General features: G+C 62.1%; 55 protein-coding genes and 2 pseudogenes (2 of these 57 only partly in view). 32 read left to right on the top strand and 25 right to left on the bottom strand.

What is annotated here, in order from left to right; all coding sequences use genetic code 11:
- Positions 1 to 521, top strand: partial view of an OmpW/AlkL family protein gene (locus AC07WT_RS19890; protein ID WP_494948179.1) — the 3' portion only. The gene continues 304 nt to the left of window position 1, outside the view; the window shows 521 of its 825 coding nt (coding positions 305-825); its start codon lies beyond the left edge, outside the window; its stop codon occupies positions 519 to 521.
- A 268-nt stretch (positions 522 to 789) separates the two neighbouring features.
- On the opposite strand, the gene AC07WT_RS19895 is transcribed toward AC07WT_RS19890, so the two are convergent.
- Positions 790 to 1,425, bottom strand: a complete 636-nt coding sequence (locus AC07WT_RS19895) for a LysE family translocator (protein WP_494948180.1) — start codon at positions 1,423 to 1,425, stop codon at positions 790 to 792.
- A 173-nt stretch (positions 1,426 to 1,598) separates the two neighbouring features.
- Complete coding sequence (locus AC07WT_RS19900; RefSeq protein WP_494948181.1) at positions 1,599 to 2,468, bottom strand: NAD(P)-dependent oxidoreductase; 870 nt, start codon at positions 2,466 to 2,468, stop codon at positions 1,599 to 1,601.
- 96 nt (positions 2,469 to 2,564) lie between these two features.
- On the opposite strand from AC07WT_RS19900, the gene AC07WT_RS19905 reads away from it, so the two are divergent.
- A complete protein-coding gene (locus AC07WT_RS19905) occupies positions 2,565 to 3,371 on the top strand; it encodes a Mut7-C RNAse domain-containing protein (protein WP_494948182.1) in 807 nt (268 codons plus the stop codon).
- Positions 3,372 to 3,443: 72 nt separating this feature from the next.
- Positions 3,444 to 3,722 (top strand): hypothetical protein, encoded by a 279-nt coding sequence (locus tag AC07WT_RS19910; RefSeq protein WP_492592711.1) that lies wholly within the window; start codon positions 3,444 to 3,446, stop codon positions 3,720 to 3,722.
- 133 nt (positions 3,723 to 3,855) lie between these two features.
- On the opposite strand, the gene AC07WT_RS19915 is transcribed toward AC07WT_RS19910, so the two are convergent.
- Both AC07WT_RS19915 and AC07WT_RS19920 read right to left on the bottom strand, forming a co-directional pair.
- The gene (locus tag AC07WT_RS19915) at positions 3,856 to 4,068 is read right to left on the bottom strand and encodes a hypothetical protein (RefSeq protein ID WP_492592710.1); all 213 of its coding nucleotides are present in this window, start codon (positions 4,066 to 4,068) and stop codon (positions 3,856 to 3,858) included.
- A 215-nt stretch (positions 4,069 to 4,283) separates the two neighbouring features.
- Complete coding sequence (locus tag AC07WT_RS19920; RefSeq protein ID WP_494948183.1) at positions 4,284 to 5,036, bottom strand: IclR family transcriptional regulator domain-containing protein; 753 nt, start codon at positions 5,034 to 5,036, stop codon at positions 4,284 to 4,286.
- A gap of 88 nt (positions 5,037 to 5,124) precedes the next feature.
- Between AC07WT_RS19920 and AC07WT_RS19925 the strand changes: the two are divergent.
- The 3 genes and pseudogenes from AC07WT_RS19925 to AC07WT_RS19935 all read left to right on the top strand — a co-directional run.
- A pseudogene (locus tag AC07WT_RS19925) lies at positions 5,125 to 5,295 on the top strand (slipin family protein); the annotation flags it as partial.
- Between the two features lie 58 nt (positions 5,296 to 5,353).
- On the top strand, positions 5,354 to 6,565 hold the full coding sequence (locus tag AC07WT_RS19930) for an RtcB family protein (RefSeq protein ID WP_494948184.1): 1,212 nt from the start codon (positions 5,354 to 5,356) through the stop codon (positions 6,563 to 6,565).
- 3 nt (positions 6,566 to 6,568) lie between these two features.
- The gene (locus AC07WT_RS19935; protein WP_494948185.1) at positions 6,569 to 6,796 is read left to right on the top strand and encodes a DNA polymerase beta superfamily protein; all 228 of its coding nucleotides are present in this window, start codon (positions 6,569 to 6,571) and stop codon (positions 6,794 to 6,796) included.
- Between the two features lie 41 nt (positions 6,797 to 6,837).
- On the opposite strand, the gene AC07WT_RS19940 is transcribed toward AC07WT_RS19935, so the two are convergent.
- The 5 genes from AC07WT_RS19940 to AC07WT_RS19960 form a co-directional block, all read right to left on the bottom strand.
- Entirely contained in the window at positions 6,838 to 7,089 is a 252-nt protein-coding gene (locus tag AC07WT_RS19940) for a hypothetical protein (protein ID WP_492592706.1), read from the bottom strand.
- Between the two features lie 782 nt (positions 7,090 to 7,871).
- On the bottom strand, positions 7,872 to 8,567 hold the full coding sequence (locus tag AC07WT_RS19945) for a DUF2242 domain-containing protein (protein WP_494948186.1): 696 nt from the start codon (positions 8,565 to 8,567) through the stop codon (positions 7,872 to 7,874).
- Between the two features lie 171 nt (positions 8,568 to 8,738).
- Complete coding sequence (locus AC07WT_RS19950) at positions 8,739 to 9,389, bottom strand: lytic transglycosylase domain-containing protein (protein WP_494948187.1); 651 nt, start codon at positions 9,387 to 9,389, stop codon at positions 8,739 to 8,741.
- 282 nt (positions 9,390 to 9,671) lie between these two features.
- A complete protein-coding gene (locus tag AC07WT_RS19955) occupies positions 9,672 to 10,346 on the bottom strand; it encodes a helix-turn-helix transcriptional regulator (RefSeq protein ID WP_494948188.1) in 675 nt (224 codons plus the stop codon).
- A gap of 8 nt (positions 10,347 to 10,354) precedes the next feature.
- Positions 10,355 to 10,609 carry a helix-turn-helix transcriptional regulator gene (locus AC07WT_RS19960; protein WP_494948189.1) on the bottom strand — a complete coding sequence of 85 codons (255 nt, stop codon included), beginning with the start codon at positions 10,607 to 10,609 and terminating at the stop codon, positions 10,355 to 10,357.
- A gap of 148 nt (positions 10,610 to 10,757) precedes the next feature.
- On the opposite strand from AC07WT_RS19960, the gene AC07WT_RS19965 reads away from it, so the two are divergent.
- From AC07WT_RS19965 to AC07WT_RS19975, 3 genes and pseudogenes are all read left to right on the top strand, one after another.
- Positions 10,758 to 11,405 (top strand): glutathione S-transferase family protein, encoded by a 648-nt coding sequence (locus AC07WT_RS19965; protein WP_494948190.1) that lies wholly within the window; start codon positions 10,758 to 10,760, stop codon positions 11,403 to 11,405.
- A gap of 157 nt (positions 11,406 to 11,562) precedes the next feature.
- Positions 11,563 to 11,823 carry a DUF6723 family protein gene (locus AC07WT_RS19970; RefSeq protein ID WP_494948191.1) on the top strand — a complete coding sequence of 87 codons (261 nt, stop codon included), beginning with the start codon at positions 11,563 to 11,565 and terminating at the stop codon, positions 11,821 to 11,823.
- A 148-nt stretch (positions 11,824 to 11,971) separates the two neighbouring features.
- A pseudogene (locus tag AC07WT_RS19975) lies at positions 11,972 to 12,115 on the top strand (chromate transporter); the annotation flags it as partial.
- A gap of 44 nt (positions 12,116 to 12,159) precedes the next feature.
- On the opposite strand, the gene AC07WT_RS19980 reads toward AC07WT_RS19975, so the two are convergent.
- Positions 12,160 to 13,725, bottom strand: a complete 1,566-nt coding sequence (locus AC07WT_RS19980; protein WP_494948192.1) for a diguanylate cyclase domain-containing protein — start codon at positions 13,723 to 13,725, stop codon at positions 12,160 to 12,162.
- Between the two features lie 489 nt (positions 13,726 to 14,214).
- On the opposite strand from AC07WT_RS19980, the gene AC07WT_RS19985 reads away from it, so the two are divergent.
- The gene (locus tag AC07WT_RS19985) at positions 14,215 to 15,126 is read left to right on the top strand and encodes a CHAD domain-containing protein (RefSeq protein WP_494948193.1); all 912 of its coding nucleotides are present in this window, start codon (positions 14,215 to 14,217) and stop codon (positions 15,124 to 15,126) included.
- Between the two features lie 206 nt (positions 15,127 to 15,332).
- Here AC07WT_RS19985 and AC07WT_RS19990 read toward each other — a convergent pair whose 3' ends face one another.
- Positions 15,333 to 15,530, bottom strand: coding sequence for a DUF3562 domain-containing protein (locus AC07WT_RS19990; protein WP_492592699.1), 198 nt, complete (start codon positions 15,528 to 15,530; stop codon positions 15,333 to 15,335).
- Between the two features lie 403 nt (positions 15,531 to 15,933).
- Between AC07WT_RS19990 and AC07WT_RS19995 the strand changes: the two genes are divergently transcribed.
- From AC07WT_RS19995 to AC07WT_RS20045, 11 genes are all read left to right on the top strand, one after another.
- Positions 15,934 to 16,380, top strand: coding sequence for a hypothetical protein (locus AC07WT_RS19995; protein WP_492592698.1), 447 nt, complete (start codon positions 15,934 to 15,936; stop codon positions 16,378 to 16,380).
- A 352-nt stretch (positions 16,381 to 16,732) separates the two neighbouring features.
- A complete protein-coding gene (phoU, locus tag AC07WT_RS20000) occupies positions 16,733 to 17,428 on the top strand; it encodes a phosphate signaling complex protein PhoU (protein WP_492592697.1) in 696 nt (231 codons plus the stop codon).
- A 176-nt stretch (positions 17,429 to 17,604) separates the two neighbouring features.
- Positions 17,605 to 17,967: a hypothetical protein gene (locus tag AC07WT_RS20005; RefSeq protein ID WP_492592696.1), complete on the top strand. Its 363-nt coding sequence runs from the start codon at positions 17,605 to 17,607 to the stop codon at positions 17,965 to 17,967.
- A 92-nt stretch (positions 17,968 to 18,059) separates the two neighbouring features.
- The gene (locus AC07WT_RS20010; protein WP_494948194.1) at positions 18,060 to 19,367 is read left to right on the top strand and encodes a TolC family protein; all 1,308 of its coding nucleotides are present in this window, start codon (positions 18,060 to 18,062) and stop codon (positions 19,365 to 19,367) included.
- Positions 19,368 to 19,378: 11 nt separating this feature from the next.
- Positions 19,379 to 20,917: an efflux RND transporter periplasmic adaptor subunit gene (locus AC07WT_RS20015; RefSeq protein WP_494948195.1), complete on the top strand. Its 1,539-nt coding sequence runs from the start codon at positions 19,379 to 19,381 to the stop codon at positions 20,915 to 20,917.
- Positions 20,914 to 24,120: an efflux RND transporter permease subunit gene (locus AC07WT_RS20020; protein WP_494948196.1), complete on the top strand. Its 3,207-nt coding sequence runs from the start codon at positions 20,914 to 20,916 to the stop codon at positions 24,118 to 24,120. The genes AC07WT_RS20015 and AC07WT_RS20020 overlap by 4 nt, the downstream gene beginning before the upstream one ends.
- The gene (locus AC07WT_RS20025) at positions 24,117 to 24,467 is read left to right on the top strand and encodes a copper-binding protein (protein ID WP_494948197.1); all 351 of its coding nucleotides are present in this window, start codon (positions 24,117 to 24,119) and stop codon (positions 24,465 to 24,467) included. Before AC07WT_RS20020 ends, AC07WT_RS20025 begins: the two co-directional genes overlap by 4 nt.
- 78 nt (positions 24,468 to 24,545) lie before the next feature.
- Positions 24,546 to 26,414, top strand: a complete 1,869-nt coding sequence (dsbD, locus tag AC07WT_RS20030) for a protein-disulfide reductase DsbD (RefSeq protein WP_494948198.1) — start codon at positions 24,546 to 24,548, stop codon at positions 26,412 to 26,414.
- Between the two features lie 67 nt (positions 26,415 to 26,481).
- Complete coding sequence (locus tag AC07WT_RS20035; protein WP_494948199.1) at positions 26,482 to 26,838, top strand: hypothetical protein; 357 nt, start codon at positions 26,482 to 26,484, stop codon at positions 26,836 to 26,838.
- A 133-nt stretch (positions 26,839 to 26,971) separates the two neighbouring features.
- Entirely contained in the window at positions 26,972 to 27,277 is a 306-nt protein-coding gene (locus AC07WT_RS20040; RefSeq protein WP_494948200.1) for a hypothetical protein, read from the top strand.
- 53 nt (positions 27,278 to 27,330) lie between these two features.
- Positions 27,331 to 27,558: a DUF2933 domain-containing protein gene (locus AC07WT_RS20045; RefSeq protein WP_492592689.1), complete on the top strand. Its 228-nt coding sequence runs from the start codon at positions 27,331 to 27,333 to the stop codon at positions 27,556 to 27,558.
- Between the two features lie 149 nt (positions 27,559 to 27,707).
- Here AC07WT_RS20045 and AC07WT_RS20050 read toward each other — a convergent pair whose 3' ends face one another.
- Positions 27,708 to 28,976, bottom strand: coding sequence for an IS256 family transposase (locus AC07WT_RS20050; protein WP_492596521.1), 1,269 nt, complete (start codon positions 28,974 to 28,976; stop codon positions 27,708 to 27,710).
- 1,064 nt (positions 28,977 to 30,040) lie between these two features.
- Between AC07WT_RS20050 and AC07WT_RS20055 the strand changes: the two genes are divergently transcribed.
- On the top strand, positions 30,041 to 30,874 hold the full coding sequence (locus AC07WT_RS20055; RefSeq protein ID WP_494948201.1) for a hypothetical protein: 834 nt from the start codon (positions 30,041 to 30,043) through the stop codon (positions 30,872 to 30,874).
- A gap of 459 nt (positions 30,875 to 31,333) precedes the next feature.
- Entirely contained in the window at positions 31,334 to 32,449 is a 1,116-nt protein-coding gene (locus AC07WT_RS20060; RefSeq protein WP_494948202.1) for an NHL repeat-containing protein, read from the top strand.
- Between the two features lie 152 nt (positions 32,450 to 32,601).
- Here the strand turns inward: AC07WT_RS20060 and glmS are convergent, their stop codons facing one another.
- The 5 genes from glmS to AC07WT_RS20085 all read right to left on the bottom strand — a co-directional run bounded on the left by glmS (position 32,602) and on the right by AC07WT_RS20085 (position 38,313).
- Positions 32,602 to 34,419 carry a glutamine--fructose-6-phosphate transaminase (isomerizing) gene (gene glmS, locus AC07WT_RS20065; protein WP_494948203.1) on the bottom strand — a complete coding sequence of 606 codons (1,818 nt, stop codon included), beginning with the start codon at positions 34,417 to 34,419 and terminating at the stop codon, positions 32,602 to 32,604.
- A gap of 58 nt (positions 34,420 to 34,477) precedes the next feature.
- Entirely contained in the window at positions 34,478 to 35,839 is a 1,362-nt protein-coding gene (gene glmU / locus AC07WT_RS20070) for a bifunctional UDP-N-acetylglucosamine diphosphorylase/glucosamine-1-phosphate N-acetyltransferase GlmU (protein ID WP_494948204.1), read from the bottom strand.
- A 169-nt stretch (positions 35,840 to 36,008) separates the two neighbouring features.
- Entirely contained in the window at positions 36,009 to 37,007 is a 999-nt protein-coding gene (gene ttcA / locus AC07WT_RS20075; protein WP_494948205.1) for a tRNA 2-thiocytidine(32) synthetase TtcA, read from the bottom strand.
- A gap of 3 nt (positions 37,008 to 37,010) precedes the next feature.
- Positions 37,011 to 37,406, bottom strand: a complete 396-nt coding sequence (locus AC07WT_RS20080) for a dihydroneopterin aldolase (protein WP_115101604.1) — start codon at positions 37,404 to 37,406, stop codon at positions 37,011 to 37,013.
- A gap of 88 nt (positions 37,407 to 37,494) precedes the next feature.
- Positions 37,495 to 38,313 carry an SDR family oxidoreductase gene (locus AC07WT_RS20085; RefSeq protein WP_494948206.1) on the bottom strand — a complete coding sequence of 273 codons (819 nt, stop codon included), beginning with the start codon at positions 38,311 to 38,313 and terminating at the stop codon, positions 37,495 to 37,497.
- Between the two features lie 13 nt (positions 38,314 to 38,326).
- Here AC07WT_RS20085 and AC07WT_RS20090 point away from each other — a divergent pair, with 13 nt between their 5' ends.
- Positions 38,327 to 39,517, top strand: coding sequence for a class I SAM-dependent methyltransferase (locus AC07WT_RS20090; protein WP_494948207.1), 1,191 nt, complete (start codon positions 38,327 to 38,329; stop codon positions 39,515 to 39,517).
- Positions 39,518 to 39,539: 22 nt separating this feature from the next.
- A complete protein-coding gene (locus AC07WT_RS20095) occupies positions 39,540 to 39,734 on the top strand; it encodes a DUF2905 domain-containing protein (protein WP_492592681.1) in 195 nt (64 codons plus the stop codon).
- A 72-nt stretch (positions 39,735 to 39,806) separates the two neighbouring features.
- Here AC07WT_RS20095 and AC07WT_RS20100 read toward each other — a convergent pair whose 3' ends face one another.
- The 4 genes from AC07WT_RS20100 to AC07WT_RS20115 form a co-directional block, all read right to left on the bottom strand.
- Positions 39,807 to 41,039, bottom strand: coding sequence for a multifunctional CCA addition/repair protein (locus AC07WT_RS20100; RefSeq protein ID WP_494948208.1), 1,233 nt, complete (start codon positions 41,037 to 41,039; stop codon positions 39,807 to 39,809).
- A complete protein-coding gene (locus tag AC07WT_RS20105) occupies positions 41,036 to 41,689 on the bottom strand; it encodes a glutathione S-transferase family protein (RefSeq protein ID WP_494948209.1) in 654 nt (217 codons plus the stop codon). The genes AC07WT_RS20100 and AC07WT_RS20105 overlap by 4 nt, the downstream gene beginning before the upstream one ends.
- A 31-nt stretch (positions 41,690 to 41,720) precedes the next feature.
- Positions 41,721 to 42,674: a complex I NDUFA9 subunit family protein gene (locus AC07WT_RS20110; protein WP_492592678.1), complete on the bottom strand. Its 954-nt coding sequence runs from the start codon at positions 42,672 to 42,674 to the stop codon at positions 41,721 to 41,723.
- Between the two features lie 81 nt (positions 42,675 to 42,755).
- Positions 42,756 to 44,723 (bottom strand): lytic transglycosylase domain-containing protein, encoded by a 1,968-nt coding sequence (locus AC07WT_RS20115; protein WP_494948210.1) that lies wholly within the window; start codon positions 44,721 to 44,723, stop codon positions 42,756 to 42,758.
- Between the two features lie 77 nt (positions 44,724 to 44,800).
- Between AC07WT_RS20115 and AC07WT_RS20120 the strand changes: the two genes are divergently transcribed.
- Entirely contained in the window at positions 44,801 to 45,343 is a 543-nt protein-coding gene (locus tag AC07WT_RS20120) for a 5-formyltetrahydrofolate cyclo-ligase (RefSeq protein WP_494948211.1), read from the top strand.
- Between the two features lie 66 nt (positions 45,344 to 45,409).
- Here AC07WT_RS20120 and AC07WT_RS20125 read toward each other — a convergent pair whose 3' ends face one another.
- On the bottom strand, positions 45,410 to 45,922 hold the full coding sequence (locus AC07WT_RS20125) for a winged helix DNA-binding protein (protein ID WP_492592675.1): 513 nt from the start codon (positions 45,920 to 45,922) through the stop codon (positions 45,410 to 45,412).
- A 204-nt stretch (positions 45,923 to 46,126) separates the two neighbouring features.
- On the opposite strand from AC07WT_RS20125, the gene pxpB reads away from it, so the two are divergent.
- From pxpB to AC07WT_RS20155, 6 genes are all read left to right on the top strand, one after another.
- Complete coding sequence (gene pxpB / locus AC07WT_RS20130; RefSeq protein WP_494948212.1) at positions 46,127 to 46,780, top strand: 5-oxoprolinase subunit PxpB; 654 nt, start codon at positions 46,127 to 46,129, stop codon at positions 46,778 to 46,780.
- The gene (locus AC07WT_RS20135; RefSeq protein ID WP_492592673.1) at positions 46,777 to 47,829 is read left to right on the top strand and encodes a 5-oxoprolinase subunit C family protein; all 1,053 of its coding nucleotides are present in this window, start codon (positions 46,777 to 46,779) and stop codon (positions 47,827 to 47,829) included. The genes pxpB and AC07WT_RS20135 overlap by 4 nt, the downstream gene beginning before the upstream one ends.
- Positions 47,830 to 47,848: 19 nt before the next feature.
- Positions 47,849 to 48,601 carry a 5-oxoprolinase subunit PxpA gene (pxpA, locus tag AC07WT_RS20140; protein ID WP_494948213.1) on the top strand — a complete coding sequence of 251 codons (753 nt, stop codon included), beginning with the start codon at positions 47,849 to 47,851 and terminating at the stop codon, positions 48,599 to 48,601.
- A 291-nt stretch (positions 48,602 to 48,892) separates the two neighbouring features.
- Entirely contained in the window at positions 48,893 to 49,642 is a 750-nt protein-coding gene (locus AC07WT_RS20145; protein WP_492592671.1) for a DUF969 domain-containing protein, read from the top strand.
- A complete protein-coding gene (locus tag AC07WT_RS20150) occupies positions 49,639 to 50,595 on the top strand; it encodes a DUF979 domain-containing protein (protein WP_494948214.1) in 957 nt (318 codons plus the stop codon). Before AC07WT_RS20145 ends, AC07WT_RS20150 begins: the two co-directional genes overlap by 4 nt.
- A gap of 327 nt (positions 50,596 to 50,922) precedes the next feature.
- Entirely contained in the window at positions 50,923 to 52,737 is a 1,815-nt protein-coding gene (locus AC07WT_RS20155; protein WP_494948215.1) for a tetratricopeptide repeat protein, read from the top strand.
- Between the two features lie 2 nt (positions 52,738 to 52,739).
- Here the strand turns inward: AC07WT_RS20155 and AC07WT_RS20160 are convergent, their stop codons facing one another.
- The 3 genes in view from AC07WT_RS20160 to AC07WT_RS20170 are tightly spaced (each overlapping or abutting the next) and all read right to left on the bottom strand, a layout consistent with a single transcriptional unit that may run on beyond the window.
- Positions 52,740 to 53,891 (bottom strand): TraB/GumN family protein, encoded by a 1,152-nt coding sequence (locus tag AC07WT_RS20160; protein ID WP_494948216.1) that lies wholly within the window; start codon positions 53,889 to 53,891, stop codon positions 52,740 to 52,742.
- On the bottom strand, positions 53,884 to 54,903 hold the full coding sequence (locus AC07WT_RS20165; protein WP_494948217.1) for a peptide ABC transporter ATP-binding protein: 1,020 nt from the start codon (positions 54,901 to 54,903) through the stop codon (positions 53,884 to 53,886). Before AC07WT_RS20165 ends, AC07WT_RS20160 begins: the two co-directional genes overlap by 8 nt.
- Positions 54,900 to 55,529 carry the 3' portion of an ABC transporter ATP-binding protein gene (locus AC07WT_RS20170; protein WP_494948452.1) on the bottom strand. It continues 363 nt past the right edge of the window, so the window shows 630 of its 993 coding nt (coding positions 364-993); its start codon lies off the right edge, out of view — the gene reads right to left on this strand; the stop codon is at positions 54,900 to 54,902. Before AC07WT_RS20170 ends, AC07WT_RS20165 begins: the two co-directional genes overlap by 4 nt.

Raw genomic sequence — 55,529 nt, forward strand, 5'->3', positions numbered from 1 at the left:
AGATCTATGGACACGGCACCATCAAGCCGCCGGGACCAGCGGGCGCGCTCGGCCAGCAGAATCTCGGCGATCCGCAGACCAATCCGATCGTGAAGAGCGTGCGTCAATGGAGCCCGGCGCTGCTGTTCCAGTACTACTTCAATGCGCCGACCGCGAAGTTCAGGCCGTTCGTCGGCATCGGCGTGTCGTACAACTGGTTCTCCGATGTCCAGCTGAGCCCGAACTTCGTGCAGTCGACGCAGAACAACCTCGGCGCGGTGCTGGCCGCCGGCGCGGGCAAGCCCGGGCAGACGCAGGTATCGGCGAAGGCTTCGTCGTCATGGCAGCCGGTGTTCAATGCGGGTCTGTCGTACAACATCACCGATCACTGGGGCATGGTGGCGTCGGTCACGTACATCCCGCTGAAGACGACCTCGTCGGTCATCATCAAGGCGGCGGACGGCACGGAACTGGGTGTCTCCAAGGCGGAGCTGAAAGCGGATCCGATTATTTCGTTCCTGGCCGTCTCGTACAAGTTCTAGGTTCGACGCAGACGTGACAAAGCCGGCGGCCCTTCCAGGGGGCAGCCGGCTTTGTCGTTCGGGATTCCGGGCGAAACGCGAAATTCAGGGTAAAAAAAAGCCCGCCTAAGTTGGCGGGCTGAATCCATATCAGAGGAGACATGGAGGAGACAAGACGAACTATAGCAAGCGGTTTGGTGCGGCGCAACATTCAAATTAGGGTTGACCCTCGTCGTTGCTTACACGCAACACTTTACTGGTCGGATTGATGACGGCGCTAAGCGCCCGCCTAGTGGCGCACTAGCGCCATCATCGCGCCGAAGCCAACAAACACCCCGCCCGTCAGACGATTGAACATCTTCGCGACGCTGCGGCTCTTCAATTTGGCGCCGATCCGCGTGCCGAATCCGGCGTACACGAGATACCAGCTCACCTCGATGACCGCGAACGTGGCGACGAGGACGCCGAACTGCGGCAGCTTCGGCTGCGCGGCGTCGATGAATTGCGGCAGCAGCGCGGCGGCGAACAGAATCGCCTTCGGGTTGCTGCCGGCCACGAGGAAGCCATTGCGAAACAGCGCGGCGCGCGAACGCGCGGGTTTTGCGGCCAGTTCGTCTGCTTCGCCGGCGGCGGCTTCGTCGGCCGGCGCACGCCATGCCTTGATGCCCAGATAGACGAGGTACGCGGCGCCGATCATGCGCAACGCGTTGAACATCGCCGGCCATGCTTCGAGAAACACGCCAAGGCCTGCCGCCGACACCGCCAGCATCAGAACCAGCGCCGACAGACACCCGGCCATGGTCGCGCTGGAGCGGCGCAGGCCGTGCCGGGCGCCGTGAGTCATGACCAGCAGCATGTTCGGGCCAGGAATCGCGGAAACGACGAAGACGGTGGCGGCGAATAGCCACCAGGTATGCAGACTCATGAGAATCGACGCGAAAAAAAGATCGGGCGGCTATTATGCCCGCTCACGCGGATCCGCGGCGCAGCAGTGCTACTTGACTTCCAGCGGCAGCCCGCGGCGGCTCAGCGCCGGAATACAGAAATCGCCACGCCTTGCGGACTCGCCTTCGCCCGACACCGCCCACGCGCGGAGATTCAGCGCCCTGCCCGCCGCGCCGCCACCTCGCCCAGCACCGCGAAGTCTTTCTCGCCGTCCCCGTGAGCCACCGCTTCCAGCAGGCTGTCGCGCACGACGCTCGCAATCGGCAGCGGCGTCGTCACCGCGTCGGCGGCGGCCAGTGCAAGACGCACGTCCTTCAGCCCAAGGCGCGCCTTGAACAGCGCCGGCTCGTAGCGCTGCTCCGCGATCAACTTGCCGTAGCCCTGATACACCGGGCCTGGGAAAAGACCGCTTGTGATCACGTCGAGGAAATCCTGCATCGCAACGCCGTGCCCGGTCACCAGCGTCGCCGCCTCGCCGAGCGTCTCGACGGCGGCGGCCAGCATGAAGTTCGCCGCCAGCTTCATCACGTTCGCCTGCTGCGGCAGCGAACCGATCCGCCACGTTTTCTGGCCGATGACGTCGAAAATCGGCTGAAGGCGGTCGATCGCCTCGGCCGGGCCGCCGGCGACGATCGTCAGCTTGCCCGCCGCCGCGACGTCGGGCCGCCCCAGTACCGGCGCGGCGACGTAATTGACGCCGCGCGACGCATGCGCCGTCGCCAGTTCCTCGGCGAGCGCCACCGAGATCGTCGCCATGTTCACGTGGATCAGGCCGCGCGTGGCGTGCTCCAGCAGCGACGCGGTGATGACTTCGCGCAGCGCGGCATCGTCGGCGAGCATCGAGAACACAGCGTCGCCCGCAAACGCTTCGGCCGGAGTCGCGACGATCCGCGCACCCGCCTCGGCGAGCCGCTGCGCGCGTTCCGGCGAGCGGTTCCACACGCGCACCTGATGCCCAGCTTTCAAAATATTGGCAACCATCGCGGCGCCCATCTCGCCGAGACCGATAAAACCGATGTCCATCTGTCGCTCCGTCTTTTCTAAAGAACTGGAAGTAAAGCACACCCGTGCGACACGTGCAGGACAGCACGCATCGAAACACGGTGCGATACTGATGCGATGGTCACCGCGACATTCCGCTTCTATGAGGAGCTGAACGACTTTCTCGCCCGGCCGCTGCGCCGGCGCGCGTTCAGTTGCGCCTGCGCGAACGGCGCCACCGCGAAGCACATGATCGAGGCGCTCGGCGTGCCGCATACGGAAGTCGAGCTGATTCTGGTGAACGGCGAATCGGTCGGTTTCAATCACCCGGTCTCGGACGGCGACCGCATCGCCGTCTATCCGAAGTTTGAAGCGCTCGACATCCAGCCGCTGTTGCGCGTGCGCGAGCGGCCGCTGCGCGTCATGCGCTTCATCGCCGATGCGCATCTGGGCGGTCTCGCGCCGCTGCTGCGGCTAGCCGGCTTCGATACACTCTACGACAACCATTACCCCGACGCCGATATCGAAACGCTCGCCGCCGAGGAACAGCGCATCGTTCTAACGCGCGACCGCGAGTTATTGAAACGCCGCACTATCACGCACGGTTGCTACGTGCGCACGCTGAGGCCCCGCGAGCAGTTGCGCGAAGTGTTTGAACGGCTCGATCTGGCCGGCAGCGCGCAGCCGTTTCGCTTGTGCCTGATGTGCAATGCGCCGTTGCGGCGCATCGCCAAAGAAGAAGTCGCCGGCCGCGCGCCCGAAGGCGTGCTGGAACGGCATACGCAATTCGTCACCTGCGACGTCTGCCGGCGCGTGTTCTGGGAAGGCACGCACTGGCAAAGAATGCGCGCGCTGATGGACAGCGTGGCCGGTGCACCGGACCGGGCTGCCGGAGCGGCACCCGAGCAGAAATCGATCGGCGCCTGCACGCCGCGTGAGTCCTGAGCGCCGCCGCTCACGTAGTGCGTGGCGCGATGCGTACAATGCGGGATTACTTATCTGGCAGAGGCCTTCCGTATGGCGATGAAAAAGACCGACCTTGAAAAGAACAAGGCACTCAAGCTGAACAACGCAATGAAACTGGCGACCACCGACCGTTTCGGCAAAGCCGCGGCCGCCGAGCCGAAACTCGATCGCCGCGAGCAGCGCAAGCTCGATCAGGCGCAGGGCCTCGTCGCCTTTGCCTGCAAGCTGGACGGCGAACTGGTCGCGCAACTGAAAGAACGGGCTGTCGCGCATCCGCACGGCATGACCGGACTGCTGAACGAAGTCATCAAACGCGGCCTCGCGGGTTAAGGTTGCCGCGAGCGCCATTGCCGCGCGGCACCTGCGCGACGGGCAGGCAAACAACAAACCGCCGCCCGAATACAAAAAGGCCAGAGCAGAAGCTCTGGCCTTTTTGCAGGTGACGCTGAACTATAGCTTCAGCTTAGTTCGCCGTGCCCTTGTCGTTCGTGCCGGCTGCCGAAGCGGCTGCCGAAACCGGAGCGCGCTTGCCGTGCGTCTTCAGCTTCTTGATGTGGTGCTTCTTCGGCGTGCTAGCTGCAGCTGCCGGCGCTGCTGCGTCCGATGCCTGTGCGAAAGCTTGAACGGAAACCAGCGCGATCGATGCTGCTGCGAGCGAGACGATAACTTTTTTCATGTGTTGTTCCCCAAACCTGAACGGCAGAGTCGATGTGAATGAATAAGCTGCACGGTAAAGCAGACATGGCTTGAGCGCCTTCCCGCTCCCCGCGGGAGAGTATTACGCAGTGTAGGCGGTTTGTCATGCCTAAAACTCGATATGTATTTTCCGGGAGACACGTTGCTTTCACTCATTAAATACATCGCATTAGGGCAATTACCTAGGTGATCGTTTTAGACCAGGTTGCGCAGCAGGCTGGCGGTTTCCTGCAAGGTCGGCAGCACCCGGTGCAGCGCGGCGTTTGCCGACTCCTGGCCGATCGGCATGCTGACGCTGATCGCCGCCACCACCAAGCCGTGCCGGTCTCGCAGCGGCACCGCAACACCGCGCATACCCAGTTCCAGTTGCTGATCGGTGACCACATAGCCATTGCGGCGGATTTCGCCGAGCACTTCGCGCAACTGCCCGACTGTCGAATACGTGTACGGCGTGAACACCTTGATCGGGTACGAGGCGAGCCACTGCTCGATATCCTCCGGCGCGCGAAACGCCAGCAGGACCAGGCCCGCCGACGACAACGGCGCGGGCGCTCGCGAGCCGAGCACGAATCCGACCGCCATCGCCCGGTTCACGCCATTGCGGGCGACGTAGACCACGTCGTGTTCGTCGAGAATCGCAACCAGTGCGGTTTCCTGAACGGTGGCCGTGATGCGCTGCAGGAAGGGTTGCACCGTGCGCGGCAAGCGCGCCGAATCCAGATACGACTGGCCGAGCCGCAGCACCCGCGGCGCTAGCCAGAACAGCTTGCCGTCGGTGTCCACGTAGCCGAGTTCACGTAGCGTCAGCAGATAGCGGCGCGCCGCTGTGCGCGACAGCGCCGCACGCGAGGCCACCATGGTCGGTGTCATGCGTGTGTGCGCTTCGTCGAATGCTTCGATGATCGCAAGCGCCTTGGCGGCGCCGGCGATCCAGTCTTTCTCGTCCATTGTGTTTACCTGAAAATCGGTCGGCTCGGCGGCTCAGCCGCTCCGTGAACGTCATGGCTGTTGCGCGATTATCGCGCGACGAGCGCCCTCGCTGCTGAACACCGAGAAGGTGATGGAAGAGAACCCGATGGCCTTGCGCCTGAAGGAACTCGAAACGCTCGAGCGGATCGCGGAACGCATCGACCGGATCTCCATGTTCGGCGGGCTGGATCAGGTGCTGAACGGACTGGTGAGCATCAAGGGCGCGCAAACGTCGTAGAGTTAAAGTGCGGCCGCGGTGAGACAGGCGGCCGCTGTACAAAAGAGAGAGAAGCAAAATGGATTACCAACTGATGGAAGTCGCGGACGGCAAGCCGGTCAAGATGTGGACCGAAGGCGTCGCCGTCGACGATTTTGCACGCGATCAACTCATGTACACGGCCAGGCTGCCGTTCATCTTCAAGCACCTGGCGGTGATGCCGGATGTGCACGCGGGCAAAGGCTCGACGATCGGCAGCGTGATTCCCACGCTCGGCGCGATCATTCCGGCGGCGGTCGGCGTGGACATCGGCTGCGGCATGATGGCTGTCCGCACTACGCTCAAAGCAGCGGATCTGCCGGACTCGCTGGCCGGCCTGCGCAGCGCAATCGAACGCGCGGTGCCGCACGGCCGAGCGCCGGGCCGGCGTGATCCGGGCGCGTGGGAACGGCCGCCGCAGCCGGTCGACATCGCGTGGAAGTCGCTCGCCGCGGGCTTCAAGCGCATCGTCGACAAGTATCCGAAACTCGCGCGCACTAACAACTACGTGCATCTGGGTACGCTCGGCACCGGCAATCACTTTGTCGAAGTGTGCGTGGACGAAGCGGACAGCGTGTGGTTCATGCTGCACAGCGGTTCGCGCGGCGTCGGCAATGCGATCGGCAATCTGTTCATCGAACTGGCGCAAGCGGATATGCGGCAGCACCTTGCCAATCTGCCGGACTGGAACCTCGCCTACTTTGAAGAAGGCAGCGCGCACTTCGACGATTATGTCGAAGCGGTCGGCTGGGCTCAGGACTACGCGCGGCAGAATCGCGAACTGATGATGGGCGCGGTGATCCGCGCGGCGCAGTCGATTATCGCCAAGCCGTTTTCGCTCGATGAGCACGCGGTGAACTGCCACCACAACTACGTGCAGAAGGAACGTCACTTCGGCACGGAGATTCTGGTGACGCGCAAGGGCGCGGTGTCGGCGCAGAAGGGGCAACTCGGCATCATTCCGGGCTCGATGGGCGCGAAGAGTTTTATCGTGCGCGGGCTCGGCAATGCGGAGAGCTTCTGTTCATGCAGTCATGGCGCGGGTCGTGCGATGAGCCGCACCGAAGCAAAGCGGCGCTTTTCCGTCGAGGACCAGATCAAGGCGACGGCGCACGTCGAATGCCGTAAGGACGCAGGCGTGATCGACGAAATCCCGATGGCCTATAAGGACATCGACGCCGTCATGGCGGCGCAGCGCAGTCTCGTCGAGGTGGTCCACACGCTGCGGCAAGTGGTGTGCGTGAAGGGTTAGCGGGTGCGCGCGGATCGATGTTTCAATGATCTGTCGCTGCTCGCCGAAATCAATGCGCTGCTCGCGCTGAAAATGCGGGCGGGCGAAGGCGAATATGGCCCGCGGCGACCGGCGATCCATCGGTTTATCGAAGCGCCGCTAGCCGATGTACAAAGTCCGTCTGACTACAAACGGCCCGAGGGCGACGCTGCCATGCTGGACGCCTATCTGCGCGACGTGATCCGCTCGTAGAGCCTCGGCACCGTCGTCGAAGCGCCTCGTGCGCTTCGACATTAAGCCGCGCGCGGCTGGGCGAACATTTTGGGCGTGTCCCCAGTGGGTGGGAACACGCACCAGCAGCCGTCGTCGTGGCGAAAGAAAAACAAACCGCGCGAGCCGGTTTCCAATGAGGCCTCGACGCGGACATAACGCCTGCCACCCAGCCTGGTACGGCTGAATTCGGTCACGTGAACCGGAATCGAGGGTCCCGGCGCCAGCCATTTCTCGACCAGGAAACGCAGCGAATGCTCGCTCGCGGCTTTCATGATCCGCTCCGGACCGGTTTGTCTTGACGTGATTCGCGCGCGGCTTCGGTGCTTTCGTCACTGTCGCCGGCTGCGTCCGCATCGTGTTCGGCGGATGCGAGGGCCATGGCCCGGTTGGTCGCCGCCGCCCGCAGCGTGCTGCAATGAGCGGCATGCCTGATATCCGAAAGAAGGCGGACTAGCTGTCGTGCTGTTCTGCGTTTCATTACACCCCCCGCACCGCACCAATAACTTCATAAAACACTTTAACTCTATGCCTGGATCGGGCGTTGCTGAATAGGTTTTGACAAAATAGCAACAGTTGCGCTTGCAAAATGAGACACGCAATCTTCGTACCGTCCGACTTCAATGTGCGCGCCTCGGAGCGTCAAAGTATGTACGGTGGCGAGCGGATGGCATCGATGAAAAGCTGGCGGAAGCGGCATGTGGAAGTCACTGCGAAGAACCCGAGTTATCCACGTCTGCCTATGGATAACGTCGGGATAGCGGGTCGGACAGCCTGTGCGCGGAATCTTGATAAGACGGGCCGAAGAGCGAGCGCCGCCAAAGTTATCCCGTCTTCGTAGTTTTTCTACAGACGTGTTCCGCAAGGTTATGGTTTTCGCATGCCGTTGATGCGGCGGGGAATTTAAGACTTATCCACAGAAGGGCTTAGCCCTTGTTAACTATTACTACATATATATACGTATGAAGTAAAAGACATAGGATAAGTACCGCTGCACGCTGAACTCAAGGGCTGAACATGCGCCGGGCAATCACGGCGCAAGCGTGGCCAGATGCAATCAGGGCGCTATGCCACTCGCGCTTGCAGGTTGCACGGAAGCAGCCTTCCCTACCGCTGCGGGCATCGCCGGAACGGGCGATGGAGATCGCAATGGAACCGAGCCTTCGACCGGCACGGGCAACATGCGCGTCTCGATGCGGCTGTTTGACACCGGCTGCGTGCGCACCACCGTCTGCAGATAGTGGTCGACGAGGCCGAAGAAACGGTCGTAGAACTTCCCCGACGGAATGGTCTCGCTTGAAATCTTTACCATCGCATCGCTGTTCGAACGGATCGGCAGCGACAACGACCCCAGCACGCTCAACCCGACGCTCGCCGACGTATCGCTTTTCTTCAGGGCAAAGCCGTTTTGCACGGCGTTCACATAGACGATGCTCGTATCGCTCGCCTCTTCACCCGGTGTACAGACGACATGAAATTCCACGACGACGTGCGAATCCCCGGTGGGCTGAAAATTCTTCGTACCGTCGACGGTATCGGTGCGCGTCATGGTTGTCAGATAGCCCTGGCTCAGCAAAGCGCGGCGCGCGGCTTCACAGGTATCGGTGGTGCTCGAGTTGAAATTGCGGGCGTAGGGGCTCGCGCCCGTTTCGAATAATTCCTGCTGGAATTTCGGCTGCGGGGTGCTGCTGCAAGCGGCAAGCGCGAGCAACCCGAGCGAGGCGGCGGTGGTTTTGAAAAACGAGGTGAACATGATCGATCGGAAGGGGCGCTACGTGAACTCGACTGGGAATGCATTGTAGAGCGCGTTGCGCAAGCTGCGTAAAAAGCGTGCAGCCCGCGCGTGGCGCCGCCTTACATGGCGTGACGGCCGGTTACAGCGCCGCGGTCGGCTGCAACGTATAAGCAGAAAAGGGGCAGGAGCTCAGTTCGAAGCCGCGGGCAATCCGTTCGACAACCCCGACGCGCCGATCGTCCCGGCAGCGTTGCCGGCCGGCATTGCAAAGGAGTTGGCCCAGTGGCCCGGCGCCGCACAACGATCGGCCGGACGCGCCTCGCACATGCCGGCCGGCACGTCCGGCTGCCGCGCCGAGTCTTGCGGGCCGGCCACTTCAGCGAAGTCTTCGACGCGCAAGCTCACCTTCTGCGCGTACGTCTGCGAGCCGCCGTAGCTCTTGAGCGCAGCGTTCAGGTCGCCATTGGCCGAGCGCATGTAGCCGTACAGGATCGCCGAACCGACGTCGATGTTAGTGGTCGGCTCGGTCAGGTCCTTCACGTGTCTCAGCATCCCTCTGTGGGCGCCTGGCACGACCTGCATCAGGCCGGTTGCGCCGTTGGCGCCCTTGGCCTTTTCCTTGAAGCGGGATTCGATCGAGATGATCGCCAGCAGCAGTGCCGGCGGAAGTGAATACTTCGAGGCGGCGGATTGCACCGCGTCCGAAATCTTTTGAGCCTTTTCCTTCGCCAGACCGAATTTTTGCGTCAGATACGCGGACATGCGGTCAGTGTTTTCCTCAGCCGTTGCGGCTTGCATCAGGCCGAGCGAAAGCACGATCAGGCAAAGTAACCGGCTCATGACGGAGGATAGAGAAGGAAGGGAATTCGCGAATTATAGCGCTGCCCCAAAATGAGGTACCGATCAGCCAAAATTCGTCTTATCAAAGCGGGCCGGCCGATGTGGAAGAACACCCCGCGCGCCGCGGTGTCACGCAGCGATCCTGACTTGAACAGCCTGCAATTGCCCTCCCCGCAGGATTGCTGACCAGTGTTTCGACTCGTAACTTATGTGCCGTTAGTTGCAATTTTCCATCGAGAGAGTGCTCAACTTAACTGGTGCGCATCGGATCGGGCGGCGGCGTCATTGCCCGTAGCGGCGATGCAAGGCCGCGGCAACCTCCGCCATCTGCGCGCGCAGTTCCGGCGGCGCCAGCACTTCGGCTTCGGCGCCGAAGCGCAGTAGCTCCGCACACGCCTGTCTCACCGAGCCGACGGGCAGCGTGACGGTGCGCGAGCCATCCGCCGCATCCGGTTCGCTGATCGTGGCCGCGGCACGCGCGAACGGCGACACGAAGGCTTCGAGCATTTGCATGCCCCACGGCGACAGACGCAGCGTCGCCTCGCTCGCATGCATCTGTTCGGACAGACGCTGTGTGCTGTCCTGCCAGAACGCAGCGAGATCGAAGGCGGCCGGCCGTTCGAAGGTGTCGTCCAGCACGTTCAAATCGCGAATACGAGAGATGCGGTAGATGCGGATATCCGCATCTACGCGCCCGGCCACATACCACGCGCCGCTTTTCAGCACGATGCCAAGCGGTTCGATCCGGCGAAACTTTTCGGCCTTCCAGCTTTGATAGCGAATCTGCAACGGGTGCTGTTCCCAGACCGCGTTGGCGATCAGCGGCAGATGCGCGGGCTGATCTGCATCGGAGAACCAGGCGGGGGCGTCGAGGTGAAAACGCGAGCGCATGCGCTCGGCGGTGGAGCGCAGTTCGACCGGCAATGCGGCGAGCAGCTTGGTTTGCGCGCCCGCCATCACCGCACCTAGGCCAAGCGCCTGCACAGGCCCCGGCAAGCCGGCGAGAAACAGCGCCTCGGCTCTTCTTGCGACGACAGACCGTTAAGGCGCGTGCGGTAGCCGTCTAGCAACCGGTAGCCGCCTTCCGCGCCGCGCTCGCTACGCACGGGGACGCCTGCGGCGCTCAACGCGTCGATGTCGCGATAAATGGTGCGCAGCGAGACCGCGCATTCGTCGGCGAGCGATTGGGCCGTGACCTGCCCACGCGCTTGCAACGTCATCAGAATGGAAAGTAGGCGGCATGGCTCGCATGCGGACAAGTGTAGTGATACCTGACACAAACTGACAGGTATGGGCGCTTAAGATGGGTGAACCCAGTGCAGCATCATTGTTGCCAATGCTCAAGACGTTTAACCAGAGGGCCTCGCCATGACCACAGACCGCACGATCACGCTGTTCCATTCACCACAATGCCGCTCGATCAGTACGCTCACGCTGCTCGAAGAACTCGGCGCCCCGTATCAGCTGAAGGTGCTGAACATGAAGGCCGGCGAGCAGCGCAAGGCGCCGTATCTCGCGATCAACCCGCTCGGCAAGGTGCCGGCGATCTATCACGGCGACGCGCTGGTGACCGAACAGGTCGCGATCTTTATTTATCTGGCCGACCTGTTCCCGGAAGCCGGCCTCGCGCCGGCGTTGAACGACCCGTTGCGCGGGCCGTATCTTCGCTGGCTGGTGTACTACGCGGCGTGCTATGAGCCGGCGCTGGTCGACAAGTCGATGAAGCGTGAGCCGGCGCCGCCGGCGCGATCACCTTATGGAGATTTCGATTCGATGATCGGAACGGTGGCCGCCCGGTTGCAAGCATCTCCCTATTTGCTCGGGGACAAGATTTCCGCCGCGGATATCTTGTGGGGCATCGCGCTGCATTGGGGGATGCTGTTCCAGCTGGTGCCTGAAACACCGGTATTGCTGGGGTACGCCGAGCGCATTTGCGCGCGGCCGAGTTTCGTGAAGGCGAGCGAGATGGACATGGCGCTCGCGGCCGAACATGAGGCAGCGCTCAAGGGCGCGTGACGGGCGTTGTCCGATCCAGGTCGAGTGCGGCAGGCGGGTTGCGTTTCAGGTTGAATCCACGGAGATTTGAGACAATGAACGCCTTCCCCGGAACAACCGGGTGAAGCTCCGGCTTTCTGAGCAGATGCTGCCCCATCGAACAAGAGATGTTTCAGGTATGAGCAAGACCGCATTTATTCCCAGCGTACCCGCGACGTCCGAGGAAGACTTTGAAGTTTCGGCGACGTCGAAACTGGCCGGCTACCGACGCTTCTTCGGCGTGTTGAAGGTGGTTCGAACGACCGACGGCCGCGTGCTGTTCCCATTCGACGGCGCGCCGGAACTTGGGCCGTTTCCCACTAAGCTGGAAGCGGTAGCGGCCGCGCAAGTGTACGGCGAACATATCGTGACCAGCGATCTAGTGCGTCCGGAGTTGTAGACGCTGAAGCGGTGCATCGACGCACCGGCGCATCCGCTCATTGCGGAACATCCAATCGAAGACTGCAGCGTTCGGAGTTTCAATGCGACAAAGTCGATTTGCGCCGGAGGATGAAACGGGCAGCCGCCGCGTCGAAGCGGTCGAGCCGGTGGTGAGCCTCGGCGGCGCATATGCGGTGCTGCCGTACGTCTGTCAGGGCGCCGTCGATCATTACCACTGGTTGAGCGGCCTTCAGATGATAGATGGCCTCGCGCTCGGCGAAACGACGCCTGGGCCGATGGTGTGTGCAGTGAGAAACGGAAGCAGCCGGGTGCTCGCGCTTGCGGGGCGCGCGAGCTATTGAGACCTTTGCAATGTGGGCGAGCGAGTCCCACAAGGAATTTCCTCCGCGGTCGAGAAGCGATACGTACCCTTGCCGGCTTCCTTTGCGTCGTACAACGCCGCGTCGGCTCGCTTCATCAATCGTTCGAAGGACTCGCCGCTCGCCGAGAACGCAATGCCGATGCTGGTGCCGATGCTGACAGCCTCGCCGATTGATAGCCAATACGGCGTGGCTATTTGGCGGATAACGCGTTGAGCGAGTGCGACGGCGCCGGAAGGTGTTGCGTTCTCGAAGACAATGGCGAACTCATCGCCGCCGAGTCGCGCCACCAACTCTTCACGTTGAAGCAACTCTCGCAATCGGTTTGCGACGGTTACCAGTACCTCGTCTCCGGCATGATGACCAAGTCTGTCGTTAACCTGTTTGAAACCGTCCAGATCGAGATACATCACCGCCACTGCGGGTTCGCGGTTTGCCGCGGAACGGCAAAGTATCCGTTCAATCTCGTCGCGCAGTTCGCGGCGATTGGGAAGGCCCGTGAGTGGGTCGTGACGCGCCAGATAGAGGATTTTCGCTTCGGACTCCCGGCGCTCCGTAACGTCCTCGATAATGATGACAGCGCTTCCATCGGGTACCGGGTTTCGGGTCATCTCGAGCTGGCGGCCGTCGTTGAGTTCCATGTCGAACGGACTCCCTTCCTTTGACAGCCATACAGCGCACTGCTCGACAAGTTGCCTTCTGAGCGTTTCCCCAAACTTCACCAGTCCCACATGGCCGATAAATTCCGGGAGCGGGACGTTGAGCTTCAGCATTTCGACAGTCGCGCCGAACAGTTCTGCGGTTCGGCGGTTGGCAATAATCACCTTGCCGGCGCTATCAATCGTGCATAGCCCGTGAGGCATATGCGCCAATGCGGCGTCGAATCTGGCTGCAAGTTCAGCATGTCGCTGTTCAGCCGTCATCAGGGCAACGAGCACCTGATAGTGTCTCCGGACAACCGAAGCCATTGCGGCGATGTACATGAAGAGTGGCGGCACGAGAATCCACGACCCGCCGCGAGGTGCGAGCAGCGCGCCCAGACCAATGGGTAATGCGCCCAGGCAAATCTGTGCGATGGCCAGACGGGGCAAGGCTGCATTTCTCGACGCTATACCGCCAAGAATTCCGGCGGTTACCATGACGGCGAGTGAGGCCAACTCCGCATCCGGGGACATGACACAGGCCATCGTCCCGATGCCGAACAGGAAGCAGGCCAGCAGCGAAACCGGCGCGTAGTGCGTTGCCCACGGACCCGGATGGGTCGCTTCTGTCCGGTTGCGCACGACGTAGGCATGCGCGATGCCGAGTCGCGCGGCGAGGACGCATATATCCGCTACCAGCCATAGAGCCGCCCACATCTGATGCAGACGGACGAGGGCAATGAACGCAACAAATGCGCTGGCGAGGCCCGACAGGAGCAGTGGCCGGGTATTCTCAAACAACGTCGATAGCAGTGACGACCGGATGGCAGCTGTAACCTGCCCGTGCCCCGACGACGGTGTCGCAAGAATTGAATTGAGGATGGACGTCCTGCCTGACATAGTGTGGCCGCGCGGTGAAGGTTAGTTTCCGGGCCGCGTCAATCGACGGCAACTCTCTGCGTTTACGGCGGAAGCGGTTACTTTCTTGATGGGCGCAGATACTTACTCGACATGCTAAGCCAATTCGCCTGATATATGCACGGATGGTCGCCCCCCGTATGGAACCAGCAGGTGTCCGCCAATGCAGCAGTCTGGCTCGTGCTGTGCGAGCCAGGTCACGTGACAACGTCCCACGCGGTATTGAGCGAGCGTCATTGTCCCAGGCACGCGACCCGAATCATCGTTAAGCATTGACAGGCATAAGGGATTTTCCACGGTACTTCGGTGAGACCAAGGGGCGCATTGGCTTTCGGTCATTCGTCGTTGTACGATCTGAACGGATGGGCAGATAGCGTCCGAAATCATGGCGCGTCGTGGAGCTACCGTGTGAGCAGGTGTTAGCCGCTGGCTATCTCCCTCCACAATGCTAAATTCGCGGGTGTCCCGGAAATGAACTCCCACATTCTCGTGCCGGCAACAGCCGGAGCGTCCACACCGATTGCTGGCGACGACAGCGGAAATGTGGATTCGATAACACCGGCAACGTCGACGTCCGACGCGTTTGTGCGTTTGGCGACGTCAATTTCTGGAGACGCTGCGCGGCGTGCTCGCGCATTGCATTTGAAAGCAGACCCTGAAGTCCTGCACAAGCTTCGTGTCGCTCTACGCCGGCTGCGCTCGCTCTGGTGGGCGTACGAGCCGCTACTCGACCGGAAAGACTCGGAGCTGCAACGTGGAGAGTTCAAATCCCTGGCCAACGCTGCAGGCAAAACTCGCGACTGGGATATCCTGCGCGACCTGCTTGCCGCTGACCGGTCGATGCAGCCGGTTTTTACCTCGCTCATCGAGTCTGTAGACGTGCATCGCGCCGACGCCCTGTCGTTCAGCCGCAGGACAATCGGGAACGCCGGCGTTGAACAGATGCTGCAGCGTGCGCTGGCAGGCGCCCGACACCAGTTGGATTCGCGAGCCAACACTCTGACGCTCGCCGGGTTTGCCGAGGACCGTGTGGAATCGGTTGAGAGGACACTGAGGAAGCGAGTGAATCGAGCGGTATCGGATAAATATTCAGGGTACGCTGCGCTTCACGAGGTGCGAATCGCGGCGAAGAAGCTGCGATATCTGCTGGAGTTCTTTTCGCCGGTCCTCGATGGCAGTCATCAGGCGACAATTGAGCGGTTGACGTCGTTGCAGGACGAACTCGGGAAGCTCAATGACCTCGTCACGAGCGAAACGTTACTTCGAGAGTATTCGTTCCAGCTCGGCGAGCGAAAGGTGGTCGAAGAAGCCGTCAGGTATCTGCAAGACCAGAAGAGGCATCACATGCACAACGTGCACAAGATATTGCGCACGACACGATAGCCGTTCAGCCAGCGCCCCGCCCTAACGCCCAGTCTCACTTACCTCCCGGCGGATTTTCGTTGCTTCGTTTCCGCGCGGCGCGATAGATCGGAGTCGTCGTCAATGACAGGGAACCCCGGGAATGCTGCAACCCTGAGCAGCCTCTCCAGTACCCGAGATCGACACTGGGTATCGTGAGGCGATTTAATGAACTTTGTGGCGCTCGCCTAGTGCCGATCTTGCGGAACACCGCGCAGATTTTCACGAACGCGTTTGGTGACCAGGACGGTCAGGTAGTCCAGGATTCGCGCACCGTCGCTGTATTCGGCCCACGTGTCCGCATACATTTTCGACACAGTCTCAGTCGGTGTATTGGTGTCGGAGGCAATTGCCTTGACGACATCTTCAAAGTTGGGCTGGACCATGGTGTGCTCCTGACTTTCGAAGGGAGGGCGCGCGCCTGCGGAAAGCCGATTAAACGATGTTGTCGACCCGCATGCAAATTGAATCGATCTATCGTTGAGGCAGGTCAGTTGTCGTCATTTTGTCTACACAGATTCTGTCGTTCACCTGACTGGTAGCGTGCCTACTCCACATCTCCGCGACGGCCACTAGCGACCCGGCAGATGCACACGTCGAGCGCGCACTGCACAAATTCAATCGTTTCAGAGGCTTGCCCCGCTTGCTCGCGAATCGTCCACAGCCTTGCAAACAGATTACGTGGACAATTTGCGAGCCATATCCGTAGGGTAGTATCGCCGATGCAGTCTGGGAAACGCTCAAAAACCGTATATACTGTTTATATCATTTCCCCATCAGGAGATGGACATGAGCGAAGCAAGCATCAGGAAGCCGACAAAGAAGGCCTTTCACTTTCCCAAGAACGTAAACGGCCACGCGAAGGCCGATGGCAAGCAGGCACATGAGGTAAACGCGCCGGCCAGCGAAGTCGCAGATGCGAAACCTGTCTCGACAAAGGCCGCAAAACAGAAGCGCGCCGCAGCGGTCGAGGCGGCGCCAGCCAGTCCCGCTGCTGAAATGAAGCCGAAGCGCGAGAAGAAGGAAAAGGTCGTGCGTGACAGCTTCACCATGCCGAAGTCCGACTACGAAAAAATCGCGGCGCTGAAACAGAAGTGTCTTGACGCAGGCGTGTCGGTGAAAAAGAGCGAGCTACTGCGGGCTGGCCTGCTCCTGCTCGAATCGGCCGCATCCAAGCGTCTGCTGGCCGCTATTTCTGCAGTCGAAACCGTCAAGACCGGTCGACCAGCAAAATAGTAGCGGGGCGATTTCCCCACTGGACGTGGCTAGCGTGCTTCCGCATCGCACGCTAGCAATTCTTCGTTGCTTATGTCCGCCTCGCGCGACTTGGACTGTCGGTTGCTCGCCCGAACCAACGGTCTGACAGGACTGCACAACCGTCGCGCCTTCGAGGAAACGACACTGACGGAGTGGTAGCACGTACAACGAATCAGGCACCCATTGTCGATGCTTCCGTCGACGTTGAGCCCTTCAAGGGTTTCAACGATTTGTACAGGCACTCCGTGGTTGATGACGCAATGTTTGCGGCCGCCAATTGCGTCGTGTAACGGAGGTTTGAACCACTGGCGAGTTCGGCCGAGGAGCGAAGATGTCGGATAAACATCTTTCCAGCAGGTTTGACGTCGACCTCAACCGGCTTTCAACGAGGCTGCTCGAAATGGGCGGGCTGGTCGAGGCACAGATTACATGCGCGATGGAGGCGCTGAACACCTTCGATTTGACACTTGTTGAGCAGGTCCGTGAGGGTGAACACCGGCTCAATGCGATGGAAATTGAAATCGACGAGGAAGTGAGCAACATCATCGCTCGTCGACAGCCCACGGCTCGTGACCTGCGACTTCTGATGGCTGCCTCGAAGTGCGTCACCAACCTCGAGCGTGCAGGCGACGAGGCCAGGAAGATTGCGAAGCGAACCCGCCGCATCGCCATGGAGACCAACGCGCGAACCGTTAACATCGCTGAAATCAAGGCCTCCGGCGAAATGGCATCACACATTCTTCGCCGGGCGCTTGATGCATTTGCGAGGATGGATACCGTTGCAGCCGCGCAGATTGTCCGGGACGACGAAGCTATCGATAACGAGTTCGAGACCTTCGTGCGCAAGCTCATAACGTCCATGATGGAAGACCCCCGGACAATCTCGATGGGACTCGACTACCTGTTCATAGCGAAGGCCATTGAACGTATCGGCGACCACGCGACCAACATCGCTGAGTTTGTCGTCTACGTTGTTAAGGGTACCGACGTTCGCCACGTGCCCCGAGAGCAGATTGAGCATCGCTGAAAAGTATTAACGTTCGACCACTTCGACGAGACAGCGTGCCACAGCATGGACCTTCCCACGGCGGGAAGGTCAAGGGGCAGTAAGCGCTTTAATCGAGCGACCGCTGTGTGCGGAGGGCGACGCAGGCTACAAATTCCATGGAACATGAATAAAATACCTTCGCTATAATCCGAGCCATGAAATTTCTCCGGACATTGCTGCTCCTGTTGCTTTGCGCTGTGCTGCCCATCAGTGGGCTGGCAGCAAGCGGGCTGACTGGAGAATGTCCGATGCAGATGAGCATGGGCTCCGACGATGGTAGTGCGATGTCTTCGGAGATGCCGGGCTGCGAGACGATGAAATCCTCGCAGCCGGGGAAAGCCAAAGGCTTCTTCTGCAAGGTAACGGCGCAATGCCAACTCGGTAGTCTGTATCACCCGGTCTCCACTACCGAGGTAACCCGTCCCGCCGGGCTGTCCAGCCCCGTCGCCTTCCATTACGCACAGTCGCTGTCCGTCCGTGAACCGGCCGGTCTCTGGCGACCTCCTCGCGCCATCTAATCCCTTTCTGACAGGTTCGCCGCGTTTGCGGCGAGGTCGTCCTGCGTCCAGGACGTGGATTCCCTGTGGGAGTCCGCCGTTGGGGTTAGAACATGCCTTTAACTATTGGCACGCCGTCATGCCGGCGTGCACCACTGCGCACGCGTTCGCTCGTCGCCGCGCTGATTTTCACGAGCGTTGCTGCACACGCTCAGGAAGCACCCGTCACGCTTGATGCGGCGCTCCAGTCTGCTACCGACCGCTCTGCCGCCATGGGGGCTGCGCAGGCTTCAGTCCGTGCCAGTTCAGAGTTGGCCGTCCGGGCCGGCCAGTTGCCCGACCCGATGCTGAAGGCTGGCGTCGACAACCTGCCGGTGAACGGGCCGCAACGGTTCACCATCGGTCAGGATTTCATGACCATGCGCCGTATCGGCATCGAACAGGAATGGGTGTCTGGCGACAAGCGACGGCTGCGGTCCGCTCTGGCGAACGACGTCGTGGACCGCGAGCGCGCCGGCTATCTGGCCCAGCTCGCGAACACGCGCCAGCAAACGGCCACGGCGTGGCTGAACGCGGTCTATGCGAAGAAAGCTGTCTCGCTGCAGCAGGAACTCGTTGACCACATCACCCATGAGCTGGATGCGACGAAAGCCTCTTATCGTGGGGCGAAATCGACTGCGGCCGATGTCACGCAAGCCCAGGCAATGCTGGCGCAGACCCAGGACCAGTTGCTGAAGGCCCAGCAGACGTTTCAGACCGCACTCATCGGCCTGTCCAGATGGACGGCCGTTCCCGTATCCGATGTGGCCGGCGACCCGCCGGCACCGCAATCCTATGTATCGTCCCTGCCGCCCGACGAGCTTCGTCAGGTGCAACCGGCACTCGTCGCAGCCGCCCGGGACATTGCCGTAGCTGACGCCGATACCGCTGTCGCCAACAGCAACCGCCGCCCCAACTGGACATGGGAAGTCTCCTACCAGCAACGTGGCGGGCAGTACTCGAACATGGTGTCCGTTGGCGTCAGCATCCCGCTGCCCCTGAACCGCAAGAACCGTCAGGACCGTGACGCCGCCGAAAAAGCGGAACTTGGCACCAAGGCGCGCCTGATGTACGAGGACGCGCAGCGTCAGGTCGAAGCGGATATCCGCACGCAGTCCGCAACCCTGACCAGTGGTCGCGAACGCATTACCAATCTCACCCATTCCCTGCTGCCGGCTGCGGACCAGCGCGTGCAACTCGCGGCTGCGGCGTACAAGGCAGGCACCGGGTCGCTGGCGGACACATTCGCTGCAAGGCGTGCGCAACTCGATGCTCAGCTTCAGGTGCTCGACCTGCAGCGCGACGTATCGCAAACCTGGGCCCAACTGGAATACCAGGTCGTGCCCGCCTCGATGTCCGCTTCGATGCCCGTCAGTCAGTGAAGGAGAACAACATGCAAAAGAAACAACTGGCGCGCGCGGCTTTAACGGCGTTTGCCGCCGCGGTGCTCCTCGGCCTCGGCTATGTCGCCGGCACGCATCGTCCTGCGATGGGTGGCACAAGCGCTGTCGCAGCCACACCGTCCGGCAACAAGGTTGACCCGAAGACGGGTCGCAAGGTGCTTTACTGGCATGACCCGATGGTCCCGAACCAGCATTTTGACAAGCCGGGTAAGTCGCCTTTCATGGACATGCAGCTGGAGCCGGTTTATGCCGACGAGGGAGGCGCGAGTGGCATCAAGATTGACTCAGGGCTGCAGCAGAACCTGGGCATTCGCTACGCGACCGTGCGTCGGCAGGAAACGACGGAGGGATTCGACGCTGTCGGCACCACGCAATTCGACGAATCGCGGTCAGACGTTGTCCAGTCGCGCGTCACGGGTTACATCGACCACCTTTATGCCAGCGCGCCGATGCAGCGGATTGCGAAAGGGGCACCGATTGCGTCGCTGTTCGTACCCGACTGGCTGGCACCGCAGGAAGAGTATCTCGCGCTCAAGCGCAGTGGGATGGATAGCAGCATGCTGGAAGCGTCGCGCGCGCGGATGCGGGCGATGTCGATTCCGGACGGTGTCGTCGCGAACCTTGACCGGACCGGAAAGGCACAGACTCATGTCGTTCTGTCGTCGCCGGAAACAGGTGTCGTGAGCGAACTGAACGTCAGGGATGGCGCGATGGTGGCACCAGGACAGACGCTTGCCAAGGTCGCTGGTCTCTCGAAGCTGTGGCTCATCGTCGAAATCCCCGAGGCGCTTGCACTGAGCGTGCAGCCCGGCATGACGGTGGATGCGACGTTCGCGGGAGACCCGACCCAGCACTTCAAGGGGCAGATTCGCGAAATCCTGCCCGGCATCAGCACCAGCAGCCGCACGCTGCAGGCACGCCTTGAAATCGACAACGCCGCGCTCAAGCTGACACCCGGCATGCTGATGCGGGTGCGTGTCGGTGGACAGAAGGCGGTATCGCGTCTGCTCGTTCCGTCTGAGGCAGTCATCACGACGGGCAAGCGCTCGGTGGTTATCGCCAGGAAGAGCGATGGCCGTCTGCAGCCCGTATCCGTCACCGTTGGAAACGATGTCGGCGATGAGACCGAGGTGTTGAGCGGCCTGAGTGACGGCGAGCAGGTCATCGCGTCCGGCCAGTTCCTGATTGACTCCGAGGCCAGCCTGAAATCGGTTCTGCCACGACTGGAAGGCAGCGCAGGTACGGGGCCGAGCGCGCCTGCGCCTGCGCCCGCGTCCGCGCCGGCTGCACCTGCAGCGAAAACATACGAGACCACCGGCAAGGTCGAAAAGGTGACGGCCGGGGACATCACGTTCTCGCACCAACCGGTCCCAGCCCTAGGCTGGGGCGCAATGACGATGTCGTTCGGCAAACCGTCGCCAACTGCCTTTCCGGACGTGAGGTCCGGCCAGACGGTGCATTTCGTCTTCAGACAGTCGGATGATGGTTACCAGCTGACGAAGGTCGAGCCGGTCGGAGGCGCCAAATGATTGCGCGTCTTATCAGGTGGTCAATCCACAACCGGTTCCTCGTGCTGCTGGCGACCGTGCTCGTCACGGCCTGGGGCGTCTATTCGGTTACACAAACGCCGCTCGATGCGCTGCCTGACCTGTCCGATACGCAGGTCATCATCAAGGCGTCGTATCCGGGCAAGGCGCCGCAGGTCATCGAGGACCAGGTCACGTATCCGCTCACCACCACATTGCTCGGTGTCCCCGGGGCAAAAACCATCCGGGCGTATTCGTCGTTCGGCGACGCGTTCGTCTACGTGCTATTCGACGACAAGACCGACCAGTATTGGGCGCGCTCGCGGGTGCTCGAATATCTGAATCAGGTGCAGAGCCGCCTGCCGCAGGGGGCGACCGTCTCCCTTGGACCGGATGCAACTGGCGTGGGCTGGGTGTACGAATACGCACTTGTCGACAGGACCGGACAGCACGACCTCGGACAACTGCGCGCGCTGAACGACTGGTTCCTGAAGTTCGAATTGAAGTCCGTACCGGATGTGTCTGAGGTCGCCAGCATTGGCGGCATGGTGCGCCAGTACCAGGTTGTGCTCGACCCGGACAAGCTGCGCGCATACGGCATTACGCAAGCGATGGTATCTGACGCGCTGGGCAAGGCGAACCAGGAGTCGGGCGGGTCAGTCGTTGAGATGGCCGAGTCCGAATATATGGTGCGGTCGTCCGGCTACCTGCATTCCCTCGACGATTTCCGCAACATCGTGCTGCGGACCAACGAGGCAGGCACGCCGGTTCTGCTCGGTGACGTAGCCCGGATTCAAATAGGACCCGAAATGCGGCGGGGCATCGCCGAGCTGAATGGCCAGGGCGAGGTAGCTGGCGGTGTCATCGTCATGCGCTCCGGCAAGAACGCGCTGACGACAATCGACGCGGTGAAGGCGAAACTCGCCGACCTGAAGCGTTCACTGCCGGCCGGCGTCGAGGTCGTGACGACCTACGACCGCTCCCAGCTCATCGAGCGCGCGGTGGACAACCTGAAGGACAAGCTCATCGAGGAATTCATCATCGTTGGGCTGGTCTGCGCGGTGTTCCTGTTCCACCTGCGCAGTGCGTTTGTCGCGATTCTGTCGCTGCCGCTCGGTGTGCTGGCCGCGTTCATCGTGATGCGTTATCAGGGTGTCAACGCGAACCTGATGTCGCTGGGCGGTATTGCGATTGCCATCGGCGCGATGATTGACGCGGCCATCGTGATGATTGAGAACGCCCACAAGCATCTGGAGGCGTACGAGCACGACCATCCGGGAGAACCAATCACGACGGCACAGCGCTGGGAGCTCATCGCGACATCGGCGGCTGAGGTGGGGCCCGCACTGTTTTTCTCGCTCCTCATCATCACGCTGTCGTTCATCCCGGTGTTTTCGCTGGAAGGGCAGGAAGGCAAGCTGTTTTCGCCACTTGCCTTCACCAAGACCTACACGATTGCCGCTGCGGCCGGCCTGTCGGTAACGCTGGTGCCGGTATTGATGGGCTACCTCATCCGGGGCCGAATTCCGCACGAGAACGCCAACCCCATCAATCGCGTACTGATTCGACTATACCGACCGTTGCTGGAAGCGACGCTGCGGCGGCCGTGGGTTGCGATCGGCCTGGCAGTGGTCGCGCTCGCCGCGTCGGTAGTTCCCCTCTCTCAGCTCGGTGGCGAATTCATGCCGCCGCTCGACGAGGGTGACCTGCTGTACATGCCGACGGCCCTTCCGGGAATCTCTGCCGAAAAGGCCAGCGAGCTACTCCAGCAGACCGACCGGCTCATCAAGACGGTGCCAGAGGTGGCGACCGTCTTCGGCAAGTCCGGCCGTGCTGACACTGCGACCGACCCGGCGCCACTCGAGATGTTCGAGACCACCATCCAGTTCAAGCCGCGCAGTCAGTGGCGTCCCGGCATGACACCGGAGAAGCTGGTCGACGAACTGGACCGGACCGTCAAGGTGCCGGGGCTGTCGAACGTGTGGGTACCCCCCATCCGGAATCGTCTGGACATGCTGTCGACCGGCATCAAGACGCCGGTCGGCGTCAAGATTTCCGGCAGCGACCTTGGGCACATCGACAGAATCGCGGCGCAGGTTGAATCTGCCGTGAAGAATGTACCCGGCGTAACGTCCGCACTGGCCGAACGGCTGAACGGCGGCCGGTATATCGATATCGACATCGACCGGTTGGCGGCAGCGCGTTACGGGCTTGCAGTGGCGGACATCCAGTCAGTCGTGTCCTCAGCAGTGGGTGGTGACAACGTCGGCGAAGTCATTGCCGGCCGCGAGCGGTTTCCCATCAATATCCGCTATCCACGCGAAATCCGGGATTCGCTCGAGAGGCTGCGTCAGCTGCCGGTCGTCACGGACCGTGGCGCACAAATCCAGCTCGGCGATGTCGCGCACATCACGATTGCCGATGGCCCTCCGATGATTCGCAGCGAGAACGCGCGCCTTTCTGGCTACGTGTACGTGGACATCCGTAACACGGACCTGCAGTCGGCTGTGAAAGCAATGCAGCGTGCTGTTGCGGAACAGGTCGTACTGCCTCCCGGTTACTCGATTGCATGGTCTGGACAGTTCGAATATCTGGAGCGTGCGGCGGCGAAGTTGCGCACGGTTATCCCCGTGACGCTTGTCGTCATCTTCGTGCTGTTGTTCCTGACGTTCAACTCTGCGGCTGATGCGCTGCTGCTGATGTCGACCGTGCCGTTCGCTCTGGTCGGCGGCTTCTGGCTCATCTGGATTCTGGGCCACGCGGTATCTGTCGCGACCGCAGTCGGATTCATCGCGCTCGCGGGCGTGGCGGCGGAGTTCGGCGTCGTCATGCTGCTGTACCTGAAGGGGGCGCTGAATCGCAGGCTGGAAGCCGGCGAACCGCTGACCGAGGCGCTTCTGTTCGACGCGATTCGGGAAGGCGCGGTATTGCGCGTGAGGCCGAAGGCAATGACGGTTGCGGTCGTGCTCGCCGGTCTCATCCCCATCATGGTCGGCCACGGCGCTGGCTCGGAAGTCATGCAGCGCATCGCCGCACCGATGGTCGGTGGCATGGTCACGGCGCCCATCCTTTCGATGTTCGTTATTCCCGCAGCCTGGTTCCTGCTTCAGCGCCGCCGCGCGAGGCAGGCAAGCGGTGCGCGGCTACCCCATGCAGTACCTTCCGGCATGAAAGTGCCATCTACCCAAACTGGAGAAATTCAATGAAGAAGTTGATTGTTGCGTCCGTTGCCCTTGTAGCCATCGTTGCCGCGCCTGCGTTTGCCGGTGACGACATGGCCGGCATGAACATGTCCATGAAACCGTCGGCTACAAAACCGTCGTCGAATAGCGCGCTCACTGACGCTGAGGTGAAGAAGGTGGACCCGGCCACCGGCATGGTCACGCTGATGCACGGGGCGCTGGAGAACGTCGGGATGCCGCCGATGACGATGGCGTTCAAGGCGAAGGATACTGTGATGGTCAAGCAGGTTCACGAGGGCGACAAGGTGAAGGTTCGTGTCGAAAACGTGAATGGGACGCTGACCATCGTGAAGCTGGAAAAGCAGTCGTAATGAGGTAGTCACACTGGACTGCAGGCTCTCCGTCCGTGGTGAGCCAGCAGTCCGGCTTGCGTGGATAGAGGCCAGGCGATGCGAACGACATCAATTTCCGCCCAGCGAGGCATTTGCCGTCCGAAGGATACGCTCAACCGCGTATTGTGGGCCGCACTCGGCTTGTTGTTCATACTGACGTCGCTGGCTGCTCACGCGGTGAACGAGTCCGACCTGCTGCCGCCTGAACAGGCGTTCCCGTTGAGGGTCACGCTCAATGCGCAGCAAGAGGTAGCGCTGTATTTCGACACACAGCCCGGCTATTACCTGTACCGGGACAGGTTCAGCTTTGCGGCTGACGGCGCACCGATGAAACCGGACCAGATGCCACCCGGAGAACTGAAAAATGACCCGACGTTCGGCACGGTCACGGTCTACCACAGACCGGTGCAAATCCATATTCATTTGCCTCGCCCCATAGCGCCCAGCGTCGAGCTGTCCGTCACATCGCAGGGATGCGCGGACGCGGGTGTCTGCTATCCGCCGCAGACGCGAAGCTATCGTGTGGCGGCCGATGGCTCTGTGACGTCCGTCGCAACAGAGAATAAAGCCACGGCTGGCGTCACAGAATTCCCGAGCGTTGGCGAGAGCCCGTCGCCCACCGTGTCTGGAATCAACCTGCATCCAGCGAACGGTATTTCCTTACCGGAGCTGCTGGGTTTTCTGTTCGCCGGCCTGCTGATTGCAGGCACGGTCTGCATGTATCCGCTCATCCCCATCGTAACGGCCGTGATAGGAGGAACCTGGGAGCGGTCGTCCCTGGGACGAGGCTTCGCGCTGTCGCTCGCCTATGTGCAAGGGCTTGCAATTACCTACGCGGTCGCCGGCACCATTGCTGCACTCATCGGCATCCCGTTGGTGGCCGTGACGCAAAAGCCGTGGGTGCTGGCGGGCTTTGGCCTGCTCATGGTTATCCTTGCGCTCGGGATGTTCGGCCTGTTCAGGCTGCAACTGCCAACCAGCTGGCAAACCCGACTTACCGACTGGAGCAATCGCCTGCCAGGCGGGCGGATTGTTCCGGTGTTCGTGATGGGTATGCTATCCGCACTGATTGTCGGGCCGTGTTCGACCCCGGCGTTGGCAGGTGCGCTGCTCTATATCGCGAACAGCCGTGATGTCGTCGGCGGAGCGCTGGCACTGTATGTGATGGGCATCGGGATAGGCATTCCATTGCTGCTCGTCGGCACGTTCGGGGCGCACATTCTGCCCAGGTCGGGCCACTGGATGATTGCAATTCAGAACACGCTTGGCGTCATGCTGCTCGCCGCCGCATTGTGGTTTGTCTATTCGCTGCTGCCAGGATGGCTGTTGATGATACTGGTCGCGCTGCTGCTGACCAGTTGCGGCATGATGCTCAGGGCTTTTGACCCGCTTCCGCCTGACGCACCCGGTATTTCCCGAGTGGGAAAGGCGCTTGGCATATTGCTGCTGGTCGCCGGAGTTGCTGAATTCATTGGTGTTGCATCGGGCAACTTCGACGTTCTGGAACCGCTTCGAGGCGTTATGCGTTCGTCGTCATCGGCGAGCGCAGACGTGAATGCAAATGCAACCGTACGATTTGAGGCGGTACGGTCGAATGCCGAACTCGACCAGGCGCTGAAGGCAGCGGGCGGCCAGCCTGTGATGGTCGATTTCTATGCAGATTGGTGCATCAGCTGCAAGGAACTCGAGCGCTTTACCTTCACCGACTCACGTGTGGTCAGCGAATTTGCTCACTGGAAGCTGTTGCGAATCGATGTGACGAAGAACACCGCAGAGGATACCGCGATGCTGCGGCGCTTCGGGCTCTTTGGGCCGCCGGCCCTGATTTTCTTTGGCCGGAACGGCCGACAACAACCCGATGCCCAACTTGCGGGATTCGTCGGTGCCGATGCATTCCTCGCGCATCTGAAGCAATGGGGGCAGTAGCGTGAACCTGTACACGAGTTCGAGGGGCAGCACGCGATGTGCTGCCGCAGCACCTATACTGAAATCCATGAAAGTCTGGGCCAAACTCGTCGCGTGCTTTCTGATTGCGTGGTTGCCGCTGCTCGGCTACCCGGCGCAGGCTTCGGTTTGTCCAGCGGCGGTGGCGGCCGCCCATCAGCAGATACAAGCCTCACACGGGGCGGACATGGTGACGTGTGAGCAAGGAGCCAGTCACCACGCCGTCAACGCCCAGCCTGCATGTCACGGCTGCATGGGGGGCGGCCTCGTCTGCGGTGTGCCTGGCATACCCGTGATGTACGCCGTTATGGTTTTACCTTCCTCGCCTGTCTATCGGGCTGTCGCCCGCACGTTCGCAGAACAGTTCATTCCCGAACTGCCGGCACCTCCGCCGCGCTCGCTGTAACTCCCTAGTCGACCAGGTTCGAACGGCTTCACTCCGTGGCTCACGCACGTTTGCCGCGCACGTGATGAACGTCGACCCGCGCGTCAGAAACTGCTTTCTCAGTGACACGATTAAACCGAATCCGGAGAGTTACATGACCACGAAATTTCTACGAGCAGCAGCGCTGTCGGCGCATCTATTGACCGCAGGTACTGTTGCCATGGCAGCCGGTGGTACGGGCAATAACCCGAGCTCACCCGCGCAAACACGCGAACACGGCTCCTCCATGATGGGAATGGGAGGAATGGGCGGCGGCATGATGGGCAGCTGTCCAATGATGGGCGGCAATATGGGCATGGACCCGAAGACCGCGATGCGCATGCACGGCGAAATGATGAAGGCGATGGGCGACATCATGCTCAAGTACTCGGACCAGGCGGGTACATCTCCGTCGAAGTGACGCGGATTTCTTCCAGACATGGATACCAATCTAATTTCAGTAAGGAAGCAACCATGAAGTGCAATACAAAGACGATGGTGACGACCGGACTTGCGCTCGCATTGGTACTCGCGCTCGGCTACTGGGCGCTGCCACAGTTTCGAGGGTCCCTGACGTCATTCATCCTGGTCGCCTGCTCGTTGGTGTGTCCGCTGTCGATGCTGTTCATGATGCAAGGCATGCAGTCCGGTGCCGACAAGCCGGATGCGCGGGATGAAGCCGTGGGGGAGCAGAAATCATGAGTTGATTCTTGCGAGGCTTAGCTAAATTGCACGGAACAGTACGACCTCACGTCGCGTCGCGCTGTTCCGTGAATGGTGCAACGGAGGGGATCATGTTCGACAACGCCGGAGGTGTCAGGAATTTTGTGTGCTGAGGTCGGTTAAAAATCTCAGCTGATGGCGGCGGTGAACCGCTCGCCGAACAGAATGGCGAACTGATTGACTGCTTGCCGCCAGGTAATAGGTGGCATCTTCCAATCCTTTTCGATGTTGCGCAAGGCCAGGTACAGCAGTTTGCTGGCGGCTTCGTCGCTGGGGAAGTGACCGCGGTTCTTGACGATCTTTCGCAGCTGCATATGCATGCTCTCGATCGCATTGGTCGTGTATATGATCTTGCGTACTTCCGGCGGATAGGCGAAGAACGGGATGACTTGCTCCCATTGGCGCTGCCACATCGCGGCCACGGTGGGGAATTTGCGCCCCCACTCGCCTTGAGAGAAGGCTTGCAGGGCGACTGCCGCCGCTTCGGCCGTGGCAGCCTGATAGATCGGCTTGAGCGCGGTTGCCAGCGGCTTACGGTCCTTCCAGCTCGCCAGATTCAGCGAATTGCGGATCAGGTGCACGATGCACGTCTGGATCTGCGCGGCTGGATACACCGCTTCGATCGCCTCGGGGAAACCGCGCAAGCCATCGACGACGGCGATCAGGATGTCGTGCAAGCCACGGTTCTTCAGTTCGTTGAAGACCTTCAGCCAGAACTTGGCTCCCTCGGTTTGCTCGATCCACAAACCCAGCACTTCCTTGCGGCCGTCGGCGCGAATGCCCAGCGCCAGATACACCGCCTTGTTCCTGACCGTGCCTTCGTCGCGGATCTTCAGCCGAAGTGCGTCGAAATACACGATCGGATACATTGCCTCAAGCGGGCGTTGCTGCCACTGTTCGACCTCGGCCAGCACCTCATCGGTGACAGTCGAAATCAGATCGGGCGACACCTGCAGGCCATACAGTTCCAGCAAATGGCCCTGGATCTCGCGCACGCTCATGCCGCGCGCGTACATGCTGATGACGTGATCGTCGAAACCCGGCAGCCGGCGCTGATATTTGCCCACCAGTTGCGGCTCGAATGTCGCCTGCCGGTCACGCGGAATGTCCAGATTCAGTTCGCCGTTGGGCGTGATGACCGTCTTGCGGCTCGTGCCGTTGCGGTGGTTGCCGGCCTTGCCTTGCTCCGCCTCGTTCTCCAGGTGATGCGTTAGCTCCGCCGCCAGCATGCGCTCAGCCAGTTGTTTCTTCAGTTGCCCGGCCAGGCCCGATTCGCCGAGAACCGACTCCGCATCCTTGTTCTGAATCTGCGCCAGCAGTTGATCGATCAGTTCATCGGGGAACAGCTTCGGCGCCTTCGGGTTCTTGATCTTTTTAGTCACAGTTGCTTCGGTCATAGGACGTTGTTTCCGTTATCGTCTCATGACCTCGGCACACTAAAATTCTGACAGGCTCACAACGCCCGGATATTCAACGTTGTCGTCGCTATCTTCGCCGTCAAATCAACACATGCTCCCTCTTTCAGCGGGATTGTGCAGGCTGGCACCGACTGTTACTGCAGACAAATCACGACAGGGAGTTCGTCATGACATTGCGGTTTCAAGCCGGCGGTCTAATGACCCGCGAAGCCGCGTACGTCGCCTTGCGGTCCGCTCTTCACCGGGTTCGCAGCCTCTAGCTAGAGCCTTATCGCCGCTATCTTGTATTCGCCTCAACGCCCGCCTATAACACATCATGCAACCCAATCCTAATGCGGTTGCTGACTCAAAAAGTCACCACCGGCAGACTTCTGTGCAACGCTTAGCACCTGTCTGTCAGCACTAAACCGCCAAGCAATGGCTTAGTGATGCAGTACTCCCTCCCTACTATAACGCTGGTTCCGGTCGCGGCAATCTCTCATTGAAGTAGAGACATCGCTCCGCGTTCCCAACAGACGACCGATTCGATGGATTTCTCCCCATCTCTATGAGGATGGAGGGGGAGCGTTTGGCTGATTCGGATTGGCGGATTTATCGCCACCGGCTTCACCGAAACGCTCCGGATGAATGCTTGCTCGCAATCAAGGTGTGAACATGAAAACGCGTCTGATAGAAGGAGTCGGCACGAATTGGTTGCAGCAATGCGCGCAGTGCAGTATCGCGTCGGCGACGGCAGGAACGCCGAGCAGAACCTCGACCGTTTCTTCGCGCGTTTCTCGTGAGTTGAGACCGTACCAACCGCAAACACGTCGGCTCCGTTCACGTGAGCCATTGCCTTGCGCGGCTTCCGCTAAGGAAAACGCAGGCTAGGCCACCTGCGTTTTCTTCGATAGCCACACGACTTGGCCCCATTCGTCAAGAAAGTATTGCAGGCATCGGCAATTGTCACATCCATTGCAATGGGTTTCACCGGATGCCGAGAGTAGGCGACAGCCATTACGGCATCCGGATAGTCTTCCCGTAGAACCATAGGAGACACTGAAATGACACATTCTCTCTTGTCTTTTCGTCGCGGCTGGCTCAAAGCTGCAGGCGGAGTTGTTGCTGGTGCTGCCCTTGGCGGCGTGGGTCTGCTGCCAGGTCGAGCCCGCGCCGACGGAGCAGCGACCATCTACCCGATTGGGGCTTGGCTGCACGCCCAGGGTCAGTCTTTCGGCCAGATTCCACCTTCGGCAAATTTCGCTGACTGGTTTTCCCGTTTAGCGCCGTTACAGAAGGCGCCAATGCCAGCGCCCTTGGTCGCCACAGTCGACTATGCCGGGTTGGAGAACAAAGCGTTCAACAATGCATTTGGCACAACAATCGACACAATAAATAGTAAGGCCATGGTGCAGTCGCTTACCGACGGTAGTGGTAACGTCTCGGTGCGCGTACTGCTCTACACACGGAATGCGAACACCTGGGTGATTCAGCTGACAAACCTGCCGGGCAATGGGCAACTCCCACCTGACTTCAGTACTCAACTTGTGACCAATCCGGTCCTGTTCGGTTTTCGTCCTAACCCCCTCGGCGCGACGCCTTCTGGGGTGTGTCTGGGCAACTCATTCCTCGATATCACGTACATTACGACGCCCAATGACTTGTGGCTCGATTTGGTGGCCTCATTTGGCCTCCTAACGTACGCAGCCTTCCGGGCGCAAGCAACCGGACCGCTCACCCCTTCTTACGCAAATCTCGTTGGGGTGCCACAGGGCACCTTGGGTATGTGCACCGTCAGCCAGACTGGCCTTCTCGCTATCTCCACCAATCAAGACAGTCGAGTCGCCCTGGATAGCTTCCCCGCTGAGCTGGTTGATTTACACCCGCTCGCGAAGTAGCGGAGTTAGGCGGCACCGAGCAGCGCCGCCCCCTTGTGCGCTATAGGCACTGCCTCTGAGAGGGCCAATCATGGAAGCTTCCTCCTTCGGTGCTCAATGGCCGCCCTCAGTCTTGCTCCGGTTTGAAAGCAGCAGGCACCTCCGTGGCCGCCTGCGTTTCTCGATAGCGATGAATAACTCGTCAGTTTCGCCCCTCGTTGGAGGTCGCCATGAATGACTCGCTCCCGCTCGTCAACAGAGCATTGCAGGCATTGACAATCGCGATATTGGTTACAGCGGCGTTAGCGGGATGCGGGGGTGGCGAGAGTGCCGGTGCGGCCGGCGCCGCAACGACCCATGATTCGGTTTCGTCGACATCGGCAAACGGCGGATAGAACGCCTTAGGCAGCCGGCGCCGCACTTACCGCGACGTTTGTGTCGTCACACGCAGCAAACAACGTATTAAATGGAGGCATCAAAATGATTGCACGTTTTCTCGTCTCTTCGCGCTGCGGCTTCCTGCAGCCAAAACATCGGTCGACTTATCGCAATGTATTGCGCTCCATCCTGCTGTCCGCAGCATTGGGGTTAAGTGCGTTGTCGGTCGGCCAATCCTCAAGGGCGCAGGAACTGTTCGTTGGCGACGTCGGGGACAATTCAGCCAAGCATTTCGATGCCTCGAACGGGACATATCTTGGCGCCTTCATTGCGCCGAAGACTGCCGGGCTGAAGGGACCCATGGGGATGATTTTTACGGGCGGACAACTTGTGGTTGTCAACCAGAACCTGGGCACCGGCCAAAGCGGCGAGGTTCTGCAGTTCGACAGTGCGACCGGCACTTTTGTCGGCAAACTTGTCGCCTCGAGCGACCGAAACGCACCCTTCGCGCCGCGTGGCATCGTACGCGGAGGGCGGGACAACGGCTTCTACGTGGCCGATATCGGTGACCAGGCTGGCAAGTGTGCCAATCAAGGCAACGTCAAAGAATATGACGCTGCGGGCGCCTTTCTAGGCAATCTGGACCGGCAAGCGTTCACTGCCGAGTTCCATCCACGCGGTGTGGTTTTCGGGCCGGACGGTCTTCTGTATGTCTCGGCAGTGGGTTGCCTCGACCCGAAGGACCCGCTCTACAACCCGCTCACCGGATACATCTTGCGCTTCGATGCCCGCACCAAGGCATTTGTTGACGTGTTCGCATCTAACACCAGTGTCCCGGCCTTGCACCGCCCGGAGGGCTTGGTCTTCGACAGCGCAGGCAACCTGTGGGTGACGAGCTTCCGCGCAACTTCCAGCGATAGCGATAAAATCCTCAAACTTGATGGCCGGACCGGCGTCCTTCTCAACGAACTCGTTTTATCGGCGCCTGGTGCCGCCAGGGCCTTTGCACAGGCAATCATTTTCGGGCCGGGGGGCAATCTGTTCATCCCCATCACTGGCGGCGATGCCACGACCGCCGGTCAGGTGCGGCGTTGCAGCCCCACGACCAAGCTGTGCGACGTCATCGTGCCGGCCAACTCCTCTGGTGGTGCACTTCAGCAACCGTTCTACTTAATCTTCAGGAACACCAATCCCGCGACGCTTAACTACGAAGACTAAAAATTGCGTGGGGTACCAGGCCCATCGGTTGTACCGAGTACTCGAGACAACCGATGGCGATGCCTTCCAAAGAGGCGGCTGGTACAAACTTTTTTTGTGTAGGTACAGCCTTTTTTGTGCGCCGTCAAATACCGGTGCCGAGCCTGCCCCCCTCACTCCACCGTAACCGACTTCGCCAGATTCCTCGGCTTATCCACATCCGTGCCCCTTGCACAAGCCGTGTGATAAGCCAGCAACTGCAACGGCACAACGTGCAGAATCGGCGACAGTAGGCCATAGTGCTCCGGCATCCGGATCACATGCAGCCCTTCATCATTGACGATCTTCGTATCCGCATCAGCGAACACATACAGCTGGCCGCCGCGCGCGCGCACTTCCTGAATATTCGACTTCAGCTTTTCCAGCAGCGCGTCGTTCGGCGCCACCGTCACGACCGGCATGGCTTCAGTCACGAGCGCCAACGGCCCATGTTTCAGCTCACCGGCCGGATACGCTTCCGCGTGAATATAGGAAATTTCCTTGAGCTTCAGCGCGCCTTCAAGCGCAATTGGATAATGCAACCCGCGCCCGAGGAACAACGCATGCTCCTTGCGCGAAAACTCTTCCGACCACGCGATGATCTGCGGCTCCAGCGCCAGCACGCTATTCAACGCGGCCGGCAAGTGGCGCAGCTGCCTGAAATAGTCCGCCTCCTGCGCCGCATTCACATGCCCACGCAACTTCGCGAGCGTCACCGCCAGCACGAACAGCGCGACCAGTTGCGTCGTGAACGCCTTGGTCGACGCCACACCGATCTCGCGCCCCGCGTGTGTCAGGAACGACAACTCGGTCAGGCGCACCATCGCGCTGGTGCCCACATTGCACACCGCCAGCGTATGTTTGTGCCCCAGCGACTGCGCATGCTTCAGCGCGGCCAGCGTATCCGCCGTCTCGCCCGACTGCGAAATCACCACCACCAGCGACTTCGGATTCGGCACCGAGTCCCGATAGCGATACTCGCTCGCAATCTCAACCTGGGTCGGAATCTTCGCGATCGATTCGAGCCAGTACTTCGCGGTCAACCCCGAGTAGTAGCTCGTGCCGCACGCCAGAATCAGCAGGCTGTCGATATCCGCGAACACCTTGTCCGCGCCTGCGCCGAATAGCGAAGCGTCGAACGAATCGGCTGGCGGGATCGTGTCGGTGATCGCGCGTGGCTGCTCGAAGATTTCCTTTTGCATGAAGTGACGATACGGGCCGAGTTCGACCGCGCCGCCATACGCTGCAACCTGACGCACTTCGCGGCGCGCTTCGTTGCCGTCGCGCTCGGCGATGCGAACGCCGTCGAGCGACAACTCACAAACGTCGCCTTCTTCGAGGAAAATGAAACGCTCGGTGCTGCCGGCCAACGCCAGCGCATCCGAAGCCAGGAAGTTCTCGCCGCTCCCGAGGCCCACTACCAATGGCGAACCTTGCCGCGCGCCGACCACCGTATGCGGCTGATCCTTGTGCAGCACCGCGATCGCGTACGCGCCGTGCAACTGCCCGACGGCCTCGCGCACGGCGGCGAACAGATCACCGCGATACAGACTGTGAATCAGGTGCGCGATAACCTCCGTATCGGTCTGCGACACGAACGCGTAACCCTTGCCCCGCAGCATTTCGCGCAAAGACTCGTAGTTCTCGATGATGCCGTTGTGTACCAACGCGAGCGCATCTTTCGAGAAGATCGGGTGGGCGTTGTCCGTCACCGGCGCGCCGTGGGTTGCCCAGCGCGTATGGGCGATCCCCGTGATGCCTTCAAGACAGCTCTCGTGCACCTGTTCGTCGAGATCCGCCACACGCGCGACGCTGCGTGCGCGGCGCGGCCCGTCGTTGCCGAGCACGGCGACACCGCACGAGTCGTAGCCGCGATACTCCAGACGCCGCAGTCCTTCGATCAGGACGGGGACGATATTACGTTGCGCAACCGCGCCGACAATGCCGCACATGGCTTAATTCCTTTTCAAGGCCGGGTTTCAGGGGCGAGCCTCACGCGCGCCGTGCCCATCAGCTTTTCTTCCTGGTCGGACGGACATAGCCCGTCTTGCTCGTTTGAGTCTTGTCGTTCAGGACCAGCATGTCTTCTTCGACGTCCTTCCAGACCGTCGTGCCCGCCGCGATCGTCACGCCGCGCTTCACGCGCACCGGCGCGACGAGTTGCGTGTCCGAGCCGACGAACACGTCGTCTTCGATGATCGTGCGGAATTTATTCGCGCCGTCGTAGTTGCAGGTAATGGTGCCCGCGCCAATATTCACGCGCGCGCCGATGTCCGCATCGCCGATGTAGGTCAGGTGGTTCGCCTTCGAGCCGTGGCCGAGCACCGCGTTTTTCACTTCGACGAAATTGCCGACGTGCGATTCGTCCTGCAACGACGCGCCGGGACGCAGCCGCGCATACGGCCCGAGCACGACGTTCGCGCCGACTTCGGCGCCCTCGATATGCGTGAACGCATCGACACGCGTCCCCGCGCCGATGGACGCGTTGCGGATCACGCAGTTCGGTCCGATCGTCACGTTGTCGGCCAGCGTTACGCGGCCTTCGAACACGCAGTTCACGTCGATCGAGACGTCGCGCCCGCATTCGAGCGTGCCGCGCACGTCGAGCCGCGCCGGATCGGCAAGCGTGACGCCCGCGACCAGCAACGCATCGGCGACGGTGTGCTGATGAATCCGCTCGAGTTCGGCAAGCTGCTGCTTGCTGTTCACGCCAAGCGTTTCCCACTCTTCGTCCGGCTGCGTGGTGACGACTTCGAGCCCTGCCTCGATTGCCAGTTCGACGGCGTCGGTCAGGTAGAACTCGCCTTGCGCATTGTCGTTCTTCAGCGACGCGAGCCAGCCGCCGAGGCGCTCGGTCGGCACGACGATGATGCCGGTGTTGATTTCGGCGATACCCAGTTGTTCAGGCGTCGCGTCTTTCTGTTCGACGATGCGCGACACCTTGCCCTGCGCGTCGCGCACGATGCGGCCATAGCCGCTCGGGTCGGCGAGCGTCACAGTGAGGACGCCGTAGCCGCCCTGCCCCGCGCGGTCGGTCAACGCCTGCAGCGTGCTGGCGCGGGTCAGCGGCACATCGCCGTACAGCACGAGCGTGGGCACCGCAGGATCGAGCAGCGGCAGCGCCTGCTGCACCGCGTGGCCGGTGCCGAGCTGCTGCTCCTGCACGGCGAACTGGACATCCGGCGCCGCCACGGCTTGGCGCACGGCTTCGGCGCCATGGCCGATCACCACGACGAGACGCGTGGGCTCGAGCGTGCGGGCAGTGTCGATGACGTGAGCGAGGAGTGGCCGGCCGGCCAAAGGATGGAGCACCTTGGGAAGCGCGGAGCGCATGCGCTTACCGGTGCCTGCCGCCAAAATCACGATGTTCATGGCGTCGGCGAAGAGACGAGTTTGGAGCCCGCAATTCTACCATGCAGCTTCTGACGGCAAGGCCGCACGCGGATACCTTGTTACAGGCTGAAATAGCCGGAAACGCGCGGTTTCCGGGCGCTTCATAGCGGCTTCGAACAGCCGCCCAAACAACCGCTCAGACAACCGCTCAAAGATCGTCGAACTGGACGATCGAAATCGGCTTCGATCCGTTAAGGGTTGCGCCATCGCCGGCGTCGGTCGAACATGGTTCTTCGTCGAACGCGATATCGCCTTGCGGGTCGGCCTCGCCGGTTGCGCGCAGACCGGCGAACGGGAACAGCTTGTGATCCATCAGATGCGACGGCACGATGTTCGACAAGGCATTGAACATGTTTTCGACGCGGCCCGGGAAACGCTTTTCCCAATCGCGGACGAGTGCCTTCATTTCCGCGCGCTTCAGGTTCGGCTGGCTGCCGCACAGGTTGCACGGAATGATCGGAAATTCGCGCAACTCCGCATATTTTTCCAGATCGGTTTCCTTCACATAGGCGAGCGGGCGGATCACGATGTTCTTGCCGTCGTCCGATTGCAGCTTGGGCGGCATGCCCTTCAGCTTGCCGCCGTAGAACAGGTTCAGCAGCAGCGTTTGCAGGATGTCGTCGCGATGATGGCCGAGCGCGATCTTGGTCGCGCCGAGTTCGCCGGCGACGCGGTACAGGATGCCGCGCCGCAGCCGCGAGCACAGCGAGCAGGTGGTCTTGCCTTCCGGCACCAGCCGCTTGACGATGCTGTACGTATCCTGGTTCTCGATGTGAAACGGAATGTCGAGCTGCGTCAGATACTCGGGCAGCACGTGCTCGGGAAAGCCGGGCTGCTTCTGGTCGAGGTTCACGGCGACGATGTCGAAGTGGATCGGCGCGCGTTCGCGCAGCCGCATCAGCACGTCGAGCATCGCGTAGCTGTCCTTGCCGCCCGACAGGCAGACCATCACCTTGTCGCCGTCCTCGATCATGTTGAAGTCGCCAATCGCCTGACCGACCTGGCGCGCGAGGCGCTTGAACAGCTTGTTGTTCTCGTACGCTTCTTTCTGCTCGCGGCGCGTGAGCGGCGACCTGGCCTTCGCGGCGTGCCCGGCTTCAGTGGCCTCGGTGGCCTCAGTGTCGTTCAGGAGTTCCTGAGCATTCATGGCTCAATCCTCTTTGATACGGAAGACTTCGACGCCCACCGCGTCGCAGTCGGGATAAACGTCCGGCTTTTCGGTCGACACGCGCGCCGCCCGCACCTGCGGATGCTCGAGCATCGTCTTGACGAGGTCGTCGCAGAGCGTTTCCTGCAAGTGGATGTGTCCTTGCTCGACGCGGCGCGCGATGGTCGAACGCATGAAGTCGTAGTCAACGACTTCGCGCAGCTTGTCTTCGACCGGCGTGGACAGCGCGAGCGGCACGAACAGTTCGACGTTGATCACGACGCGCTGTTCGCCGCGCTTTTCGAAGTCGTGCACACCGATGTTGATGTGCACTTCGTAATTGCGCAGAAAGAGCCGGCGGCAATCGGCGAGCCGGGGATGCGAAAGAGCGGCAAACATGTTCGTTCCAGTCGAAAAAAGCGTGCGGGGCACGCAAAGGGACGCTTCAAAGCACGGCAACCGCCATTATCGGCAGGCCGCGCGCGCTTCAGGCGCCCGTCAAAAACATTACGTCGCGCGGCAGCGGCACGAGGTGCTGCCCGCCGTCGACCACCAGCGTCGTTCCGGTGACGCCCGCTGCATCGGCGAGATATAGCGCGGCGGCGACAATATCCTCCGGCCGCGACGCGCGGCCCAAAGGCGTAGCTCGGTGAGCTTCTGCGAAACCGGACGGCGTCTGATCGCCGGATTGCATCGTCAGACCGGGCGCGAGCCCGACCACGCGCACTTTCGGCGCCAACGCCTGCGCGAGCGCAACCGTCGCCGTCTGCAACGCCGCCTTCGACAGCGTGTACGACAGGTAATCCGGGTTCAGGTTGTACAGCTTCTGGTCCAGCACGTTGATGACAACCGCGCGCTGGCTTTCGTCGGCGCGCGCGGCCTCCGGCGTCGCCTCGAACAGCATACGCGCCAGCACCAGCGGCGCGCCGAGATTCATCGCCGTCAGCTTCAGCAGCAGCTCGTAGCCGACGTTCTGCGCGGTGTCTTCCTCGAAGCGCGACGCATTGTTGACGATGCACGTCGGGCGGCCCAGCGCGGCGGTACACGCCGGCAGGAGCCGCTCGACCTGGGCCTCGTCGCCCAATTCCGCGTGCAGAGCGACCGCCCGGCGGCCCATGGCGACGATTTCCTTGACCACTTCGGCGGCCTCCGCCTTCGACGCGCCGTGATGGACCGCCACGTCCCAGCCGCGCGCGGCAAAGCCGAGCGCGAGCGCCCGGCCGATGCGCCGGGCGGCGCCGGTAATCAGCACGATGCGGGGCGTTTCGGGCGCGCGGGCGGCGGCGGTGTCGAAAGAGGCGGTCATTTACAATGCGGGGATGAATCCGAAAGCTCACCAACCCGATAGTTTACCTGCTCCCGGCCCGAGCGCGCTGGCGCAGTCCGAAGCGCTGGTCGCGCAGCTCCGCGCGGAGCTCAAAGCCGCCGGCGGCTGGCTGCCGTTCGACCGCTATATGGAAAGCGCGCTGTACGCGCCGGGACTCGGCTATTACAGCGGCGGTGCCCGCAAATTCGGCCGCCGCGCGGACGACGGCAGCGACTTCGTCACGGCGCCGGAACTGTCGCCGCTGTTTGCCGCCACCTTGGCGCGCCCTATCGCCGAGGCCTTGCAGGCGAGCGGCACGCGCGACCTGATGGAATTCGGCGCCGGCACCGGCAAACTGGCCGCCGGGTTGCTGAACGCGCTCGACGCGCTGGACGTCGTATTCGAGAGCTACTCGATCGTCGATTTATCAGGCGAATTGCGCGAGCGCCAACGCGAAACCATCGAAGCCGCCGCGCCGGCGCTGGCAGCGAAGGTGCGCTGGCTCGACGCGTTGCCGGAGCGCTTCGAGGGCGTGGTGATCGGCAACGAAGTACTGGATGCGATGCCGGTGCGGCTGTTTGCTTTTAGCGGCCGCGCCTGGCACGAGCGCGGCGTGGTTTGGCGCGATGAGGCGTTTGCGTTCGACGACCGCCCTGTTTCCGCGGCTGCGGACATAGCGTTTCTCGCCCAGATCGAGGCTGCCGGCGACGATTACGTGACCGAGACGCACGAAGCGGCGTCCGCTTTCACGCGGACCATTTGCACGATGCTGACGCGTGGCGCGGCCTTTTTCATCGACTATGGTTTTCCGCGTCACGAGTACTACCACGCGCAGCGTGCGCAGGGCACGTTGATGTGTCATTACCGGCACCGGGCGCACGGCGATCCATTTGTTCATCCCGGCTTGCAGGACATTACCGCGCACGTGGAATTTACCGGTATCGCCGAAGCCGGGGTCGAGGCCGGGGCGGATCTGTTGGGGTTTACTTCGCAAGCGCGGTTTTTGTTGAATGCGGGGATTACCGAGGCGTTGTCGGAGATCGATCCTTCTGATACGGCGAGATTTTTGCCTGCGGCGAATGCGGTGCAGAAGTTGTTGTCCGAGGCGGAGATGGGAGAGCTGTTCAAGGTGATCGCGTTTTCGCGTGGACTGGATGACACGCTTGCGGCGTTTTCCAGTGGCGACCGGTCACATACGCTTTGATTTTTTGCCTTGAGGATTCGCGATGATCCGCTGGCTGTTGACTACGTTTATTGCCGTGGCGGTGTTGTCGGCCTGCTGGCCGTGGCTCAGGAAGATCGGGATTGGACGGATGCCCGGAGATGTGACCTTGCACCTCTTCGGGCGGGAGTATCCGTTTCCTTTTATGTCTACGCTCGTGCTGTCGATAGTGTTGTCTCTTCTGGCTCGGGTTTTGTAGGTTTCACTTAGACACACAGACATAAACCGCCGGGAGGGCCAAAAAGACCCTTACCCGGCCCTTACCCAGCCCTTACCCAATAGCAGCTTCGACAGCCCGAACTCTCTCCTGATGCACCGCCTCCTTGATCGCCCCCGGTGAGTCAGCGAGCCGCTTGGCCACGGCGCCAGCATCAACAGCCCGTGCAGCCATTAGAGCAATTCGCAAACGCTCAGCTTGCGGATACGCCTGCATCTCAAACCCAAGCCTGCCGCGAGCATCAGACTCACAAGCCTGCAAGGCTTCCGCAAACCGCGCAGGTTTCCGAATCGCATCGCTGCGCTCGAGCAACTTCACCAGCGCGGCAGCGCCCATCTCCATCACGCGATGGAGATTCCCATGCTCCCGCGCGACCAGTAGAGCCAGATCGCGACAGTCATTGGGCACCCGCAGCCGCTCGCATAAAGGCTTCAGCAAATCCACGCTGCGCCCCTCATGCCCGATATGCCGCGGCAACACCTCCTCCGGCGTCGTCGCCTTGCCAAGATCGTGGGTCAACGCAGCGAATCGCACGGCCAACGCGTACCCCTGCTGCGCAGCGTAATCGACCACCATCATCACATGCACCCCCGTATCCACCTCAGGGTGATAATCGGCCCGCTGCGGCACGCCGAATAGCGCGTCGATCTCCGGCAGAATCCGCGCCAACGCACCGCACTCGCGCAGCACATCGAACATCCGCGAAGGCTTCTTCTCCATCAAACCTCGCGACACTTCCTGCCACACGCGCTCGGCCACCAGCGCATCCACTTCGCCGCCGGCGACCATCTTGCACATCAGCGCCATCGTCTCGGGCGCCACCGTGAAATCGACAAACCGCGCCGCAAACCGCGCAATCCGCAAAATCCGCACGGGATCTTCGAGAAACGCATCGCTGACATGACGGAACAGCCGTGCCTGCAAATCGGCCTGGCCATTGAACGGGTCGATCACCGGCCCGGTCAACTCACCGTCCGGGCGCACCTCGCGCGCCATCGCGTTGATCGTCAAGTCGCGGCGCGCAAGGTCTTCTTCAAGCGTGACGTCGGGCGCGTAGAAAAACTGGAAGCCGTGATAGCCCGCCGCCGTCTTGCGCTCGGTGCGCGCGAGCGCGTATTCCTCGCGCGTCTGTGGATGCAGGAACACAGGAAAATCCTTGCCGACCGGCCTGTAACCCTGCGCAACCATCTGCTCGGGGGTCGCGCCGACCACCACGTAATCGCGATCCTGCACCAGTACGCCCAACAACTCGTCGCGGATCGCGCCCCCTACCGCGTAGATTTTCATGGGCATACGTCTTGATAAGGAATCGCATGCGTTTCATGCAGCGCGCCGTCGATCCACGCCTTCACAGCCGGCAACGCCGTCACGCGCCGAACGTAATCCGCGGCGGCTTCGGACAAAGCCGGCTGCCAGGTGGTGAAGCGCATCACCACAGGCGCGTACATCGCGTCGGCAATGCTGAACTCACCGAACAGGAATGGACCGCCGTATGTGTCGAGGCACCCGCGCCAGATCGCGTCAATGCGCGCGATATCGGCCAGCGCGCCTGGCGTCCCGTTCTTGCCTGGAAACGACGCGCGGATGTTCATCCACATGTTCGAGCGCAATTCGCCAAAGCCCGAATGCATCTCTGCGCTGATGCTGCGCGCGTGAGCGCGTGCCGTTGCGTCGCGTGGCCAGAGCGCGTGTTGCGCAAAGCGCTCAGCCAGCGTCTCGGCGATCGTCAGCGAATCCCAAATGGCCGAGCCGTTTTCGTCGATCAGACACGGCACCTTGCCGGAGCCCGTGGGCGCGTGAGCCAGAATCGCGGACTTCGTGTTGGGTTCACCCAGTTCGACCGGCACCTCCTCGAACGGAATGCCGAAATGTTTGAACAGCAGCCACGGACGCATCGACCACGACGAATAGTTCTTGTCACCGATAAGCAGCTTCATGCTTTTGTATAAAGAGAGGAGAGAAAAAGGTTCAGCGCCCCGCGTTGGCGCGAAAACAGTTGAAGCGCGAGCGGCTCGACGCGCCGGTCAGATACACGGGCGCAATCGTCTCGATGCTGGCCGGCTCGATGCCCAGTTCGGGCGCAATCGGCCCGCTCAGCACGTTGTCGACTTTCATCGAATCGAGATTGTCGCGCGAAATCACCGGCTCGCCGGGCGCCATTTCGAACGTCAATGCCTGCAAACGCGCCAATGCTTCCGGCAGACGGATGATCCGCGCATGCCGCCCGATCACGTCGCCGCAATACCTGACGAGGTCCTCGAGCGAATAGACAGTGGGGCCGCCCAGTTCGTAGGTATGGCCGCTGGCTGCGTCGAGATCGAGTACGTTGACGATTGCTTTGGCGACGTCGCCGACATACACCGGCTGGAACTTCGCATCCGGCATGGCGAGCGGAATCACGGGGAAGACACGCTGCAGGAACGCGAACTTGTTGAGGAATTCGTCCTCGGCGCCGAACACCACGGAAGGCCGGAAGATCGTCCACGCCACATTGGCCGCATGCACGGCCTTTTCGCCGTCGCCCTTCGAGCGCGAGTACATGCTCGGCCCGTTCATATCGGCGCCGAGCGCGCTGAGATGAATCAGCCGATGCACGCCCTTGCCTTCGCAAGCAGCAACGATTTTGGTCGGCAGTTCGACGTGCGCCCTGGCGAACTCGCGGCCATACGGTGTGCCGCGTTTGCCATGCAACGTGCCGACCAGGTTGATCACGGCATCGGCATTCTCGACGAAGCGCGCGAGCTGGACCGGATCGAATACGTCGGCCTCGATCACGTCGACGGGCAGCAGTGTGAGATGGCGGGCGTTATAACGCCGGCGAGTGGCAATGCGCACGTCTTTGCCCATTTCAACGAGCGCGTTGACGAGATGGCTGCCAATAAAACCGGAGCCGCCGATGATCGCAATGGCTTGATGTCGCATTTTCGACTCCCTGGTGGAAGCCGCGGCAACGGCTGGCGTGGCGCACCGCCGCATCGACCGGATGCGGCGGCGGCACGGCGCTTACGGTGCGATATAACCCAGACGCGCCTTCAGCGATTGCGGACGGCCTTCGAACAATGCCGCGTAGTAGACCGTGTTGGACAACACATTCTTAACGTAGTCGCGCGTTTCCTGGAACGGAATCGTTTCGGCGAAGATCGCGCCTTCCACCGGGCGCTGCAACGATTCCCGCCAGTTGCGCGGACGGCCCGGCCCGGCGTTGTAGCCGGCGGTTGCCAGCACGGCGGACCCGTCGAACTGATTGTAGATCATCGACAAATAGTTAGTGCCGAGCAGGATATTGGTGTTGATATCGTTCATCTGCTCGCGCGTAATCGGACCGAGGCCGATCTTCTTCGCGACCAGTTGCGCGGTGCCCGGCATCAACTGCATCAGGCCGCTCGCGCCGACTTCCGAGCGCGCGTTCATGATGAAGCGCGATTCCTGGCGAATCAGCCCGTACGCCCATTCGATGTCGAGCCCGTTCGACTGCGAATCGCGCTCGACGATATCGCGGAACGGCGACAGATAGCGCAGCGAGAAATCGTGTTCGCTCTTCGTGCGGTCCGCCGTGTTCACGGTGCGGTCATACAGCTCGATACGGCGCGCGTATTCGGCGACGGCGAGCAGTTGCCGGTCGCTCAAGGTGCGCAGCGGCCAGTTCCATTCGCGATTGCCTTCGAGCCGCAGATTCAGCGCATAGAAACGCTGCGCCAGATCGAACCCCGGCATATTGCCCGCCTGCTGGACTTCGGCGTCGGTCACGCTGGTTTTCGGCGGCACGGTGATCTTCTGGCCGAGCTCTTCCGCAGCCAGTTGGCCGTAGAAGTTGAAACCCTGCGAGATCGATTCGAATTCCTGGTTGGCCGTGGTGGTGTCGCCGGCCTGCTTCAGCGCGCGCGCATGCCAGTACACCCACGACGGCTGATTGCGCAGCGGCGCCGGCATCTGTTCGGTCGACCAGCGCACCATGTTCCAGTCACCCGCCAGCAGCGCGGTGCGGGTGCGCCATTCGTACGCGGGATTCGACAGCGGCGCATTCGCCGACAGACGATACCAGTCGAGCGCGCCCGGCATCTGCTTCGCGGCGGCCTGATAGGCAATCGTGCCCCAGCCGATCGCGCGCTCGGGCGAGTTCAGCGACGGCGCCACCGACGCGAACGTGGCCGCTGCCATGGCCGGGTCGTTGCGCGCCATCCGCGTGATCGCCAGCAACGCGAGTTGATGCGACTGCGAATCGGGACCGACGCCGCGCGCCAGCAACAACGGCGGCGTGCTCGCGGCCTGGCCGAACAGCACCGGATCGGGCGCCTGGTTGCCGAGCGCATCGACCAGCTTGCTGCCGGTATTCGTGTAGTTCTGCTCGTACGCGAGACGGATCTGCTGCCACACGTCGTCGGTGCTGAATTGCTGGTTGACCGCCAGCAGGGTGATCAGATCGACGCAGCCGTCGCCATACACTTTCGGATCGACCAGCAGCGCACGCGCCGCCTCGGCGACGTTCTCGCCGCGCGCGGCGCGCGATTCGAGCGCGTAGCACTTCACTTGCGTATCGTCGTTCAGCACGAAACGCGCGTATTGCTGGTCGAAGTTGCGCCAGTCGTGACGCGTGCCGAGTACGGTGAGGTAGTCGTTGCGCATGCGGTCGGCGATGGCCTGGCCGTCGTACTTCTTCAGGAACGCCAGAACCGGCTCATCGGGCGCGTCGAGGCGCGCATGGCCGGTGGAATCGAACAGCTGCGGCTTGATCTGGAAATACTCCAGATAAGACGGCGCCGGATAGCCCGGAATCATGCTCGCCAGCTGTGCTGCGCGCGCCGCATCATTATTGCGGGCGGCCTCGCGAAGCTGGACGAAGATCTGGTCGTCGTTCGTGAGTTGCGAAAGGGGAATGGGCTTGACGGCGGAAGCCGTGCTACATGCGACGAGCGCCGCGGCGGCAAGCGCCAGACCGGCCGCGCGATATACTCGGAAAAGGCGTTTTGACATCGTTGTTTCTGGAGCGCGAATTGAACCCAAGCATAGCATGCAACCCCGTCGCCGAATCGAAAAAGGCGCTGCGTCGAATGCTATTGGAAGCAAGGCTGCAAGCGGCTTCCGAGCCCGCGCACAATGTCGCGCTGAACCGCCGCATACTCGATGCGCTGAAACGCTTCGGCGTGAACAGCGTGGGGTTTTACTGGCCGCTCGCGGGCGAATTCGACGCGCGCGCCGCGATCGCGGTCTGGCTCGCAGCCAGCGCGCAACGCGAAGCGAGTTTGCCCGTCGTCAAAGAACGCGGCGCGCCGCTCGAGTTCCACGCATGGAAGCCCGATACGCCGATGAAGATCGGTCATCACAAGATTGCTGAACCGGCCTCGGGGCGCGTCGTGATTCCCGATCTTCTGTTCGTGCCGTGCGTCGGTTTCGACGAGGACGGTTACCGGTTGGGCTATGGCGGCGGCTATTACGACCGCACGCTGGGCGCGTGGCCGGGGCCGAAGAAACCGGTCACGGTCGGTATCGCTTACGAAGCGTGCCGCACGCCAGCGCTGCAACGCGAAGCCCACGACGTCCCGCTCGATCTGATCGTGACCGAAGCCGGCCTCTATCCATGGTCGGCGGATTAAGCGGTCAAGCGTCCGGCGAGCGCCCCGTCAGCCGCATCCGCGCCAGGATGCGGCCACGAAGACCTCTTATAAAGACGCCGCGGCCCGCGCGGCCGTGTCGTACAGCCCGGACGCGTTGCGCATCAACTGCGCAGCCTCGCCGATCTGCTCATTGGTCAAGCCGCTTTCCTTCAGCGTCGAAATCAGACAGCTCTCGCGCACCTCGCGATACTTCAGGCAGAGCTCACGGCCCGCATCGCTCGCCGAGAAGAACACTTCCTTGCCGGTCTTTTCGCTTATTACATACCCTCTAGCTACGAGCTTCTTCAACGCGTAGGTGGCGACGTGCGTGTCCTCGATGTTCAGCACGAAGCAGATATCCGCGAGCTTCTTGCGGCGCTCGCGATGGCTGACGTGGTGCAGCAGCGAGACTTCGATGGCGGTCATGTCCTTGTCGCCGGCCGCCGACATGCAACGCACCATCCAGCGGTTGAACGCATTGCCCGCCATGATGAGCGCGTACTCCAGCTCGGACAGTTCCGCGCTTGTGTCAGATACGAGATGTTCCGAGGAGACGATCTTGGTGGGGTGGCGCGACATGGTGACGATTCTCGAAGCTGAAAAAGGAGGTGTCGGGAGTGTACGACGAGCCACCGGTTCCCGGGAGCCCTGCGAAAACTCTTATTGAGAAATTGTTGATATTTTATTGATAATGTACTATTCAAACGTCGCCTGTCCTATGCCAATAACCTTCGGTAGGGGCGACGTACCCGAATTCTCCGACTCGATCTGGGCCAGCAAGTGATGAGCCAACCAAGAATTTTTCCGCTCGGCGATGCCGCGCTTGTCTGCGAGGCGCCGCCGCCCGCGACGCTGGCATGCCAGCGGCGCGTGTGGGCCGCCGCCGAGGCCGCGCGAGACTGGCCACATGTGCTGGAGGTCGTGCCGGGCATGAATAACCTGACGCTGGTGTTCGATCCGCTCGAAGCCGATTGCGAAACGCTTGCCGGCCAGTTGCGGGCCGCCTGGGAGGCGGTCGGCGATGTGCCCGTGCCAGGCCGCGAAGTCGAGATTCCGGTGCAGTACGGCGGCGAGTTCGGCCCCGATCTGCAAGTGGTCGCCAATCACGCCGGCTTGACGGTGCGGGAAGTCGTGCAGCGTCATGCGGGGGGCGAGTACGTGGTGTTCTTCCTCGGCTTCCAACCGGGCTTCGCCTATATGGGCGGCCTCGCAGAAGCGCTGCACACGCCGCGCCGTTCATCGCCGCGGCTCGAAGTGCCGGCAGGTTCGGTCGGCATCGGCGGTGAGCAGACCGGCATTTATCCGGCCACTTCGCCCGGCGGCTGGCAGCTGATCGGCCGCACCGAACTGCCGCTGTTCGATCCGGCGCGCCGCCCGCCCACGCTGCTGCAACCGGGCGACCGGGTGCGCTTCACCGTCGCGGGGATACACGCATGATCGATGTGATTCGCGCGGGTCTCCTGACCACGATTCAGGACCTCGGCCGTCACGGCTACCGGCATCTCGGTGTCGCGATGGGAGGCGCGCTCGACCGTCTGTCGCTCGAAGTCGGCAATCGCCTCGTCGGCAACCGGCCCGATGCGGCCGGCCTGGAAATCACTTTCGGCCCGACCGTGCTGCGCTTTCTGCGCGCCACGCGCGTGGCGATCACCGGCACCGAATTCGGCGCGACGCTCGACGGCAAGCCGGTTTATTCGTGGTGGAGCCTGCCAGTGCAGGCCGGCCAGGAACTGGTGCTGCAAGCGGCCAAACGCGGCATGCGCGGCTACGTCTGCATCGCGGGCGGCATCGACGTATTGCCGATGCTCGGTTCGCGCAGCACCGATCTGGCCGGCCATTTCGGCGGACTCGGCGGCCGGGCGCTGCGCGACGGCGACCGCCTGCCGGTCGGCGCCCCGCCGCAGCGCGGCCATGTCGGCTTCAGCCCCGAGGCGCCGGAGTTCGGCGTGAAAGCGCCCGCCTGGTGCAAGTTTGTGCTGGTCCACGAGCCGCTGCGGCGCGGCCGGCATCCGTCGGGCGTGCCTTGGGCCGTGCCGATCCGGGTGCTGCGGGGACCGGAGTACGACAGCTTCACACCCGAGGCTCACGAGAGCTTCTGGTCCGACGAATGGCTCGTCACGCCCAACAGCAACCGGATGGGCTACCGTCTCGCGGGCAGCGAACTGAAGCGCACCCGCAAAGCCGATCTGCTGTCGCATGCGGTGTTGCCGGGCACGATCCAGGTGCCGCCCAACGGCCAGCCGATCGTGCTGATGAGCGACGCGCAGACCACCGGCGGTTATCCAAAGATCGGCGCGGTGATTCAGGCCGATCTGTGGAAGCTCGCCCAGGTTCGCCTGAACGCGGCAGTCCGTTTCATCCCGACGACGCCGTACGAGGCGCGTCAGGCTCTCCTGGAAGAACGCACGTATCTGCGGCAGATCGATGCCGCGATCGCGATGCAGGAAGAACGCTGCGCGCGCCAGTTGGCCGTCGCAGCGCTGTAATACGAAGCAGAGGAACACCATGGAAATCGATTTGAACGCCGATCTCGGCGAAGGCTGCGGCTCCGACGAGGCACTGCTCGACCTCGTCAGCTCGGCGAACATCGCGTGCGGCTGGCACGCGGGCGGCGCCAATGCGATGCGCGACTGCGTGCGCTGGGCGGTACAGAAGGGCGTGTCGATCGGCGCGCATCCGAGCTTCAACGATCCCGAGAATTTCGGCCGCAAGGAAATGGACTTGCCGGCCCACGAAATTTACGCGGGCGTGCTGTACCAGCTGGGCGCACTGTCGGCGATCGCGCAAGCCGAGGGCGGGCGCATCGCGCACGTCAAACCGCACGGCGCGCTGTACAACCAGGCCGCGCGCGACGCGAAGATCGCCGACGCGATCGTGTCCGCGGTGCACGATTTCGATCCGTCGGTGGCGGTGTTCGCGCTCGCCAACAGCGGCCTGGTGACGGCCGCACGCACCGCGGGCCTGACCGCCATCGAAGAAGTATTCGCCGACCGCGGCTATCGCGCCGACGGCTCGCTGGTGCCGCGCAAGGAGCCAGGCGCGCTGCTCGACGACGAAGACGAGGTGCTGAACCGCACCCTCGCCATGGTGCGCGAGCACCGCGTGCAAGCCGTGGACGGACAATGGGTGCCGCTCAACGCGCAAACCATCTGCCTGCACGGCGACGGTCCGCACGCGCTGGCGTTTGCGCGGCGCATCCGCCGCGCGCTCGAAGACGCCGGCATCGAAGTTCACGCGGCCGGCGCCGCCCGCGTCTAGGCGTCGGCCAGGACGCGCCGGCCAGGACGCGCCGGACAGCGCGCCAGCCGACCCTCGCGAAGCCCAGAACGCCCCGCTCCCCGCGGGGCGTTCGTCAGGGTTCGCCAAGGTTTGCCAGGTGCAGGACTCATTGCCGTACCCGCGGTCATTCAGCAGATGCTGGTGTAGGTGTAGTCGAAGCAACGCGGCCATCAAGAGCCGCGGCAGCAAGACGGCGCATGGATCATCAGGCGCCGGCTCACGTGAGCCGCCACAAGCGGCGAGGTTGTGAAACCCTGTTTGGAGATCCAGATGCAGACAACAGTCAGTCTATGGCCGCTCATCGGCGTGGCCGTCATCATCGCCGGCTTTTTATTACGGTTCAATCCGATGCTGATCGTGGCGGTCGCCGCGATCGTCACGGGTTTGGCCGCGCACTTCCCGCCCGAAAAGATTCTTGCCGAAATCGGCACCGGCTTCATCAAGACGCGCAATATCCCGTTGATCATCCTGCTGCCGCTCGCCGTGATCGGCCTGCTCGAACGGCATGGACTGCGCGAGCGCGCGCAAGCATGGATCGGCGGCATCAAGGCCGCCACGGCGGGGCGTTTGCTGATCGTCTATCTGCTGGTGCGCGAACTGACCGCCGCGGTCGGCCTGACCGGTCTCGGCGGCCATCCGCAGATGGTGCGTCCGCTGATCGCGCCGATGGCCGAAGGCGCGACGGAAACCCGCTTCGGCAAGCTCAGCGATGCGATCCGCTTCAAGCTGCGCGCGTTCTCCGCTGCGACCGACAACGTCGGCCTGTTCTTCGGCGAGGACATCTTCGTCGCCTTCGGCGCGATCGTGCTGATGACGACCTTCCTGAAAGAAGCGGGCATCGTCGTCGAGCCGATTCACGTGGCCGTGTGGGGCATTCCGACCGCGGTTTGCGCGTTCGTCATTCACGGCTTCCGCCTGCATCTGCTCGACCGCAAGCTCGAACGCGAATTGCGCGGCAATGCGTCCGCGAGCGCCGCTGCTGTTACGTCGGCGCAACCTGCAACAGGAGACCAGGCATGATGCTCTCGATTACCTATCTGTTCTGGCTGCTGGGCGTCGTGCTGCTCGTGATCGGCGGCATGATCGTCACCGACAAGGAGCACCCGCGCCGCTTCACCGCCGGCGGTTTCTGGATGCTCTACGCGCTGATCTTCCTGATCGGCGACAAGCTGCCGCCCGCTGTGGTCGGCGCGGCGGTGGTCGTGATGGCGCTGATCGCCGGCTTCGGCGGCGTGACCGCGGCCAAGCCGAAACTGCTGTCGCTCGAAGCCCGCAAGGCCAGCGCCGCGCGCCTGGGCAACAAGCTGTTCGTGCCCGCGCTGACGATTCCGGTCGTCACCGTGATCATCACGTTGTCGGCGAGCCACCTGATCTTCGGCGGCATGCCGCTGATCGAAAAAGCCAACGTGACGCTGATCGGCTTCGGGATCGGCTGCGTGATCGCGCTCGCGATTGCTTGCGTGCTGACGCGCGACACCGTCGGCCAGTCGACGAAGGAAGCGCGCCGGCTGGTCGATGCGCTCTCGTGGGCCGCGGTGCTGCCGCAGATGCTCGGCATGCTCGGCCTCGTGTTCTCGGACGCCGGCGTCGGCAAGGCCGTCGCTCACGTGACCACGGCCTATATCAGCCTCGACTACCGGTTTGTCGCGGTGGCCGTGTACTGCATCGGCATGGCGCTTTTCACGATGGTGATGGGCAACGGCTTCGCCGCGTTCCCGGTGATGACGGGCGGAGTCGGCGTGCCGATTCTGGTCGGCGTGTTTCACGGCAACCCGGCGGTGATGGTCGCGATCGGCATGTTCTCCGGCTACTGCGGCACGCTGATGACGCCGATGGCCGCCAACTTCAACATGGTGCCCGCTGCACTGCTGGAACTGCCGGATAAGAACGCGGTGATCAAGGTGCAGGTGCCGACCGCGCTGACCTTGCTGGTTGTGAACATCTTCCTGTTGAATTTCCTGATGTTCCTGTAGGACTGTGGCCTTTGCCGGGCGTGCGCGGCAAACCTCGACGAATGACAGGTTCGGCGGTGTTTGCCGTGTTTGCCGTGTTTGCCGTGTTTGCCGTGTTTGCCGTGTTTGCCGTGTTCGACGCGTTTGCCGCGTTTGCCGCGCAAGAACGCGCAAAACGGACGCGGCGCAGAACCTCTGCCCGCGTCTGCCCGCGGCAAACCAGCGCCGCCGAATTAGGATGCGTCCGATCGTCAGGATGAGTGCAGAAACATAAGCTGGTGGATGGTCTCCCATCCACACGCGTCGGCGCGCACAACGTGCGCCGCCGGCGCTCTCCAGCAGGTTCCCATGGAACAGTCTTCCCACCTCGACACCGCGCGCGCCGACGCGCCGGGCGGCGATACGCCGCCTTCCGCCTATCTCGCCTCAGTGCTCGACGCCGCGCTCGAAGCGCACCAGGCTGGCCGGCTCGATGTCGCCGAGCCTTTCTACCGCGAAGCCCTCGCGCTCGATCCCGCACATGCAAAGGCACTGCACTACTTCGGCGTGCTGCAACACCAGCGCGGCAATCATGGCTTCGCCGCAGAACTGATGAGCGAAGCACTCGAACTCGATCGCACGGACGCCGCCTGCTGGAGCAATCGCGGCCTCGTGGCCGCGGCGCTCGGCCATCGCCACGAAGCAATGATCTGCTATGACCAGGCGCTGCAGCTACAGCCGGATTTTGCCGACGCACGCAACAACTTCGGTGTCGCGCTACAAGCGCAAGGTTCGCTCGATCAAGCGATCGAGCAATATCGTCTGGCGCTGGCGGCGAACCCGTCGCTCAGCGACGCGCATTTGAACCTCGGCACCGCGTTGAGCAAGCTCGGCCGCTACGACGAGGCACTGACGTGCTATCAGGACGTGCTGTCGCTCGATCCGCAGTCGGCGGAAGCGCACTTCAACGCAGGCAATGCGCATAACGCGCAGGGCAACCACGACGCTGCAATCGCCAGCTTTCAGCAAGCGCTGCTGTTGCGCCCAAGGTACGCCGAGGCGCACGTCAACCTGGGCAGCCTGATCGGCAAGCTCGGCGACTACGTCGGCGCCGAAACCCACTACCGGCAAGCAGTCGCACTCAAGCCGAACTCGACCAATCTGGTGTGCCTCGGTGGATCGCTCGGCGCGCAAGGCCGTCTCGACGAAGAAGAAGGCTTCTATCGTCAAGCATTGGCACTGAATCCCGAGTACGCGGATGCGCACCAGAATCTCGCGTGGCACCTGCTCAAGCGTGGCGACTACAAGCAAGGCTGGGCGGAGCATGCGAAGCGTTGGCGCACGAACGACTACGAGGCGATCGCCATTCCGGAGGTTGCCGAATGGCGCGGCGAATCGCTCGACGGGCGCCGCGTGCTGCTGGTCGGCGAACAGGGTTTCGGCGACCAGTTCCAGTTCCTGCGCTATGCACGCGTGCTCGAGCAACTCGGCGCAACCGTCGACACCTTCGTACGGGAGCCGCTGCTGACTCTGGCCGAACGCGTGCCGGCCGTGCGCCGCGCGTTCAGCGGCAAACCTGACGGCGAGTACGATTTCTGGGTGCCGATGACGAGCGTGCCGTCGTGCGTCGGCACGGAACTGACCACGATTCCTGTCGAAGTACCGTATCTGTTCGCCGACAAAGCGCAGGTCAAGGCATGGCGCAAGCGGGTGGACGCCGACGGCAAATCGAAGCGCAAAGTGGGTTTGGCGTGGGCCGGCAGTCCGACGTTTGGCAATGACCGCTATCGGTCAATGGCACTGGCTGACCTGTCCGCGCTAAGCGAGGTCAGGAATGTCGCGTGGTATCCGCTGCAGAAAGGCCCGGCGCACGCCCAGCTAGCCAGCGCGCCTGACGCTTTCCGTGCTCACGATTTCACCGCTGAGCTGAATAGCTTCGACGATACCGCTGCGCTCATCATGAATCTCGATCTGGTGATTGCCGTGGACACGGGTGTCGCGCACCTGGCAGGCGCACTAGGCAAGCCAGTATGGGTGCTGCTGCCCGCCAACTCCGACTGGCGTTGGCTCGAAAACCGCAGCGACTCGCCGTGGTATCCGACCATGAAATTATTCCGGCAAACGGAGTTGGGGGATTGGGCGTCGGTGGTCGAAGAAGTCGCTAAAACTTTGCTCGACCAGTAACGTCACCCCGCCTCCACCACAAACCCGTGCTGCCGCAAAAGCTGCAGCACGCCTTTACGCCCACCCAGATGCAACGCGCCGATCGCCACGAACACCGGCTTGTTCGGCGCGGCGATCAGCAGCATCCGCGACACGAAGCGCCGGTTGCGCTCATACACGATCTTGTTGTCGATCTGATCGGAGACCCGCTTGTCGCGCGCCAGCTTTTCTGACTTCGCCGCCTGCCATGCCGCAATTGCATCGGCATCGCCCACCCTCCACAGCCGGTGCAAAGCGCGCACGTCGTCGACGTTTTCCGCGGGCGTCTGCACCAGGTCCTGTGCGAGCATTTCGCGTTGCTGCACAAGCGTCAGCCCCGTGAACGCGCGCATCTGCTGCGACAAGGTCTCGAGTCCGACGATCTTGCCGCGCGTCCTGATGTAGACGTTCTGCAATTGCGCCTCTGTGCCGTATTCGGTCTGCAAGCCGGCGCTCAACGAATCGTAGGTTTCGACCAGCAAGGACGCGAGCCACGGCCGCATCTTCTTGATTTCATCCAGCGCGGCAGGATTGCCGCGCAAACGAAACGCGAGCTTGCGCCACAAAGGATCGGGCAACAAACCGGGCAGGCAGTCGCGCCGGCATACGCCGTATTTCGACACGTCGTCTTGCGAGACCAGCAGCTCGTCGGGCGACAGTTCGAGCGCGAGCGTCCCCGAGGCGGCGAGCGCACCCAGGATCGGCGGACGGAATGGCTGGTTGGGCGGGTAGTCGGCGGGATCGCCTACGTGCAACGTGCCGAGCAGGTAGATCGTGGTAGTGCCGCGCGTGGCGACATAGAACGGCATGCGCGCCGGCTGCAAACGCACCGGACCGCTGGCCGTGGTGCCCGGCGCGGCGGGCGGCGGATTGAAGCCGGGCAAGGTGGCGCGCGGCGGCGCCGGCAGATTGGGCACCGGCAATGCCGGCCGCCCCGCCTGAGCAGGCGCGTTGGCGGCGGACCCCGCGGCATGCGCCGCGACGATCGGCCCGTCACCGCTCAGATGCAAGACGGAACAAACGCCGAGGAGCGCGGCACCGGTCAGTGCACGCGCCCTCCAGCGCCGCGCGAAAGCGGCGTAGCCGCCGTCACGCGAGCGGCGCGTAAAACGACGCGCCGCCACCCCATCAGGCATCCACTTCCCCCACCTCCTCGGCGCGGTGACACGACACCTGACGGCCATCCACTTCACGCAGCTTCGGCTCTTCGCTGCGGCACCGGTCGATCGCATACGGGCAGCGCTGATGGAACGTGCAGCCCGACGGCGGATTCAGCGGCGACGGCATCTCGCCTTGCAGCTTGATCTTGATGCGGCGATCCGATTCGAAGATCGACGGGGTCGCCGACATCAGCGCCCGCGTGTACGGATGCCGCGGCGTCGAGAAAATCCGCTTCTTGTCGCCGAGCTCCGCCACGCCGCCGAAGTACATCACCATCACATCGTCGGCGATATGCTCGACCACCGAGAGGTTGTGCGAGATGAACACGTAGCTGGTCTTGAACTGCTCCTGCAGATCCATGAACAGATTCAGAATCTGCGCCTGGATCGACACGTCGAGCGCGGACACCGGTTCATCGGCCACCACAATCTGCGGATCGAGAATCATCGCGCGCGCAATCGCCACGCGCTGCCGCTGGCCGCCGGAGAACATATGCGGATACCGTTTTGCATGTTCCGGACGCAAGCCGACAGTGCGCATCATCTGCGCAATCCGTTCGGCGCGTTCGCTGGCGCTCAACTGCGTGTTGATCGCGAGCGGTTCGCCGAGCGTCTGCTCGACGGTCTTGCGCGGATTCAGCGAGGCAAACGGATTCTGGAACACCATCTGCACGCGCCGCCGCAACGCCGCGATCTTCGCGTGATCGGCGCCGGCCACGTCTTCGCCGTCGATCAGCAAGCGGCCCGCGGTGGGCGTCTCGATCATCGTCAGTTGACGCGCGAGCGTCGACTTGCCGCAACCCGATTCGCCGACCACCGCGAGCGTCTTGCCGCGTTCGAGCGCGAACGACACGCCATTGAGCGCCTTCACCGTGCCCTGAGCGAACATGCCGCGCTTGACCGTGTAGTGACGCGCGAGCTGGTCGGCGACCAGCACGTGATCGCCCGCATGGTCCGACTGGCGCCGCGTTTCGAGTACTGCGTTCATCGTGCGCCTCCATGGGTGTGAACGTTGGCGTCGCCGCTCAGGTTCAGGGGTTTGATGCAGCGCACGCGCGCGACTTCAGCGTGACCTTGCATCGGCGCCAGTGCCGGCCGCGCCTTCATGCAGTCGTCGACCACATACTTGCAGCGCGGTGCGAAGAGGCAGCCTTTCGGCCGGTCGTCGCGGCCCGGCACCATGCCCGGCAATGCGGCGAGCCGCACCGCGCCGACATTGTGCTCGGGAATCGCCGCCAGCAGCGCTTCCGTGTACGGATGATGCGGCGCGGCGAAGATATCGGGCACGCGGTTGGTTTCGATCACTTCGCCAGCGTACATGACCGCGACGCGCTGCGCGACTTCGGACACCACCGCCAGATCGTGCGAGATCAGCACGAGCGCCATGCCGCGTTCCTTCTGCAGCTTGATCAGCAGCTCCATGATCTGCGCCTGGATGGTCACATCGAGCGCGGTGGTCGGTTCGTCGGCGATCAGCAGCTTCGGATTGCAGGCAATCGCCATCGCGATCATCACGCGCTGGTTCATCCCGCCCGACATCTGATGCGGAAACGCGCCGATACGGTTCTTCGCGTCCGGAATGCCGACCTGGTCGAGCAATTCGAGCGCGCGCCT

Source organism: Paraburkholderia sp. GW821-FHT02A12 (assembly GCF_059422005.1).

Excerpts from the sequence above, each read along its gene's own strand:
- AC07WT_RS19895 (WP_494948180.1), bottom strand. The coding sequence starts at position 1,425 with ATGAGTCTGCATACCTGGTGGCTATTCGCCGCCACCGTCTTCGTCGTT.
- AC07WT_RS19900 (WP_494948181.1), bottom strand. The coding sequence starts at position 2,468 with ATGGACATCGGTTTTATCGGTCTCGGCGAGATGGGCGCCGCGATGGTT.
- AC07WT_RS19905 (WP_494948182.1), top strand. The coding sequence starts at position 2,565 with ATGGTCACCGCGACATTCCGCTTCTATGAGGAGCTGAACGACTTTCTC.
- AC07WT_RS19910 (WP_492592711.1), top strand. The coding sequence starts at position 3,444 with ATGGCGATGAAAAAGACCGACCTTGAAAAGAACAAGGCACTCAAGCTG.
- AC07WT_RS19915 (WP_492592710.1), bottom strand. The coding sequence starts at position 4,068 with ATGAAAAAAGTTATCGTCTCGCTCGCAGCAGCATCGATCGCGCTGGTT.
- AC07WT_RS19920 (WP_494948183.1), bottom strand. The coding sequence starts at position 5,036 with ATGGACGAGAAAGACTGGATCGCCGGCGCCGCCAAGGCGCTTGCGATC.
- AC07WT_RS19930 (WP_494948184.1), top strand. The coding sequence starts at position 5,354 with ATGGATTACCAACTGATGGAAGTCGCGGACGGCAAGCCGGTCAAGATG.
- AC07WT_RS19940 (WP_492592706.1), bottom strand. The coding sequence starts at position 7,089 with ATGAAAGCCGCGAGCGAGCATTCGCTGCGTTTCCTGGTCGAGAAATGG.
- AC07WT_RS19945 (WP_494948186.1), bottom strand. The coding sequence starts at position 8,567 with ATGTTCACCTCGTTTTTCAAAACCACCGCCGCCTCGCTCGGGTTGCTC.
- AC07WT_RS19950 (WP_494948187.1), bottom strand. The coding sequence starts at position 9,389 with ATGAGCCGGTTACTTTGCCTGATCGTGCTTTCGCTCGGCCTGATGCAA.
- AC07WT_RS19955 (WP_494948188.1), bottom strand. The coding sequence starts at position 10,346 with ATGGCGGGCGCGCAAACCAAGCTGCTCGCCGCATTGCCGGTCGAACTG.
- AC07WT_RS19960 (WP_494948189.1), bottom strand. The coding sequence starts at position 10,609 with ATGACGTTGCAAGCGCGTGGGCAGGTCACGGCCCAATCGCTCGCCGAC.
- AC07WT_RS19965 (WP_494948190.1), top strand. The coding sequence starts at position 10,758 with ATGACCACAGACCGCACGATCACGCTGTTCCATTCACCACAATGCCGC.
- AC07WT_RS19970 (WP_494948191.1), top strand. The coding sequence starts at position 11,563 with ATGAGCAAGACCGCATTTATTCCCAGCGTACCCGCGACGTCCGAGGAA.
- AC07WT_RS19980 (WP_494948192.1), bottom strand. The coding sequence starts at position 13,725 with ATGTCAGGCAGGACGTCCATCCTCAATTCAATTCTTGCGACACCGTCG.
- AC07WT_RS19985 (WP_494948193.1), top strand. The coding sequence starts at position 14,215 with ATGAACTCCCACATTCTCGTGCCGGCAACAGCCGGAGCGTCCACACCG.
- AC07WT_RS19990 (WP_492592699.1), bottom strand. The coding sequence starts at position 15,530 with ATGGTCCAGCCCAACTTTGAAGATGTCGTCAAGGCAATTGCCTCCGAC.
- AC07WT_RS19995 (WP_492592698.1), top strand. The coding sequence starts at position 15,934 with ATGAGCGAAGCAAGCATCAGGAAGCCGACAAAGAAGGCCTTTCACTTT.
- phoU (WP_492592697.1), top strand. The coding sequence starts at position 16,733 with ATGTCGGATAAACATCTTTCCAGCAGGTTTGACGTCGACCTCAACCGG.
- AC07WT_RS20005 (WP_492592696.1), top strand. The coding sequence starts at position 17,605 with ATGAAATTTCTCCGGACATTGCTGCTCCTGTTGCTTTGCGCTGTGCTG.
- AC07WT_RS20010 (WP_494948194.1), top strand. The coding sequence starts at position 18,060 with ATGCCTTTAACTATTGGCACGCCGTCATGCCGGCGTGCACCACTGCGC.
- AC07WT_RS20015 (WP_494948195.1), top strand. The coding sequence starts at position 19,379 with ATGCAAAAGAAACAACTGGCGCGCGCGGCTTTAACGGCGTTTGCCGCC.
- AC07WT_RS20020 (WP_494948196.1), top strand. The coding sequence starts at position 20,914 with ATGATTGCGCGTCTTATCAGGTGGTCAATCCACAACCGGTTCCTCGTG.
- AC07WT_RS20025 (WP_494948197.1), top strand. The coding sequence starts at position 24,117 with ATGAAGAAGTTGATTGTTGCGTCCGTTGCCCTTGTAGCCATCGTTGCC.
- dsbD (WP_494948198.1), top strand. The coding sequence starts at position 24,546 with ATGCGAACGACATCAATTTCCGCCCAGCGAGGCATTTGCCGTCCGAAG.
- AC07WT_RS20035 (WP_494948199.1), top strand. The coding sequence starts at position 26,482 with ATGAAAGTCTGGGCCAAACTCGTCGCGTGCTTTCTGATTGCGTGGTTG.
- AC07WT_RS20040 (WP_494948200.1), top strand. The coding sequence starts at position 26,972 with ATGACCACGAAATTTCTACGAGCAGCAGCGCTGTCGGCGCATCTATTG.
- AC07WT_RS20045 (WP_492592689.1), top strand. The coding sequence starts at position 27,331 with ATGAAGTGCAATACAAAGACGATGGTGACGACCGGACTTGCGCTCGCA.
- AC07WT_RS20050 (WP_492596521.1), bottom strand. The coding sequence starts at position 28,976 with ATGACCGAAGCAACTGTGACTAAAAAGATCAAGAACCCGAAGGCGCCG.
- AC07WT_RS20055 (WP_494948201.1), top strand. The coding sequence starts at position 30,041 with ATGACACATTCTCTCTTGTCTTTTCGTCGCGGCTGGCTCAAAGCTGCA.
- AC07WT_RS20060 (WP_494948202.1), top strand. The coding sequence starts at position 31,334 with ATGATTGCACGTTTTCTCGTCTCTTCGCGCTGCGGCTTCCTGCAGCCA.
- glmS (WP_494948203.1), bottom strand. The coding sequence starts at position 34,419 with ATGTGCGGCATTGTCGGCGCGGTTGCGCAACGTAATATCGTCCCCGTC.
- glmU (WP_494948204.1), bottom strand. The coding sequence starts at position 35,839 with ATGAACATCGTGATTTTGGCGGCAGGCACCGGTAAGCGCATGCGCTCC.
- ttcA (WP_494948205.1), bottom strand. The coding sequence starts at position 37,007 with ATGAATGCTCAGGAACTCCTGAACGACACTGAGGCCACCGAGGCCACT.
- AC07WT_RS20080 (WP_115101604.1), bottom strand. The coding sequence starts at position 37,406 with ATGTTTGCCGCTCTTTCGCATCCCCGGCTCGCCGATTGCCGCCGGCTC.
- AC07WT_RS20085 (WP_494948206.1), bottom strand. The coding sequence starts at position 38,313 with ATGACCGCCTCTTTCGACACCGCCGCCGCCCGCGCGCCCGAAACGCCC.
- AC07WT_RS20090 (WP_494948207.1), top strand. The coding sequence starts at position 38,327 with ATGAATCCGAAAGCTCACCAACCCGATAGTTTACCTGCTCCCGGCCCG.
- AC07WT_RS20095 (WP_492592681.1), top strand. The coding sequence starts at position 39,540 with ATGATCCGCTGGCTGTTGACTACGTTTATTGCCGTGGCGGTGTTGTCG.
- AC07WT_RS20100 (WP_494948208.1), bottom strand. The coding sequence starts at position 41,039 with ATGAAAATCTACGCGGTAGGGGGCGCGATCCGCGACGAGTTGTTGGGC.
- AC07WT_RS20105 (WP_494948209.1), bottom strand. The coding sequence starts at position 41,689 with ATGAAGCTGCTTATCGGTGACAAGAACTATTCGTCGTGGTCGATGCGT.
- AC07WT_RS20110 (WP_492592678.1), bottom strand. The coding sequence starts at position 42,674 with ATGCGACATCAAGCCATTGCGATCATCGGCGGCTCCGGTTTTATTGGC.
- AC07WT_RS20115 (WP_494948210.1), bottom strand. The coding sequence starts at position 44,723 with ATGTCAAAACGCCTTTTCCGAGTATATCGCGCGGCCGGTCTGGCGCTT.
- AC07WT_RS20120 (WP_494948211.1), top strand. The coding sequence starts at position 44,801 with ATGCTATTGGAAGCAAGGCTGCAAGCGGCTTCCGAGCCCGCGCACAAT.
- AC07WT_RS20125 (WP_492592675.1), bottom strand. The coding sequence starts at position 45,922 with ATGTCGCGCCACCCCACCAAGATCGTCTCCTCGGAACATCTCGTATCT.
- pxpB (WP_494948212.1), top strand. The coding sequence starts at position 46,127 with ATGAGCCAACCAAGAATTTTTCCGCTCGGCGATGCCGCGCTTGTCTGC.
- AC07WT_RS20135 (WP_492592673.1), top strand. The coding sequence starts at position 46,777 with ATGATCGATGTGATTCGCGCGGGTCTCCTGACCACGATTCAGGACCTC.
- pxpA (WP_494948213.1), top strand. The coding sequence starts at position 47,849 with ATGGAAATCGATTTGAACGCCGATCTCGGCGAAGGCTGCGGCTCCGAC.
- AC07WT_RS20145 (WP_492592671.1), top strand. The coding sequence starts at position 48,893 with ATGCAGACAACAGTCAGTCTATGGCCGCTCATCGGCGTGGCCGTCATC.
- AC07WT_RS20150 (WP_494948214.1), top strand. The coding sequence starts at position 49,639 with ATGATGCTCTCGATTACCTATCTGTTCTGGCTGCTGGGCGTCGTGCTG.
- AC07WT_RS20155 (WP_494948215.1), top strand. The coding sequence starts at position 50,923 with ATGGAACAGTCTTCCCACCTCGACACCGCGCGCGCCGACGCGCCGGGC.
- AC07WT_RS20160 (WP_494948216.1), bottom strand. The coding sequence starts at position 53,891 with ATGCCTGATGGGGTGGCGGCGCGTCGTTTTACGCGCCGCTCGCGTGAC.
- AC07WT_RS20165 (WP_494948217.1), bottom strand. The coding sequence starts at position 54,903 with ATGAACGCAGTACTCGAAACGCGGCGCCAGTCGGACCATGCGGGCGAT.